The 57,671-nt window shown below is 41.6% G+C and carries 51 protein-coding genes, 1 tRNA gene and 1 pseudogene (1 of these 53 running past the window's edge); 36 read left to right on the top strand and 17 right to left on the bottom strand.

All coding sequences use genetic code 11. The annotated features are described in order from the left end of the window. Nucleotide 1 precedes the first annotated feature (1 nt). Both EDC41_RS13840 and EDC41_RS13845 read left to right on the top strand, forming a co-directional pair. Complete coding sequence (locus tag EDC41_RS13840) at nt 2-637, top strand: serine protease (protein WP_237027465.1); 636 nt, start codon at nt 2-4, stop codon at nt 635-637. 9 nt (nt 638-646) lie between these two features. Next, nucleotides 647-1,462, top strand: a complete 816-nt coding sequence (locus tag EDC41_RS13845) for an autotransporter outer membrane beta-barrel domain-containing protein (RefSeq protein ID WP_075271724.1) — start codon at nt 647-649, stop codon at nt 1,460-1,462. Between the two features lie 86 nt (nt 1,463-1,548). On the opposite strand, the gene pdxY is transcribed toward EDC41_RS13845, so the two are convergent. Beyond that, the gene (gene pdxY, locus EDC41_RS06815; RefSeq protein WP_006250342.1) at nt 1,549-2,409 is read right to left on the bottom strand and encodes a pyridoxal kinase PdxY; all 861 of its coding nucleotides are present in this window, start codon (nt 2,407-2,409) and stop codon (nt 1,549-1,551) included. Between the two features lie 118 nt (nt 2,410-2,527). Here pdxY and EDC41_RS06820 point away from each other — a divergent pair. Beyond that, nucleotides 2,528-2,603, top strand: a tRNA-Thr gene (locus EDC41_RS06820). A gap of 94 nt (nt 2,604-2,697) precedes the next feature. Here EDC41_RS06820 and accA read toward each other — a convergent pair. The 3 genes from accA to EDC41_RS06835 are packed head-to-tail and all read right to left on the bottom strand — an operon-like array spanning nt 2,698 to nt 5,865. Then, nucleotides 2,698-3,651 (bottom strand): acetyl-CoA carboxylase carboxyl transferase subunit alpha, encoded by a 954-nt coding sequence (gene accA, locus EDC41_RS06825; RefSeq protein ID WP_006250341.1) that lies wholly within the window; start codon nt 3,649-3,651, stop codon nt 2,698-2,700. Nucleotides 3,652-3,704: 53 nt separating this feature from the next. Next, complete coding sequence (locus tag EDC41_RS06830) at nt 3,705-5,129, bottom strand: multicopper oxidase domain-containing protein (RefSeq protein ID WP_006251914.1); 1,425 nt, start codon at nt 5,127-5,129, stop codon at nt 3,705-3,707. 1 nt (nt 5,130) lies between these two features. Next, complete coding sequence (locus EDC41_RS06835) at nt 5,131-5,865, bottom strand: 1-acylglycerol-3-phosphate O-acyltransferase (protein WP_006250339.1); 735 nt, start codon at nt 5,863-5,865, stop codon at nt 5,131-5,133. A gap of 146 nt (nt 5,866-6,011) precedes the next feature. On the opposite strand from EDC41_RS06835, the gene tpx reads away from it, so the two are divergent. Next, nucleotides 6,012-6,509, top strand: a complete 498-nt coding sequence (tpx, locus tag EDC41_RS06840; protein WP_006250338.1) for a thiol peroxidase — start codon at nt 6,012-6,014, stop codon at nt 6,507-6,509. Nucleotides 6,510-6,593: 84 nt separating this feature from the next. On the opposite strand, the gene yidC is transcribed toward tpx, so the two are convergent. From yidC to ydiJ, 3 genes are all read right to left on the bottom strand, one after another. Continuing rightward, entirely contained in the window at nt 6,594-8,219 is a 1,626-nt protein-coding gene (yidC, locus tag EDC41_RS06845; protein ID WP_006250337.1) for a membrane protein insertase YidC, read from the bottom strand. Nucleotides 8,220-8,371: 152 nt separating this feature from the next. Next, nucleotides 8,372-8,797 (bottom strand): hotdog fold thioesterase, encoded by a 426-nt coding sequence (locus tag EDC41_RS06850; protein ID WP_006251915.1) that lies wholly within the window; start codon nt 8,795-8,797, stop codon nt 8,372-8,374. A 328-nt stretch (nt 8,798-9,125) separates the two neighbouring features. After that, nucleotides 9,126-12,218 carry a D-2-hydroxyglutarate dehydrogenase YdiJ gene (ydiJ, locus tag EDC41_RS06855; protein ID WP_061888606.1) on the bottom strand — a complete coding sequence of 1,031 codons (3,093 nt, stop codon included), beginning with the start codon at nt 12,216-12,218 and terminating at the stop codon, nt 9,126-9,128. A 421-nt stretch (nt 12,219-12,639) separates the two neighbouring features. Here ydiJ and ompA point away from each other — a divergent pair, with 421 nt between their 5' ends. Continuing rightward, complete coding sequence (gene ompA, locus EDC41_RS06860; protein ID WP_020824288.1) at nt 12,640-13,758, top strand: porin OmpA; 1,119 nt, start codon at nt 12,640-12,642, stop codon at nt 13,756-13,758. Between the two features lie 65 nt (nt 13,759-13,823). Here the strand turns inward: ompA and matP are convergent, their stop codons facing one another. After that, on the bottom strand, nt 13,824-14,270 hold the full coding sequence (gene matP, locus EDC41_RS06865) for a macrodomain Ter protein MatP (protein WP_006248769.1): 447 nt from the start codon (nt 14,268-14,270) through the stop codon (nt 13,824-13,826). A 92-nt stretch (nt 14,271-14,362) separates the two neighbouring features. On the opposite strand from matP, the gene EDC41_RS06870 reads away from it, so the two are divergent. Continuing rightward, nucleotides 14,363-16,000, top strand: coding sequence for an AAA family ATPase (locus EDC41_RS06870; protein ID WP_006251918.1), 1,638 nt, complete (start codon nt 14,363-14,365; stop codon nt 15,998-16,000). Between the two features lie 112 nt (nt 16,001-16,112). Then, nucleotides 16,113-16,643: a bifunctional 3-hydroxydecanoyl-ACP dehydratase/trans-2-decenoyl-ACP isomerase gene (gene fabA, locus EDC41_RS06875; protein WP_006248767.1), complete on the top strand. Its 531-nt coding sequence runs from the start codon at nt 16,113-16,115 to the stop codon at nt 16,641-16,643. Between the two features lie 75 nt (nt 16,644-16,718). On the opposite strand, the gene rfaD is transcribed toward fabA, so the two are convergent. Both rfaD and def read right to left on the bottom strand, forming a co-directional pair. Continuing rightward, on the bottom strand, nt 16,719-17,645 hold the full coding sequence (rfaD, locus tag EDC41_RS06880) for an ADP-glyceromanno-heptose 6-epimerase (RefSeq protein ID WP_006248766.1): 927 nt from the start codon (nt 17,643-17,645) through the stop codon (nt 16,719-16,721). Nucleotides 17,646-17,738: 93 nt separating this feature from the next. Continuing rightward, nucleotides 17,739-18,251, bottom strand: coding sequence for a peptide deformylase (gene def / locus EDC41_RS06885; protein ID WP_006248765.1), 513 nt, complete (start codon nt 18,249-18,251; stop codon nt 17,739-17,741). A gap of 88 nt (nt 18,252-18,339) precedes the next feature. Here def and dprA point away from each other — a divergent pair, with 88 nt between their 5' ends. Next, complete coding sequence (dprA, locus tag EDC41_RS06890) at nt 18,340-19,485, top strand: DNA-processing protein DprA (protein WP_006251919.1); 1,146 nt, start codon at nt 18,340-18,342, stop codon at nt 19,483-19,485. Nucleotides 19,486-19,579: 94 nt separating this feature from the next. Here the strand turns inward: dprA and EDC41_RS06895 are convergent, their stop codons facing one another. Both EDC41_RS06895 and EDC41_RS06900 read right to left on the bottom strand, forming a co-directional pair. After that, a complete protein-coding gene (locus EDC41_RS06895) occupies nt 19,580-20,935 on the bottom strand; it encodes a PTS ascorbate transporter subunit IIC (RefSeq protein ID WP_006251920.1) in 1,356 nt (451 codons plus the stop codon). A gap of 12 nt (nt 20,936-20,947) precedes the next feature. Further along, nucleotides 20,948-21,217, bottom strand: a complete 270-nt coding sequence (locus EDC41_RS06900) for a PTS sugar transporter subunit IIB (protein ID WP_006248763.1) — start codon at nt 21,215-21,217, stop codon at nt 20,948-20,950. A gap of 230 nt (nt 21,218-21,447) precedes the next feature. Here EDC41_RS06900 and EDC41_RS06905 point away from each other — a divergent pair, with 230 nt between their 5' ends. The 16 genes from EDC41_RS06905 to rplL all read left to right on the top strand — a co-directional run bounded on the left by EDC41_RS06905 (nt 21,448) and on the right by rplL (nt 34,140). After that, complete coding sequence (locus EDC41_RS06905) at nt 21,448-22,470, top strand: LacI family DNA-binding transcriptional regulator (protein WP_006251921.1); 1,023 nt, start codon at nt 21,448-21,450, stop codon at nt 22,468-22,470. A gap of 112 nt (nt 22,471-22,582) precedes the next feature. Further along, nucleotides 22,583-22,996 carry a preprotein translocase subunit SecE gene (gene secE, locus EDC41_RS06910; protein WP_006248761.1) on the top strand — a complete coding sequence of 138 codons (414 nt, stop codon included), beginning with the start codon at nt 22,583-22,585 and terminating at the stop codon, nt 22,994-22,996. Nucleotide 22,997: 1 nt separating this feature from the next. After that, complete coding sequence (gene nusG, locus EDC41_RS06915; RefSeq protein WP_006248760.1) at nt 22,998-23,561, top strand: transcription termination/antitermination protein NusG; 564 nt, start codon at nt 22,998-23,000, stop codon at nt 23,559-23,561. Between the two features lie 232 nt (nt 23,562-23,793). Beyond that, nucleotides 23,794-24,222: a 50S ribosomal protein L11 gene (gene rplK / locus EDC41_RS06920; RefSeq protein WP_006248758.1), complete on the top strand. Its 429-nt coding sequence runs from the start codon at nt 23,794-23,796 to the stop codon at nt 24,220-24,222. A 4-nt stretch (nt 24,223-24,226) separates the two neighbouring features. Then, a complete protein-coding gene (rplA, locus tag EDC41_RS06925) occupies nt 24,227-24,916 on the top strand; it encodes a 50S ribosomal protein L1 (RefSeq protein WP_006248757.1) in 690 nt (229 codons plus the stop codon). A 61-nt stretch (nt 24,917-24,977) separates the two neighbouring features. Next, the gene (locus EDC41_RS06930) at nt 24,978-25,397 is read left to right on the top strand and encodes a hypothetical protein (RefSeq protein WP_006248756.1); all 420 of its coding nucleotides are present in this window, start codon (nt 24,978-24,980) and stop codon (nt 25,395-25,397) included. Nucleotides 25,398-25,483: 86 nt separating this feature from the next. After that, nucleotides 25,484-26,707, top strand: coding sequence for a beta-ketoacyl-ACP synthase (locus tag EDC41_RS06935; protein WP_172459178.1), 1,224 nt, complete (start codon nt 25,484-25,486; stop codon nt 26,705-26,707). Then, on the top strand, nt 26,700-27,140 hold the full coding sequence (locus EDC41_RS06940) for a hotdog family protein (protein WP_006251923.1): 441 nt from the start codon (nt 26,700-26,702) through the stop codon (nt 27,138-27,140). Before EDC41_RS06935 ends, EDC41_RS06940 begins: the two co-directional genes overlap by 8 nt. A gap of 69 nt (nt 27,141-27,209) precedes the next feature. Next, nucleotides 27,210-28,643, top strand: coding sequence for an ATP-binding protein (locus EDC41_RS06945; RefSeq protein WP_006251924.1), 1,434 nt, complete (start codon nt 27,210-27,212; stop codon nt 28,641-28,643). A 13-nt stretch (nt 28,644-28,656) separates the two neighbouring features. Then, nucleotides 28,657-29,385 carry a 3-oxoacyl-ACP reductase FabG gene (gene fabG / locus EDC41_RS06950; protein ID WP_006251925.1) on the top strand — a complete coding sequence of 243 codons (729 nt, stop codon included), beginning with the start codon at nt 28,657-28,659 and terminating at the stop codon, nt 29,383-29,385. Between the two features lie 62 nt (nt 29,386-29,447). Continuing rightward, the gene (locus EDC41_RS06955) at nt 29,448-30,593 is read left to right on the top strand and encodes a beta-ketoacyl-ACP synthase (RefSeq protein WP_006251926.1); all 1,146 of its coding nucleotides are present in this window, start codon (nt 29,448-29,450) and stop codon (nt 30,591-30,593) included. A gap of 13 nt (nt 30,594-30,606) precedes the next feature. After that, entirely contained in the window at nt 30,607-31,512 is a 906-nt protein-coding gene (locus tag EDC41_RS06960; protein ID WP_006251927.1) for a flavodoxin family protein, read from the top strand. A 22-nt stretch (nt 31,513-31,534) separates the two neighbouring features. Then, nucleotides 31,535-32,677 (top strand): beta-ketoacyl-ACP synthase III, encoded by a 1,143-nt coding sequence (locus EDC41_RS06965; protein ID WP_006252594.1) that lies wholly within the window; start codon nt 31,535-31,537, stop codon nt 32,675-32,677. 48 nt (nt 32,678-32,725) lie between these two features. Further along, entirely contained in the window at nt 32,726-32,941 is a 216-nt protein-coding gene (locus EDC41_RS06970) for a hypothetical protein (RefSeq protein ID WP_006252593.1), read from the top strand. 280 nt (nt 32,942-33,221) lie between these two features. Then, complete coding sequence (gene rplJ / locus EDC41_RS06975) at nt 33,222-33,713, top strand: 50S ribosomal protein L10 (RefSeq protein WP_006248749.1); 492 nt, start codon at nt 33,222-33,224, stop codon at nt 33,711-33,713. 58 nt (nt 33,714-33,771) lie between these two features. Then, complete coding sequence (gene rplL, locus EDC41_RS06980) at nt 33,772-34,140, top strand: 50S ribosomal protein L7/L12 (protein WP_006248748.1); 369 nt, start codon at nt 33,772-33,774, stop codon at nt 34,138-34,140. Between the two features lie 106 nt (nt 34,141-34,246). Here rplL and EDC41_RS06985 read toward each other — a convergent pair whose 3' ends face one another. After that, nucleotides 34,247-35,077: an alpha/beta hydrolase gene (locus EDC41_RS06985; RefSeq protein WP_006251930.1), complete on the bottom strand. Its 831-nt coding sequence runs from the start codon at nt 35,075-35,077 to the stop codon at nt 34,247-34,249. 225 nt (nt 35,078-35,302) lie between these two features. On the opposite strand from EDC41_RS06985, the gene EDC41_RS06990 reads away from it, so the two are divergent. The 3 genes and pseudogenes from EDC41_RS06990 to EDC41_RS07000 all read left to right on the top strand — a co-directional run bounded on the left by EDC41_RS06990 (nt 35,303) and on the right by EDC41_RS07000 (nt 38,905). Then, complete coding sequence (locus EDC41_RS06990) at nt 35,303-36,844, top strand: YjjI family glycine radical enzyme (protein WP_006252591.1); 1,542 nt, start codon at nt 35,303-35,305, stop codon at nt 36,842-36,844. A gap of 2 nt (nt 36,845-36,846) precedes the next feature. Beyond that, nucleotides 36,847-37,635 carry a 4Fe-4S cluster-binding domain-containing protein gene (locus tag EDC41_RS06995; RefSeq protein WP_006248445.1) on the top strand — a complete coding sequence of 263 codons (789 nt, stop codon included), beginning with the start codon at nt 36,847-36,849 and terminating at the stop codon, nt 37,633-37,635. Between the two features lie 12 nt (nt 37,636-37,647). After that, a pseudogene (locus tag EDC41_RS07000) lies at nt 37,648-38,905 on the top strand (NupC/NupG family nucleoside CNT transporter). Nucleotides 38,906-38,983: 78 nt separating this feature from the next. Here the strand turns inward: EDC41_RS07000 and EDC41_RS07005 are convergent. The 4 genes from EDC41_RS07005 to EDC41_RS07020 form a co-directional block, all read right to left on the bottom strand. After that, a complete protein-coding gene (locus tag EDC41_RS07005; RefSeq protein ID WP_006251935.1) occupies nt 38,984-40,993 on the bottom strand; it encodes a UDP-glucose:protein N-beta-glucosyltransferase in 2,010 nt (669 codons plus the stop codon). A 9-nt stretch (nt 40,994-41,002) separates the two neighbouring features. Then, nucleotides 41,003-42,340: a 30S ribosomal protein S12 methylthiotransferase RimO gene (rimO, locus tag EDC41_RS07010; RefSeq protein WP_006251936.1), complete on the bottom strand. Its 1,338-nt coding sequence runs from the start codon at nt 42,338-42,340 to the stop codon at nt 41,003-41,005. Nucleotides 42,341-42,494: 154 nt separating this feature from the next. After that, nucleotides 42,495-43,187 (bottom strand): 5'-methylthioadenosine/S-adenosylhomocysteine nucleosidase, encoded by a 693-nt coding sequence (gene mtnN, locus EDC41_RS07015; protein ID WP_006248449.1) that lies wholly within the window; start codon nt 43,185-43,187, stop codon nt 42,495-42,497. A gap of 57 nt (nt 43,188-43,244) precedes the next feature. Next, complete coding sequence (locus tag EDC41_RS07020) at nt 43,245-43,466, bottom strand: SlyX family protein (RefSeq protein ID WP_006248450.1); 222 nt, start codon at nt 43,464-43,466, stop codon at nt 43,245-43,247. A gap of 87 nt (nt 43,467-43,553) precedes the next feature. Here EDC41_RS07020 and fkpA point away from each other — a divergent pair, with 87 nt between their 5' ends. From fkpA to drt2, 9 genes are all read left to right on the top strand, one after another. Then, nucleotides 43,554-44,279, top strand: a complete 726-nt coding sequence (gene fkpA, locus EDC41_RS07025) for an FKBP-type peptidyl-prolyl cis-trans isomerase (RefSeq protein WP_006248451.1) — start codon at nt 43,554-43,556, stop codon at nt 44,277-44,279. 96 nt (nt 44,280-44,375) lie between these two features. Continuing rightward, nucleotides 44,376-45,032 (top strand): helix-turn-helix transcriptional regulator, encoded by a 657-nt coding sequence (locus EDC41_RS07030; protein WP_006248452.1) that lies wholly within the window; start codon nt 44,376-44,378, stop codon nt 45,030-45,032. After that, nucleotides 45,032-45,409: a sulfurtransferase complex subunit TusD gene (gene tusD, locus EDC41_RS07035; protein WP_006248453.1), complete on the top strand. Its 378-nt coding sequence runs from the start codon at nt 45,032-45,034 to the stop codon at nt 45,407-45,409. Before EDC41_RS07030 ends, tusD begins: the two co-directional genes overlap by 1 nt. A 1-nt stretch (nt 45,410) precedes the next feature. After that, nucleotides 45,411-45,782, top strand: a complete 372-nt coding sequence (gene tusC / locus EDC41_RS07040) for a sulfurtransferase complex subunit TusC (protein WP_006248454.1) — start codon at nt 45,411-45,413, stop codon at nt 45,780-45,782. A 9-nt stretch (nt 45,783-45,791) separates the two neighbouring features. Continuing rightward, complete coding sequence (tusB, locus tag EDC41_RS07045; protein ID WP_006248455.1) at nt 45,792-46,067, top strand: sulfurtransferase complex subunit TusB; 276 nt, start codon at nt 45,792-45,794, stop codon at nt 46,065-46,067. A gap of 70 nt (nt 46,068-46,137) precedes the next feature. After that, on the top strand, nt 46,138-47,082 hold the full coding sequence (locus EDC41_RS07050) for a hypothetical protein (protein WP_020824286.1): 945 nt from the start codon (nt 46,138-46,140) through the stop codon (nt 47,080-47,082). A 349-nt stretch (nt 47,083-47,431) separates the two neighbouring features. Further along, the gene (gene rpoB, locus EDC41_RS07060) at nt 47,432-51,457 is read left to right on the top strand and encodes a DNA-directed RNA polymerase subunit beta (RefSeq protein WP_006251938.1); all 4,026 of its coding nucleotides are present in this window, start codon (nt 47,432-47,434) and stop codon (nt 51,455-51,457) included. Nucleotides 51,458-51,719: 262 nt separating this feature from the next. Continuing rightward, complete coding sequence (gene rpoC / locus EDC41_RS07065) at nt 51,720-56,003, top strand: DNA-directed RNA polymerase subunit beta' (protein ID WP_006248461.1); 4,284 nt, start codon at nt 51,720-51,722, stop codon at nt 56,001-56,003. Nucleotides 56,004-56,397: 394 nt separating this feature from the next. Then, nucleotides 56,398-57,671 carry the 5' portion of an antiviral reverse transcriptase Drt2 gene (gene drt2, locus EDC41_RS07070; protein WP_061888605.1) on the top strand. The gene runs 25 nt beyond the window's last position, so 1,274 of the gene's 1,299 nt are visible here — the first part of the coding sequence; its start codon is at nt 56,398-56,400; its stop codon lies beyond the right edge, outside the window.

The raw sequence follows: 57,671 nt of genomic DNA on the forward strand, positions 1-57,671 counted from the left end.
TTTGTTTAGATTGATTTTTGACACTCATATTCTAAACGGGAAACTCTCACTTTTTAGAGTGAATTGTCAGATCAAGTCTGATCTTCTACACTTAAACGGCTCTACTTTATCACTAGCTGCGGTAAAAGAGGGTAAAGCTCAGTATGTGACCCAAAAAGGTTTATCAATGAGTGCTATTACTTCTGATTCCGCAATTAAGGGTAACTTTGCTGCAATAGAAACCTCAGGGTTATTAACTGCGACGGCGGAAAAAACCAATGAGAATGAAGTAAAAGCAACAGTTAGCCGGAAAAATGTAGCAGACTATGTAAACGAAAACACCTCTGGTGATGCAATGTGGAAAAATGTCGCGACTGCTTTAGAGAGCTCATTTTCGGCATTGGATAACCAAATTGAAGGAAATAATGGTTCTACAAATGCTACAAATGATGAATTCGCACAACAAGCGGCTACTTTACAAAACAGTATTGCAAACATCAATACGCAAAGTGTGGTTTTAGATAGCTTATCTGGTCAAATTTATGCGTCTGCGCAAGCGCTTACTTTTGAAAACTCAGAAACAGTGAATAAAGATCTCTCTAACCGTCTTGTAATGTTAGGAACGCTGGATAATGTAGGTGAGACTGCTGGTGTGTGAGTAACGGGTATTTATGGGAATGGTACTCTAAAAGAAATAGGGTTTGGTGAAGGTAAAACCAATACCTATGCTGGCCAAATAGGTTTTGATAAGCCAGTTACAGACCATGTGATTTTAGGTGCGGCACTTAATTATTCTAAAGCAAAAGTGAACTTCGATCGTTATGGCGGTAGTTCAAAAGCAGATGGAATAGGTGCATCATTATATGCCCGTATAGGCAATAAGCATAAAACACCTTGGTATTTACAAGGTCGAGCCGGTTATGGCAGTGTTGATTCAGATGTAGAGCGTCATATTATTTTGGCGGATAATAACGCAAGTACAGCAAAAATCAACCACCGAGACAGAGTGTTTTCTGCTTATGTCGAATCAGGCTATGACTTCAAGCAAGGTCGCTTTGCGTTAACTCCATTTGTCGGTTTTAGTCATGATGTTGTCAGACGTGGCGCATTCAGTGAGCAAAACAGTCAATTTGGTCTCACCGCGGACAAAGCAACCTATAAACAAACAAGCGGATTGATTGGTTTACGAACATCTTTAGAGGTGAATTTAGCTGGGATGAAAACGACTTTCCAAGGCTATGTAAATCATCAAAAAGCGTTTAATCGAGAAGATCTTAGCTTTAAAGCAAGTTATACAGGTTTACAAGATGCAAAATTCGACGTAAAAGGTATTGGGCTTGCAAAACATAAAACGTGGGTAGGGATTGGTGCATTGGCGGAAGTAAATAAAAATACTTCCTTATATGTGAATTACGACCTTAAACTCGCAAAAAATAGTGGTCACAACAACGTTGTGACTGCTGGGATTAGAATTAATTTCTAACTGAATCTTTTTAAACAAAACGGGCGTTTATACGCCCGTTTTTTTATAGTTATAGAGATAATAATGTTATTTTATACTTCATTTAATTAGGCAATCTTTACAGCTTGGTAACTACACTGTGGATTAACAATCCGATCACGAGAAGCAATAATTTGTAACTCATAAAGCCCTGATCTAGCGGTTTGTTCCATTACCTCATTGACCGCATTTGCAGTGTGTTCAAAGGCTTCTAGATCGGATTTTCCATTTAATAAGTTCGCCACAAATAGCCCTGCGGTTAAATCGCCTACACCGACAGGTTCTTTGGCAAATTGGTAGAGTGGGCGGCTGATGTGCCAAATGCCATCTTGGTTGGCGAACAGCATTTCAAATTTGTTGCTCTCTTTGCCGACTCGGCTTAAATGTTTAACCAATACTTTTTTCGGGCCTTTGGTTAAAATCACTTTCACTGCCTCGACCGCTTGCTCAAAATTTTCCACCGTTAAACCGGTTAATTCTCTTAATTCCACTAAATTTGGTGTGATAATGTCGGCTTGTGCCATTGCCAGATTGATCAATCCCTCTTTTACGCCGTCTGCCACAATGCAGCCTTTGTCGGGGTGTCCCATTACCGGGTCGCATACATAAATTGCGTTTGGATTTTCCGCTTTCACTTTATGAAAAGCCTGAATAATTTCGGCTACTTGTTCTGCCGAGCCGATATAGCCAGAGAGTACGGCATCGCAACGATGCAGTTCACCGATATTGTGAATGCCATCAACAATGCTACCGATTTGTTCTTTTGGCATCACCATACCGCCCCATTTTCCATATTGGGTATGGTTGGAAAACTGTACGGTATTTAACGCCCATACATCAACACCTAACAGCTGCATAGGAAAAGTTGAAGCCTTATTGCCGGCATAGCCGTAGACAACGTGCGATTGTATGGATAGTATGTTTTTCATTCATTCACTCCTTTAAAATTTCAATATGTGTTGTTTTTTAGTCATTTGAAGTTGCAAGGACTTGAAGCTCATCAAGAAATCTCTATAATCCCGCCTCGTTCTCTTATCCATTCAATATGCCGACTTAGCTCAGTAGGTAGAGCAACTGACTTGTAATCAGTAGGTCACCAGTTCGATTCCGGTAGTCGGCACCATCACCTTTATTTTCTGATGAGTCCCCTTTAATGTAAAATGGCAAGATTTTGCAAATTTTCACAAAAATCTTACCGCTTGTAGGGTGAAATTGAATTAGACGTAACCGTAATTCATTAAGCGTTGATAACGGCGTTCCAGTAAATCCTCTTTATTAAGTTGATCTAACCCTGCCAAATCTTCAACAATACGCTGTTTAAGGTTTTGGGCGATTTGTTCAACATTGCGATGAGCACCGCCTAAGGGTTCCGGCACGATGTTATCAATCAGCTCAAGCTCTTTTAAACGAGGGGCAGTTAAACCCATTACTTCTGCTGCCGTTGAGGCTTTATCGGCACTTTTCCACAGAATCGAGGCACAGCCTTCAGGTGAAATTACCGAGTAAGTTGAATATTGCAACATATTGACCTTATCGCCCACACCGATCGCTAATGCACCGCCCGAGCCACCTTCGCCAATTACCGTACAGATTACTGGCACGGAAAGTTGAGACATTTCACGCAGGTTACGGGCAATCGCTTCTGACTGACCACGCTCTTCCGCACCAATGCCCGGATAAGCTCCCGGTGTGTCGATAAAGGTGATGATTGGCATATTAAAGCGTTCTGCCATTTCCATTAAACGTAACGCTTTGCGATAGCCTTCAGGAGCAGGCATACCAAAGTTACGTTTCACTTTCTCTTTTACGGTACGACCTTTCTGATGACCGATAACCATCACCGGACGTCCGTCCAGACGGGCAATACCACCGACAATCGCTTTATCATCGGCAAAGGCACGGTCGCCTGCCAGTTCGTCAAATTCAGTGAAAATATGCTCAATATAATCTAAAGTGTACGGGCGATTGGGGTGGCGTGCCATACGGGAAATTTGCCACGCATCTAAATTAGCAAAGGTTTTCTTGGTTAATTCCTCGCTTTTCTTTTGTAAACGCTTGATTTCATCATCAAGATTAATTTTGTCATCTTGCTCGCTGACTGCTCTTAAAGACTCGATCTTGGCTTCCAATTCAGCAATCGGCAATTCAAAATCTAAAAATTCTTGGCTCATTCTATTTTCCTTTTTATGGGCAAAATTATGGGGCATTATCGCTTATCAGTCGGTTATTGTCCATTTTCAATTACGCTAAATTGACCCATCGTACCTCTATCACGCAGCATAAAATCGCTCACGCCAAAGGTAAATGGCAGTTGCTCAGGGGCAGTATTATCAAAGCGAACCAACAGCGTGATTTCTTGCTCCGCCTCGAGCCAAACGGTGTCCCGCCACGCAAGTTGTTTGATAGGGTATTGCTTGCGGTTTAGGGTTTCAATAATGAATTTTGCACCTTGTAGCGTAAATCCGACCGCTTGTGTGCTATGTAAATACCAACGCTCAATGCTGCCTTTTTGCGCGGTAAAATCAATGCGTTTTGGGTCAAACCGCTTTTGGTTGATTAAATAATCAGCCGGACGAATGGCAAAACGTCTCTCTTGGCTGATTTTCAGGTTAAATTCCTCTAAGTTGAAAGCCGGTAAACTCGGTTTATTATTCAATACCGCTGCCATTCCTTCAGGGCGAAGCTCTAAAATCACGTTATCATTCAATTCGTCGTTGTCAGCAAAGACCTGCCCGATTTTGTAAAAAATATCTCTTTTTTGACCGCTTATCAGCGATACCGCTTTCCCTTCGCTTAAATCGACCAACACTTCCACCCTTTCACTCGGTGCAAGTTGAACCGATTCGGTTTCAAGTGGCTCTGCCAGCATTCCTAAGCCGGTGGCGATTAGGTACAACGGCTGCTCGTTATCTAAGCGTAATTCATAAGCACGGGAAAGTGAGGCATTGACGATCCGCAATCTGACCCAGCCACGAGGCACGTTAAAATAAGGCGATTCCTGCCCGTTGACAAATAATCGCTTACCGAAAAATTGTGAGGTGTTTTTATCTAACACCTGTACGCCGTCTTTGTTGAGAAGCTGGTCTTGCAGAATTAACGGAATGTCGTTCACGCCATATTTATTCGGTAAAGTGGCTTTTTTGCTCTGTTCATCTTCAATCATCCACAAGCCGGCTAAGCCACGATACACTTGGAATGCCGAGTTGAGCATTGTATCGGCGTGATACCAACAAGTACAAGCCGGTTGATTGATAGAAACAATCGGCGACCAGCTACTTTTGGGGTCAAGGGAACGATGCACCGTGCCAATCATCTCACTTGAGGCTTGCAATCCTTGAATATTCATTGAGATTTTTTGCGGTAAATTATTGAGATAAGTTAATTTGACAAAATCCCCCGATTTTACCCGTACGGTTGGGGCAAGATATTGCCCGTTCACACCCCATACATCAACCAATTTGCCTTTATCAAATTGGGTTTGTGCGGGGCGTAAATCCAACCGAACCGGCTTTCCTCGCCCAATATCCATTAAAGGCGGAATGTTCAGTTGCGGTCGCTCTGCTGCTAATAGCGGTGTTGGCACTGTTGCAAATCCAGCCGCAAGGGCAGAGCCTTGTAAAAATTGGCGTCGGGTGATCTGTTTTTTCATATTAGGCGTTTTTTGCAGTGTTTTCTAACTGTTCGACTTCTTGATTAAGTTGTTCAAATTTTGCCAACATAATTTGATGGCACTTTTCCATCAGTTCTTTGACGTTTTCACGGGAATAGCCTGAAGTATCAATCGGATCAAGCATTTCACAGATTACTGTGCCGTTATTTGAACGGTTCAAATCCACTTTATTGTGTAAATTAGAGCAAACTACCGGCACAATCGGCACGCCGGCAGAAATGGCTAAATGGAATGCACCGGTTTTAAATGGCAGTAAACCACGCCCACGGCTACGAGTACCTTCCGGGAACATCCACACCGACACATTGCGTTCTTTCACGATTTGCCCTGCTTTATTCATTGTTTCAATCGCACTGGAACGCTTTTCACGGTGAATAAAAATATTGCCGGTTGCCCAGTAAACCAAACCGAAAAACGGAATCCAAATCAGGCTTTTTTTGCCGATACTCACCGTCTTTTCTGCCACCATTGAGGAAATCGTTACCATATCGTAATTGTTTTGATGATTGCCGATATAGACAACCGGATAGTTAATTTCCGGCTTTTTGCGGGTAATTAATTCCAACCCGACTAATTTATGCAAAGCACCAAACCAACGAGCTACCACACCCACGCTACTTGGGTGACGTAAACGCAGTAACGCATAAATAGTGCCAAAAATAGAAATGAAAATAGCGGCAAGGGCAACAATTAAAATACGAAAAATTTTTAACATAATGGAATAACCTTAAAAATAAATTGTCTAGGAGTATAGCAAAATAAGGTTATTTTCTAAAGGCTATCCACATTAAATTGATAGTTTCCTATTTTGCAAAAAATCGGTATATTTAAACCGCTTGTTTATTTGATAAGGAGAAAAAAATGAGTAAAGTGACTTTAGCAGGAAGCCCGATTGATGTTGCAGGCACATTTCCACAAAAAGGCGATGTGGTTGCCGATTTTACCTTAGTCAACAGTGATTTAAGTGATGTTTCGCTTTCCGATTTTGATGGCAAACGCAAAGTGTTAAATATTTTCCCAAGTATTGACACCGGCATTTGTGCCACTTCTGTGCGTGTGTTTAATCAAAAAGCGGCTGATGTAGCGAATACGGTTGTCCTTTGCATTTCAGCGGATTTACCTTTTGCCCAAGCACGTTTCTGTGGAGCAGAAGGAATTGAAAATGCCAAAGTATTATCCAGTTTCCGTCATCGTGATTTACACAACAAACTGGGGGTAGATATTATTTCAGGTCCGTTGGCAGGCTTAACTTCACGTTCAGTAATTGTGTTAGATGAAAACAACAAGGTATTACACAGCGAATTAGTGCCGGAAATTAAACAAGAGCCGGATTATGAGGCGGCGTTAGCGGTATTATAATTTGCAGAATTATGCTGGAAAATAACCGCTTGTAAAGCAACAAAAAGCCCGTTGATTCAATTCAACGGGCTTTGTTTTTAGTGATTATTTCTTACGAGAGTGTAAGCCTTTTTTCTCAAGGTTACGGTAAATCAACCATTGCTGTGCAATCGTGATTAAGTTTGAGGTTAACCAGTAAAGCACTAAGCCTGATGGGAACCATAAGAAGAACACGGTAAAGATAACCGGCATAAAGGTCATTACTTTTTGTTGTACCGGGTCAGCTACCGGTGTTGGCGACATTTTTTGTAACAAGAACATCGAACCACCCATTAATAAAGGCAAAATGTAGTATGGGTCTTGTGCCGATAAGTCTTGAATCCAGCCGAAGAAAGGTGCGTGGCGTAATTCTACCGCTTCCATAAATGTCCAATATAAAGCAATGAAAATCGGCATTTGGATTAAAATTGGTAAGCAGCCACCCATTGGGTTCACTTTTTCTTCTCTGTAGAGTTTCATCATCTCTTGGCTCATACGTTGGCGGTCGTCGCCGAAACGTTCACGCATTTCAGTAATGCGAGGTTGTAACATACGCATTTTTGCCATCGAGGTGTATTGTGCTTTGGTTAATGGGTAAAGAATGGTTTTCACTACAATAGTGACACCGATAATTGCCAAGCCCCAGTTGCTTACGATTTTTTGAATTGCGGTTAGTAACCAGAAAAGCGGTTTAGCGATAAACCACGCCCAGCCGTAATCTACGGTTAAGTCTAGGTGATTTGCTGATTCGCCCATTTCTTTCTGATCTTTAGAACCTGTCCAAAGTTTGCTATTTAAATTAGCCTCTGAATTTGGCGCAATCGTAGTTAAAGGGCCACGGTAACCGATAGTTGCTACCCCATTATTGGTGCGTGAATAAAGGCTGTTATCCGCATCTTGGTTTGGCACCCAAGCAGACACGAAATAGTGCTGTAATACCGCAATCCAACCCGCTTTGGTGTCCACGCTTAAGTTGGCTTTTTCCATATCTTGGAAACTGTATTTTTTGTAGTTGGTTTCTGAAGAAGAATAAGCCCCGCCGGTGTAAGTCGGCATGGTTAAATTGCCGGAACTTTCAACTATAGAGTGTTTTAATTGCCCGTAAGGCTGAACTTCAATCGCTTGTGCAGTATTATTTTTGATATTGAAGTTTACCCCAACATCGTAGCTACCACGTTTTAGCGTGAAAGTTTTGGTGTAAACCACACCCTCTTTTTCAAAGGTTAATGGTACAGAAATTTCATTTTGCCCTTCGGCTAATTTGAAGCTATCTGCCGTTACCGCATATTGTGGGCGACCGGCATTGGTATCAATCCCGTTTTTACCCACTAAACCGCTTTGAGCAACGTAGATTTTGTCGCCGTCTTGCTGTAATAGTTTAAATGGCGTGTTAGAGTGTAATTCAGCATTGTGTTTTAACAAATCTGAGCCGATGACATCACCGCCTAAGGTATCAATAGTCAGACGTAATACATCGCTTTCCACGGTAATGGTTTTACCTTGCGTGATGCTATCTGCGATTGGATTATTGGCATTGGAAGCAGACGGAAGATCACCCGCTTGTTGGGTTTGTGCTGCCACTTGAGCTTGTTTTTGTGCTTGAATTTCAGGATCAAAATCTTGTTGCCATTGTGTAAAAATCAAAATAGACACAAGAAATAAACCCATTAGCAGTAAGCCACGATTATTCATGTTGGAATTCTCTTGTTAGTAATGGATAAAAAGAAAGGTATTTTATAATAGGTTAGCTTGTTTTCCAAACGCCTTTTATGAACAAGCGGTCGGATTTTCCAAGTTTTTTGCAAAATTTTCGGAGAATTTGACCGCTTGTGGAGAATAAGAAACTAACGTTTATCTAAGGTTTTGGTGGAAAGGCGAGCAACTGCACACAGGTTACCTTGTTCGTCTTTAATGTCGATATTCCAAACCTGTACTTCACGCCCTAATTTCAGCGGTGTAGCTTTGGCAATCGCTTTTGTGCCTGCCGGAATCGATTTTAAATGGCTGATGTTTAGCTCCATTCCCACCGCAATTTGATGGGGTTCACACACCATTAACGCCCCTGCATTGGCAGTAGTTTCCGCGAGTGCTGCCGATACACCGCCGTGCAATACGCCAAACGGCTGTTGAGTGCGTTCGTCCACCTGAAGCTGTGCTTCAATCCAATCTTCACCGATAGCGGTAAATTCAATCCCTAAGTGTGACACCGCCGATTTTTGGCTGAGTGTGTTTAATTGTTCACAAGTTGCTGTTTGCTTCCAAATGGTCATTATTATTTCCTGTCTAATAAAAAAGCTGTCTATTTAGACAGCTTTCATTATCTCTTTGAGCGAAACATACTACGCCAATAGTACATTGTTTGGTCGCCCATATTACCTTAAGCCATATAGCACTAAGGAGGTGATTTATGTGAGAAAATCAGAAGTTTTCTTTCTGGTTGCGTTGCTAATATTATTAGCAACTTCCGCTAGCATTAAAGTACTCACCATACTTGATGTGCTAGTTTGGTTATTCGCTAGATAACCTAAAATCAGACAGAGGCAGGCTGGTTACCTGCCTCGCTTTTTATTCTAAGTCCTTTTAGGTTACATTTCAACCTTAAATCACGTCCAGCAACGCTTGAATTGGGTGTTTAATGCCTTGTTGTTCAAAACGTTTGACTTGCGAGCGGCAGGAGTAGCCGGTTGCTAGGCAACGCTCAAGCGGTTTATTTTTTAATTTAATTTGCCATGATTGCTGATAAATCGCTTTCGACATTTCAACGTGTTTGGTTTCGTGTCCGAACGTGCCTGCCATTCCACAGCAACCGACATTTTCATTGAGTAAGGTTTCACCAAAATGGGCGAAAATAGCTTGCCACTCTTTCATTGAGCTTGGCAAGGCGGTGGATTCGGTGCAGTGAGCAAATAAATACCACGGCAAGCGGTCGGAATTTGCCGATTTTTTGCAATTTTCCAGCTCGCCGTTTTTAATCACTTCCCTTAACCATTCGTGTGCCAATAAGACTTTGAAATCCCCCCGAGCTTCTTTGAGGATCTCTTTGTATTCTTCACGATAAAGCAAAGTTAAGGCAGGATCGACAGCCACCATCGGTAGCCCCAATTTCGCCACACGGTTTAAAAAATCGGCTTGGTTTTTCGCTGTTTTCGCAAATTTATGCAAAAAGCCTTTAACGTGTTGTGCTTTACCACTTGGCTTGAATGGCAACACAATCGGCTTAAAGCCTAATTTTTTAATGAGAGCGATAAAGTCTGCCACCACTTTGGCATCGTAATAAGAGGTAAACGGATCTTGCACAATAAACAAGGTTTTGCAATTTTTTGCAGAAAAATCACCGCTTGTAGCTTGTTGTTCAAGGCTTTCTAAGCTCTCGCCTTGGTAGCCGACTTCCACCAACTGATGTTGCAGATTTGGCACTGACAATGCCGGCAAATAGGTCATTCCAATGGTTTTGTTTGCAGCTTTTTCGGCAAAAGTTGAGGTGCTGAAAAAGTTAAAAAAACGTGGTTGTTTCGCCATTAAAGGGGCGATAAATTCTAAGTTTGAGACCACATAATCTTTCAGTGGTCGCAAATAGCGGCTGTGGTAAAGCTCGTTAAATTGCGATCTGAACGTCGGTACGTCAATTTTGATTGGGCATTGGCTGGCACAGGCTTTGCAGGCAAGGCAGGTGTCCATCGCCGCTTTGACTTCGTGTGAAAAATCATACTCTTTGTTTTTATTGAGCGTGTTGCGAATTTTTGCAACAAAATCAGCTAATTTGACCGCTTGTTTGCGAGGTTTGAAGATCAAATCGTCCGGCGAAACGTTTTGTTCGGTAAGTAATCTGAGCCATTCACGCACAAGAGTAGCCCGCCCTTTCGGTGAGTAAAGACGGTTGCCCGAGACTTTCATTGAAGGGCACATCGTGCTGTGTACATCAAAGTTAAAACATAGCCCGTTGCCGTTACAATTCATTGCTCCTTTAAATTCTTCTCGCACTTGGATTGGAATTTGGCGGTCAAAATCGGCTCGCATTTGTGAGTCAATCGGGTAGAGCGAGGTTTCGCTTTCTAATGGTGTACAAATTTTACCTGGGTTCAAGCGATTGTACGGGTCAAATAAGGTTTTGATGTAACGGAGTTCTTGCCACAAAGTTTCGCCAAAGAAACGTTCGCCGTAGTAAGAACGCATACCTTTGCCGTGTTCGCCCCAAATCAAGCCACCGTATTTGGCGGTGAGTTCGACTACTTGGTCGGAAATTTGCTTAAAGGTTTCCACTTGGGCTTTGTCGCATAAGTCAAGAGCAGGGCGAACGTGTAGCACGCCGGCATCAACGTGGCCGAACATTCCGTAAGGCAGATTATAGCGATCTAATAAAGCTCGAAATTCCACGATGTAATCGGCAAGGTTTTCCGGTGGCACAGCGGTGTCTTCTACAAAGGCGATCGGTTTTGCCCAGCCTTTGGCATTGCCTAGCAGGCCTACGGCTTTTTTCCGCATTGCGTAGATTTTCTCGATAGAATTTACATCACTCGTGAGTTGGTAGCCGATAATCCCGGCTTCATTATTTGCCATTTTTTGATCAAGGCTTTGGCAGAGTGCTTTCACTTGGGTTTCAATTTGAGTCTGATCGCTTGAGGCATATTCAACAATGTTAATCCCTAAAATCGGGTTGGCTGGGTCTTCGGTTAATAAATCTGACACCGAATGCCAGACGATATCTTGCTTGGCAAGATTGAGCACTTTGGAATCAACCGTTTCCACCGATAAGGCTTTTGCCTCTAACATAAAAGGAGCGGAGCGTAAGGCGGCATCAAAGGAATTATATTTAATATTAATTAAGGTGCGATATTTGGGAATCGGCAGTAAATTCAGTTTGGCTTCGCAAATAAAGGCAAGCGAACCTTCAGAACCGGTTAAAATACGGGTAAGGTTAAATTCGCTTTCACCATGGTTAAACACATTTTTTAAATCATAGCCGGTAATAAAACGGTTAAGCTGAGGCAGTTCGTTCAGCACTTTGGGGCGTAATGTTTTGCAACGGTTGAAAATTTCACGGTGCAAGGTTTTGCCGAGAGCGGAGAGATTTAACCCTTCAATATGTGCAAAAAAATCGGCAGATTTGACCGCTTGTGTCTCTAAAATATCGCCGTTAATAAGCACAGATTTGATGGCAAGAATATGATCAGATGTTTTGCCATATTGCAAAGAACCTTGCCCAGAGGCATCGGTGTTGATCATTCCGCCTAAAGTCGCTCGGTTACTGGTAGAAAGTTCGGGGGAAAAGAAAAGTCCATGTGGTTTTAAAAATTGATTGAGCTGGTCTTTCACCACGCCAGCCTGCACTCGAACCCAACGCTCTTCCACATTCAGTTCCAAAATCTGATTCATATGGCGGGAGAGATCAACAATAATATTATTGTTAAGAGATTGCCCGTTAGTGCCTGTGCCACCGCCTCGTGGAGTAAAAGTTAAATGTTGATATTCTGGCTTTTGGGCAAGTTTGGTTAGAATTACGACATCAGAAACGGATTTCGGAAACAGAATAGCTTGCGGAATTTGCTGATACACGCTGTTGTCTGTTGCCAGTGAAAGCCTATCTGCATAATTTGATGCAATTTCCCCACTAAAATGCTGATTGACGAGTTCAGTTAAATAGGATTGGGTGGCTTTATCCAGTTGCGGTACTTCAGAGAGTCTAGGTATCATAAGCTGTGTTTGGTTTTTTATAATAAAAGCACTAAATTTTGCTTATCTTAGCAATTTTTCTAAAAATTGGGAATGGAATATCAATTTGATTAAATAGTGTTCGAAAAATGGTTTTTGGTTAAAATATAGACAAATTATTACGTTTCTATACATTTCATCAGGAAAAAACGATTGATTTTTCGAAAATGAAACCACATAATGACAATATTCTTGCTCAATCTAAATTAGAACAAGAATGTTACTCAGAAGATAAATTTTATACAAAAAATCTGTTTTTAGATAAATCTTTGTATAATAGCTTCTGACATTAGCTATCTTGCTTCTTATTATAATGTTGAAGCATAAAGTTAAAGTTTTAATACTTTTTGTGGGTATTAAGAATTTATTTTAATCGATGACAATATTTAAGAGGATCATCAAAATGAAAAAAACATTAGTTGCATTAGCAGTATTATCAGCAGCTGCAGTAGCTCAAGCAGCTCCACAAGCTAACACTTTCTACGCAGGTGCTAAAGCTGGTTGGGCATCATTCCACGACGGTTTAACTCAATTTGACCACGAAGGAGATGGTGGTGGATTCGATCTTAAATACGGTATTAACCGTAACTCTGTAACTTACGGTGTATTCGGTGGTTACCAAATCTTAAACCAAAACAACTTTGGTTTAGCGACAGAATTAGGTTATGACTACTTTGGTCGTGTTCGTGGTAACACTACATTTGCTGATGATAAAGAAAGAACTGCGGCTAAACATTCAGCTCACGGTGCGCACTTAAGCTTAAAACCAAGCTACGAAGTTGTTCCTAACTTAGATGTTTACGGTAAAGTAGGTGTTGCATTAGTTCGCAACGATTACTACGTACAACAACGTGTAGATAAAGATTCACGCATTAAAGCTCACAACTTAAAACCATCTCTATTATTAGGTGCTGGTCTTGAGTATGCAATTACTCCTGAATTAGCTGCTCGTGTTGAATATCAATACTTAAATCGTGTTGGTAACGTAGATAAGGCAGTTCGTAAAACAGTTAGTATTCCAACAGGTACAAATTTCCAATACAGCCCAGATATCCACTCAGTATCTGCAGGTTTATCATACCGTTTCGGTCAAGGTGCAGCACCAGTTGAAGCACCAGAAGTTGTAACTAAAAACTTCGCATTCAGCTCTGATGTTTTATTTGATTTCGGTAAATCAAGCTTAAAACCAGCAGCAGCAACTTCTTTAGATGCAGCACACGCTGAAATCAGCAACTTAGGCTTAGCAAACCTAGCTATCCAAGTTAATGGTTACACAGACCGTATCGGTAAAGAAGCATCTAACTTAAAACTTTCACAACGTCGTGCTGAAACAGTAGCTAATTACATCGTTTCTAAAGGTACTAACCCAGCTAATGTAACAGCTGTAGGTTACGGTGAAGCAAACCCAGTAACTGGTCACACATGTGATGCAGTTAAAGGTCGTAAAGCATTAATCGCTTGCTTAGCACCAGATCGTCGTGTTGAAATCCAAGTTCAAGGTTCAAAAGAAGTAACTATGTAATATAGTTATTCAGTTGAAAAATTGAATCAAAAAAAGCCCGCTTGTTAGTGGGCTTTTTTCTTTTTTTATTTCAGTAAATCTTTTAAACTTGATTTCATTTTAGCAACTTGCTCTAAGTAAAGTTGTTTATTTTCGAGTTCATCGGTTAATTTGACAATAGCTTCAGAAAGCGTTAGTTTTTGGCTTTTGGCATATTTAGAGAGCCTTAACCAGCTCGAATACTCTAAATCAATGGATTTTTTCTTGGTTGTTTGCTTTTCAGCATTAAAGAAGCGTTTGCGTTTGGCGCGTACTGATTGACGCATTTTCTTACGTTGCTCAGGCGTCATTTCCGACTTAATCCATTTTTCCACTTCGTCCGGAGAGTTTTGCAAAGTAGAGAGGAACTGAACTTTTAAATCGATCAAGCTTTGTTCTTCGTACTTAGTAATATTTTCTCCTTCACGATGTTTTTTTAGGAGATATTGCCATTTCCAAGTTGTTTCTTGGGTGATGAGTTTCTGATATCGCATAATCTGAATATGATAGGAAAAAGTAAGCTATATTTAGCAAGTATAGCGGAATTTTGTATAATAAACCAAATTTTCAATAATGAGGCAGATTTGTGACCCTTTCTTTACTTAGTAGCCAAAAATTAGTAATGCAAAATGATTTCTCTCGTTTAGATGAGAAATTGAATTTTTTAGATTTTCAACCTCAAGCAAAACAAGCGTTAAATCAATTTTTACAATCTCAGTTTGGTGCTTTATTAGTCTTAAAATCTGAGATTTTTCCGGAATTTATCAATGAAATCACGGAATATCTGAAAAAATATAGTGTAGATCTGCCGATTATTAGCAAAATGGATTTCAATAAAAATAGTCTATTTGGTTATTCTGTGTTTTTGGAAAGAGAGCTGAAAACAGAATATGTTAAAGGTGCAATTCACGAGGCAGATAAGGGAATTTTAATTGTTAATATCCGTTCGCTCTTATTGGATATTACCCAATGGGATAAGCTAAAACAGGCATTATTATTTGGTGAATATGAGCCAAATTCTGTTAATCACTCACCCTATTTATCGGCTAAAGAGAAATCAACATTTAAATTGATTTTAGTAGGGGAAAGAGAAGATATTTCTACTTTATCTGCTTATGATGATGGGTTGTACCAATTTGGGCAATATACCGAAATAAAATCCTACTTATCATTATCGGATAATGTGGAGCAGTGGGGAGGTTATGTTCAGAATTATGCTGAGAATCTCATCAATAAGCGATTAACTTCCACAGCGCTTAATCAATTTTTACAGGCCTATATACGTGAAAGTGAAAGCCGAGAGTTGGTGTCTATTTCCCCTACATTATTGAGAAAACATTTATTAGGAATTCAAAATTTTTACCCAAATGTGACCGAAATTGACGAGGTAAAAGGTTATTTTGATTATTTAGAACAGCAATCATCGATATTAAATCAATATACGGTGGGTGATATTCTGACTAATCAACTTTATATTGAAACCGAAGGAGAGGAAATTGGGCAGATCAATGGCTTATCGGTCATTGAGTTTGAAGGCATTCCGCATAGTTTTGGCGAGCCCTTACGCATGAGTTGTAATGTACAATATGGTGATGGCGAAATTACAGATATTGAGCGTAAAGTGGAGCTAGGGGGAAATATCCACTCCAAAGGTATTATTATCGCTCAATCTTGTTTAGCGAATCTGTTAGAACTACCAACCCAGTTACCGTTTTCAGCTTCGATTGCTTTTGAACAATCCTATAGTGAAATTGATGGGGATAGTTCTTCTCTTGCGATTTTCAATGTACTAGTGAGTGCCTTAGCTAAAGTTGGCTTGCCACAATCTATTGCGGTGACAGGTGCTATCGATCAATTTGGGAATGTGCTAAGCGTGGGCGGGGTAAATCAGAAAATTGAAGGCTTCTTTAATATTTGTCACGCTCGCCAATTAACGGGGAAACAAGGTGTGATTATTCCGGCGGCCTGTGTTAGCCATTTGAGTTTAAGTTCAGAAGTTGTTGAGGCAGTGGAGCAAGGTCTATTTAAAATTTGGACGGTGGAAAATGTGTTTGATGCCATAGCGATTCTGTTTGAGCGGGATTTTTATGATGATGAGAAAGCCCCTAACTCAGCCCAAACAGCATTATTTACCTTGATTCACCAGAATCTAGATGAGCGGGAAAGTGAAGAAACAAGCGGTTCATTTTTAAGCAAAATTTGCAAAAAGATAAAGCTAGACTGATCCGACAAGTCAGCTTACAACTGTTCACTGAATTAAAAGTCTGTTACTATCAGCCTGATTTATCAGTTATTGATATAACAGGCTTTTTTCACTTTACAGGATTTTAAAAATAATGAACAGTTGTACACCAATTATCAAACCAAGCTATACTTACGAAGAGCTTTTGCTATCAGGAAAAGGAGAATTATTCGGTGAAAAAGGGCCTCAATTGCCGGCTCCACCGATGTTAATGATGGATCGCATCATTGAAATGAACCAAGAAAAAGGCAATTTTGAAAAAGGGTATATTGAAGCTGAGTTTGATATTAAACCGGATTTATGGTTTTTTAACTGCCATTTTATTAACGATCCTGTAATGCCGGGTTGCTTAGGCTTAGATGCGATGTGGCAACTGGTTGGTTTTTATCTCGGCTGGATTGGTGGCGAAGGCAAAGGGCGTGCATTGGGCGTAGGTGAAGTAAAATTCACCGGACAAATTTTACCGACAGCGAAAAAAGTTACTTACCGTATCCATATGAAACGTGTGGTCAATCGTAAGTTAGTGATGGGGGTTGCTGATGGTGAAGTCGAAGTGGACGGGCGAGTGATCTATACTGCTACTGATTTAAAAGTAGGCTTATTCCAAGATACGACAGCATTCTAATCCTTATAACCTTATAACCTTATAACAAAAAGAGCTACATTTCGTAGCTCTTTCTGCTTTTTTAACAACGTTTGATTAGCGATTCAACCACGCCATATATTCCGCTGTTCCTTCAGCAACGGTTTTAAATGTGCCTGTGTAGCCAGCGGCTCTTAGGTTGGTTAAGTCCGCTTGAGTGAACGTTTGGTAGCGGGATTTTAAATGATCCGGGAATGGGATGGTTTCAATTTCGCCTTTGCCGTGGTATTTGATAACCGCATTCGCAACTTCTTGGAAAGATTCCGCTTTTCCGGTGCCGAGGTTGAAAATGCCAGAAATGCTGTTTTGCCACGCCCAAAGATTCACTTTTGCCACATCTTCCACATAAACAAAATCACGCAAGAACTGCTCTGAGCCGGCAAATAGTTTTGGATTTTCCCCTTTTAACATCTGGTTGTTTAAGTGGAATGCCACGCTTGCCATTGAACCTTTGTGTTGCTCACGAGGCCCGTATACGTTGAAATATTTGAAACCACAGACCGGTGATTCTGCCTCAGGCAAAATACGGCGGACATATTCATCAAACAGGAATTTGGAGTAGCCATAAGCATTTAATGGACCTTCAAACTCCCGTTTCTCGATAAAATTATCCGAACGTCCGCCATAGGTTGCCGCACTTGAGGCATAGAAGAAAGGAATTTGGCGATCTAAGCAAAAATGCAATAACTCTTTTGAATATTCGTAGTTATTTTGCATTAAGTATTTGCCGTCCCATTCGGTGGTTGCCGAGCAAGCCCCTTGATGGAAAACCGCATCAATCTCACCAAAATCATCGCCGGCGATAATAGAGGCGATGAAATCCTCTTTATCGCAATAATCCGCAATATCTAAGTCCACTAAGTTGATAAATTTTTCCCCGTTTTTGAGGTTATCTACTACTAAAATATCTTTGCGACCGATTTCATTTAAGGCTTTAACAATGTTACTGCCAATCATACCTGCGCCGCCGGTGACGATAATCATATTTTTATCCTTTCTAAAGTTGAACTGTGGTTATTATCGTGTCATCACACTTAATTTGCAAATTTTTAAGCCATTTTAACCGCTTGTGCCTGGTTATTTCGCTCGTGCAATTTGCTTTTTCAATTTTTGCATTTTTTCTTTGATGCGTTGGCGTTTTAAATTGGATATGTGGTCAACAAAAAGCACGCCGTTTAAATGGTCGATTTCGTGTTGAATACAAATCGCAAATAAATCATCGGCATCGATGATAATTTCTTCGCCTTGGCGGTTAAGGGCTTTGACTTTCACTTTCTCTTTGCGTGGCACTAAGGCACGATGCCCGGGAATGGAGAGACAGCCCTCTTCAATGCCGGTTTCACCGCTGCTTTCTAAAATTTCAGGGTTAATTAACACCACTTGATTGGTTTTGTCGCCCTCAATATCAATAGTAATAACACGCTTAAGTACGCCCACTTGCGGTGCAGCTAAGCCAATACCTTCGTGTTCGTACATTGTCTCAAACATATCATCGATAAAACGATTCAGTGCTTCGTCCACCTGTTCCACCGGTTCACAAACGGTTGCCAGTTTCTCATCGGGGTAAAGCACAACATCTAATATTGCCATTTTTGTGATCTCTCTCGAAAAGTTTAAAAAATTCGTTTGTCTATTCTAAACGTTTTCTTATTATTAGGGAAATTTTGAGGGCGAAAAAATGGCATATCAGTATGATTTATTGCGTTTGTTGCAGGTGCAAATTGGTCCGCAGCGAATCGGACGGTTATTGGCAGAGTTGGATTTTGCCGAATTTTGTGCCTACGATAAAACACAGTTAAGGCAGATCGGCTGGAATGAAAAGCAGATTCAGCGTTGGTTTAATCCGGATAAAAATTGGATTGAGCAGGCACTAACTTGGGCGGAGCAGCCGAATCAGCAAATCCTGAGTTTATTTGATAAAGCTTATCCTTTCTTGCTGCGGCAAATTTCCACCGCTCCGCCGATTTTATTTGTAAAGGGTAATGTCGAAAGCCTTTCCTTACCGCAAATTGCGATTGTTGGGAGTCGGGATTATTCGCCCTACGGTGAATATTGGGCGGGGCAATTTGCCGCTGACTTGGTGAAGCACAATATGGCGGTGACTAGCGGTTTAGCGATTGGCATTGACGGTTTTGCACATAAAAAAGTAGTGGAATATCAAGGTATTACGATTGCTGTGTTGGGCAGTGGCTTAAACCGGATTTACCCCGCACGCCATCAAAAACTGGCTGAACAAATTGTCGAGTCAGGTGGTGCGTTGGTGTCTGAATTTTCACCTAATCAGCCTCCGATTGCTGAAAATTTCCCACGCCGAAACCGCATAATCAGCGGTTTATCGCTCGGCACTTTGGTGATTGAAGCAACCATTAATAGTGGCTCTTTAATTACCGCTCGCTATGCCCTTGAACAAGGTCGGGAGGTGTTTGCGTTACCGAATGCGGTGCAAAACCCTTACGCACAAGGTTGCCACAAGCTAATTAAAGAAGGGGCGTTGCTTGTGGAGGGGGTGGAAGATATTTTAGAGGCGGTCGCCTCTCAATATCAACCTCAACAAATCCCTTTGTTTGATGAGCCTAAGCCAATAGTAAGCACATCTTTACAAGCGGTCAAAAGTAGCGAAAAATTTGCAAAAAATCCGCCAAATCTGACCGCTTGCCAGCAGCAAATTTATCAGCATATCAGCTTAGAGCCTATAGCGATTGACGATTTAGCCAGAGCTACAGAGTTAACGATTGAGACATTGCTAGTTGAATTACTGGGGCTGGAATTAGCCGGCGTAATTAAACAAGTGAGTGGGGGGTATGTGATGGATAATGGGTATTGAACAAGAGCGTTGTCGTTTAACTAAACAAAATTCCCTACCATCAATAAATGGTAGGGAAGATTCCTCGCAGGTAGCAAATAACATCTGATTTTAATTAGGCTTTCGGCTCTGCCGGTTTTTTCGCCAAATAATTATAGGCTACCAACAGAGTGAATAAGCCGATAATAATGAGCGTAATGATATTCTTATCGAAGTATTGAGCCATATAGCCTAACACAATCCCAATACCACCGAAGTCTGAGTCAGAGAAAGTGGTGTTAGCAAAGCCTAATGAACCTAGTACAGGTAATAAGAATACCGGTAAGAAAGTAATTAATATACCGTGAATAAAAGCCCCGATAATTGCACCACGACGCCCGCCGGTGGCGTTCCCAAATACGCCGGCAGTTGCCCCACAGAAGAAGTGCGGCACTACGCCAGGTAAAATTAACACCCAATTAAGTTGTCCTAAAATCGCTAAGCTTAAAATCCCACCTAAGAAACTGGCAAGAAATCCAACTAATACCGCATTGGGAGCATAAGGGAACACAATCGGGCAGTCGAGAGCCGGTTTGGCATCAGGTACTAATTTTTCGGAGAAGCCGGTAAATGCCGGGACGATCTCAGCTAAAATTAAACGAACCCCTTGCAAAATGACATAAACACCGGCTGCAAACGTGATGGCTTGAATGGTGGCATACACTAAATAATGTTGTCCACCGCTTAATGTGGAAACGTATTCACTGCCTGAAGCAATGGCGAGAATATAGTAAATCGCCATCATCGTGAGTGAAATAGAAATGGAGCTATCACGTAAGAAGCCTAGGTTTTTAGGTAAATCCATTTCTTCGGTAGATTTAGAGCCTTTTCCTACTAATTGTCCGATTGCACCAGCGAGCACGTAGCCTAATGTGCCGAAATGACCTAAGGCAACATCATTGCTACCGGTTACTTTTTTCATATAGAAGTGAGCGATAGTCGGGAAAAATGCCATAATTAACCCTAAGGTTAATGCCCCGACAAAGACGAGCTGAATACCTTCAAAGCCGGCAACGGTTAGGATTACGCCGATCATACACGCCATATAGAAGGTATGGTGTCCGGTTAAGAAAATGAATTTTAGGCGGGTAAAACGTGCAATTAAAATATTGGCTACCATACCGAATGCCATAATTAACGCAGTCGCCGTACCATATTTTTCGATTGCCATAGACACAATCGCTTCGTTATTAGGGATAATGCCTTGCACGTTGAAGGCGTGTTCAAACATACCGCCTAAAGGAGTCAGGGAGCTTAAAAGTACTGTTGCACCACCGCTTAACACTAAGAAGCCTAAAATAGTTTTGATTGTTCCTTTAACAATATCGGATACCGATTTTTTCTGTGCAACTAAACCGACCAGAGCAATTAAACCCACTAGAACGGAAGGCACTTTGAGAATATCTAATATAAAAAAGAGTAGCGATTCCATATAACATCTCCGTTATTGGTTAAAGTAAGCGGTCAATTTTTCTTCGAATTCTGCTAATCCAACAATGTTTTTTACCACGATGAGTTTTTCTTTCGGCACATTGCTGCTTGCGGCAATATCTTTTGCCATCACAAATAAATCAGCATCATCAGCAACAACAGAGGAAAGGTCGGTATGACTCACTTCCGCTTCGACACCGAGTTTTGCCAATACTTTTTTAATGTTCATTTCCATCATAAAGCTGCTACCTAAGCCGGAACCACATACTGCCATAATTTTCATAGTAAATCTCCATTAAAGGTGAATGAATAGTTGTCTGAATTTTGAACTATAGAAATACTATAGAATAGAAATGTTAACGCTATCAAACAGAAAATATTAAAAATGTGATAGCGTTAGCATTTTTAGTATTTAATTAGATAAAAAATAATCAGTTGGCATTTTGCTCTGTTCTTTCTAAATAGGAAAATTAAGGATTTAGCCCTATAATATGGAACAATTAGGAAAATAGTATGGCAAATGGAACAAGTAGAAATCGAAGATCTTCGGGCAGAGTCACTTTAGCTGATGTAGCCAAAGTTGTTGGTGTTGGGCAGATGACGGTATCTCGTGCTTTGCGTACACCAGAAATGGTGTCGGAGCCACTACGTAAACGGATTGAAGAGGCAATCATTGAACTAGGATATATTCCGCATTTTTCTGCTCGGCAATTAGCTTCTGCAGAATCACATAATTTGGTCATTGTGACGACGTCGATTAGCTCAACGGAAAATACCTTAATTTTATCGGCATTACGCAAAAGCGTGGCGGATTCCGCATTGCAAATGGTGATTTTGATCGCTGATCAAGAATCTTGGTTTCAAGAACTGATTAATCATGCTCCTCAAGCGATAGTGTTTTTGAATTTAGATTGCCCTCCTAATGTCCGTGAGTGGATTAAAAACAGCAATATCCCTACCGTAGAAATAGGTGCGATAAAAAAAGAACCGATTCATCTCAGTGTTGGAATTGATAGCCACGAAGCAATGGAGAAAATGATCCATTTTTTGGTGAAAAAAGGCTATCGAGAGATTGGATTGTTATCGGCGAAGCAAGATTTATCCATCTTCAAACAATATTTAGAAAGTTGGCATACGACTTTATTTGCACATCATATTTCTCCTTTAAAAATCCACCACGTAGTAGAGGATATTTCGTTTTCGGCAGGAGCAACTTTGTTGACTGAAGCCCTTCTAAATTGGGAAGCAATAGATGCATTGGTTTTTTTATCCGATGAATTGGCTTGCGGAGCATTATATGAAGCATTACGCCGACATATGAGCATTCCAAAAGATCTTGCGATTGCCGGTTTAGGTGGTTTAGAAGTGGGGAGTATTTCCTACCCTAAATTGACAACCATTGCGATCCCTTACGAGCAAATGGGAAAAATAGCAGGTAAACAACTACTTACTCTTTTGAGTGGTAAAACCTTATCAGCAGAAGAGATGATTGTTAAATTACCGACTAAGCTAGTGATTCGTGATAGCACCGCATAATATTGATTTTGCATAAAAATCTATAAAAGATCGTGGCAAGTCTTGTAGAAAATGATAGAATTTAACGCTTTAAAATAATTTCTGATTTTTTTATTCATTTTTTAGGTTATATATGGCTACTGAGATTAAAACAAAAACCCCCGAGCAAGTCGAACAAAAAGGGGGGAAAAGCAAAGGTGCAAATACAGCATTATGGCTGGTTGCGATTGTATTTTTAGCAGTTGCTGCGGTAGGTAATGCCTATTTTTCATCTCATTTTTCATTAATTGTTCGAGTGCTTTTATTGGTGGTGTTGCTAGTTGGTGCTGTTGCACTAGCGGCAATTACAAATCAGGGGCAAAAGGCAATTCATTTTATTAAAGAGTCTCGAACCGAACTACGCAAAATTATTTGGCCGACACGCCCTGAAGCAACACAAACCACCTTGATTGTATTGGCAATGTGCGTAGTAGTTTCCTTGGTTTTATGGGGTATTGACTCAATCATCGTCGCATTAATTACATTTGTAACAAGTTTAAGGTTCTAAAATGAGTGAAGTAGAAGTGAAAGAAAATGGCTCAAAACGCTGGTATGTATTACAAGCGTTTTCAGGCTTTGAAAACCGTGTGGCAGTAACATTGCGTGAATACATTAAGCTTCACAAAATGGAAGAGCAGTTTGGTGAAGTATTAGTGCCAACCGAAGAAGTCGTTGAAAATGTGGGCGGTAAACGCCGTAAAACCGAGCGTAAATTCTTCCCAGGTTATGTATTGGTTGAAATGGAAATGAATGACGATACTTGGCATTTAGTGAAAAGTGTGCCTCGTGTAATGGGCTTTATTGGTGGTACGGCAGATCGCCCCGCACCAATTACCAAACGTGAAGCAGACCGCATTCTAAACCGTGTACAAGAAACAGCGGAAAAACCACGCCACAGAAAAGAATTCCAACCGGGCGAAAGCATTTTGGTTACAGAAGGTCCGTTTGCAGATTTCTCCGGTACGGTCGAAGAAGTGGATTACGAAAAAGGTCGCTTAAAAGTATCGGTGTCGATTTTTGGTCGTGCGACACCGGTAGAATTAGAATTCAGTCAAGTGGAAAAGCAGAGCTAATTTCAATTAATTTCACACACAAGCGGTTATTTTTCTCAATTTTGTGCAAAATTCAGCGGAAAAAAGACCGCTTGTAACAAGATTTATTCAACAAAGCGAAAGTTTTGCTTGAAAAATAGTCGCAAATTCTTTAAAATTTGCGACCTATTACGAGCCAGCCTGCTGACTCGTATTTTTTATGTAACAGGGGAGCTGATTTTCAGCGTTATCACCCATTTAGAGGAAAATTAAAATGGCAAAAAAAGTCCAAGCCTACGTTAAACTGCAAGTTGCAGCGGGTATGGCTAACCCATCACCACCGGTTGGTCCTGCATTAGGTCAACAAGGTGTTAACATTATGGAATTCTGTAAAGCATTCAACGCTCGTACTGAGAGCTTAGAGAAAGGTTTACCGATTCCGGTTGTTATCACAGTTTACGCTGATAAATCTTTCACATTCGTTACCAAAACTCCACCGGCGGCAGTGTTACTGAAAAAAGCGGTAGGTATCAAATCTGGTTCTGGTAAACCGAACAAAGATAAAGTGGGTACAGTAACTCAAGAGCAAATCCGTCAAATCGCTGAAACTAAAGCAGCAGATATGACTGGTGCGACTATCGAAACCAAAATGAAATCAATCGCTGGTACAGCTCGCTCAATGGGCTTAATCGTAGAGGAATAATACAATGGCTAAATTGACTAAAAAAATGAAAGCAATTAAAGCTGGCGTAGATTCTACTAAAGCTTATGACATCAACGAAGCAGTTGAAGTGTTAAAAAAATTCGCAACCGCTAAATTCGTTGAGAGCGTGGACGTTGCTGTAAACTTAGGTATCGATTCTCGTAAATCAGACCAAAACGTGCGTGGTGCAACCGTATTACCACACGGTACAGGCCGTACCGCTCGTGTTGCTGTGTTTACACAAGGTGCAAACGCAGAAGCAGCAAAAGCAGCGGGTGCTGACTTAGTGGGTATGGAAGATCTTGCAGAGCAAATCAAGAAAGGCGAAATGAACTTTGATGTTGTTATCGCTTCTCCAGATGCAATGCGTGTTGTAGGTCAATTAGGTCAAGTATTAGGTCCACGCGGCTTAATGCCAAACCCGAAAGTAGGTACAGTAACACCAAACGTTGCAGAAGCGGTTAAAAATGCGAAATCTGGTCAGATCCGCTACCGTAACGACAAAAACGGTATTATCCACACTACTATCGGTAAAGCAGACTTCTCAGCTGAACAATTAAAAGATAACTTAAACGCATTGTTAGCTGCTTTAACAAAAGCAAAACCAACAACAGCAAAAGGTATCTTCATCAAGAAAGTAAGCATCTCTACTACAATGGGTGCTGGTGTTGCGGTTGATCAAGCATCACTTTAATTTTTAATAGAATCAAAAGACCGTAGTGTTAATACTCTACGGTCTTTTTCTTTAGGTACGAATGTTAAGATTATTATCTTTTTGCTTTATTTTTTTGCTTAGTGCTTGTACTGTATTACCTCAAATTAAGCAATTACCGCCACAGGTTGAATCTGTAAAATCCTTTAAAGTTGAAAATAATGGCCAGCAAAGTTTGCTTCTAATTCAATTTTATGAAAATAAATGGCGTTGGATTCAAACTGATCCTTTAGGTGCTCCTATTGCCAGAGTATGGCTTACTAAAAAAGGTTGGGAGCCAGATGGCTTTGTAATGCCAAATAAGCAGGCACAGCTATTATTTACAGCTTTAGTCAATGCATTAAACCCTCATTCTCCACCTTTTTATTTAGATAAAGGTTGGAAAATTGAGAGGGAAAAATCCCAATTTACGATTTGGCTACCAGATAGCAGTAAATGGAAAGTGGAAATATTGGGGGAATAAGCGAAAACTTGAACCTCTATGCTTGAATCACTTGAATATGAATTTTATAATTTTAGTGCCATTACACAATAATACTGGAATAAATAATAATGACACTATATTTATCAGAGCCCGCCATCACCAGTCCGATTGGATATGGCATCGTGGAGCATTTGAATGTTTTAATTAATGCGAAAGTATCTCCTTTAGATACGACTTCACAGCCTTATTTACGACATAATATTTCAAATAGTTCACCGAAATTTCTAGGGCAAGTCTCTGCTAGATTGCGTGATTTTCCTGTTGAACTATCTATTGAACACCGCAGCCGCAATAACCAACTGCTATGGCACGCCCTTGCAGAAATTGAGCCGAAAATTACCGCTTGTATCGAGCAATTCGGGCGTGAGCGGATTGCGGTGATCATCGGCACGTCCACTACCGGCGCCGATGAAAATATTCCCGTCTTCAAAGCCGGTGTGCAGGGCGATTATGCCACCGAGCAGTTTAATCAACAGCAAATTCTCTTCTCTGCGCCGTCTGATTTCGTTGCCGAAGTGTATGGCTTAACGGGGCTGAGTTACGGCATTTCCACCGCCTGCACCTCAGGGGCAAGAGCGTTAATTTCTGCTGCCCGTTTACTGAAAGCCGGCTTGTGCGATGCGGTGATTTGCGGTGGTGTGGATACCCTTTCGCCTTTAACTATCAGCGGATTTAGCTCGCTGGAAGTGTTATCAAACCAACAAACCAACCCATTTTCCGCTAACCGTAACGGCATTAACATCGGCGAAGGCGCAGCGGTGTTTGTGATGAGCCGTGAACCACTGGACGAACATCGCATTCAGTTACTGGGTTATGGTTCCAGCTCGGACGCTTACCATATGTCCTCACCTCACCCCGAAGGGGAAGGGGCAATTTCCGCTTTCCAAAATGCCCTGCACAATGCTGATTTAGACGCAGCCGACATCGGCTGGATCAACCTGCACGGCACAGGGACGCTTCATAACGATCAAATGGAAAGCCTCGCTGTGGCAAAAATCTTCGGTAATCAGACCGCTTGCACTACCACCAAACCCTACACCGGGCATACCCTTGGGGCTGCCGGTGCGGTGGAAGCGGCAATTTTGTGGGGAATGCTCTGTCGCCAACACAACCCGACCGGCAAGCTCCCTGCGCAATTATGGGATAAACAAGCGGACGAAAACCTGCCGAACATTGCGATCACCTATGAACAGAGCCGTTGGGCAGCAGGCAGACGGATTGGCGCAAGCAGCTCTTTTGCCTTTGGCGGCAATAACAGCGTACTGATTTTGGGAGAAAGCGATGCATAAATTCACCTTCCCTATCGAACAAATTGCACCATTGGTTCCTCACAGTGGCAATATGATCCTACTCGACCGCATTACCGCATTCGGTGAGGATTTTTTGACCGCTGAAACCAATATTCGCCCTGACAATCCGCTGATCAAACACGGAAAACTTGCCACCTACGCCAGCATTGAAATTATGGCACAAGGCGTGGCGGCGTGGGCTGGCTGTATTGCCACACAAGCCGGCGAACCAGTTCGCTTAGGCTACCTGCTCGGCACTCGCAAACTGCACCTCCACCGCCAAGAAATCCCGATTGGCTCACAGCTACAAATTCAGATCAAAATGTCTATTCAAGATGCCACCGGCTTCGGCGTATTCGACTGCCAACTGATCGATTTAGCCGACAACCAAGTGCTTTTAGAAGGGGCGCTGAATGTGTTTAGTCCGAAATAGAGTTGGTAGTAGTAAGTAGTAGTTGGTAGTAGTTGGTAGTAGTTGGTAGTAGTTGGTAGGAAATTCGTTATGCAAGAGGCCTATGACATTCAACATCTTTGTACTCGCAAAGAAGATAAATCCTTTGATCGCAAAAGTGCGAGAAAAGAACCGAAAGAGATTTTGCGGCATTTGATTGGTTTTGCGAATGCAGACGGCGGTTTATTAGTTATTGGTATTGAAGATAATGGCGAAATTACCGGTTTTAACTACCAAAAAGCCCATCAGCCGGAAGAATTTATCCACGCTCTGCACAATTTACAAAAAATGCCGATACCGGTGACCTATCAGCAAATTGAGGTGGTAAATAGTCGAGGTTTAGCGGATTTTGTCTTATTATTTGAAGTTACAGCTTCGAGTGGGAGGGCGATTACCTCTCACGATGATCGGGTTTTTCTACGCTCAAAAGATCAAACTTTGGAACTCAATTTTGAACAACGTTTGCAATTAGAGTACGAAAAAGGGCAGCGTGCTTTTGAAGAGCAACCGATAGCACGCGCTGATTTTACTGATCTGGATATGGATTTATTAGAACAGTATCGACAGAAATTACACACAGATCGCTCAATAGAAGAGATTCTGAAAGCCCGAGATTTAATTAACAAAGAAGGGCAAATTACGAATGCCTGTATTTTGCTATTTGGGAATAACCCGACACGTTATTTTCCTAATGCCCGTTTGCGTTTTTTGCGGTATGAAGGTAAAGCACCTCTGACCGGTAGAACTTTTAATGTCGTCAAAGAATTTATGCTTGAAGAGCCTATTCCTAAGTTATTGGAGAGTGCTAAGGCAGTATTAAAAAGCCAATTACGAGAGTTCCAACGTTTAGATGAAAACGGGCAATTCACAAAAATTGATGAGTATCCAGAATTTGCTTGGTTAGAAGGTATTGTCAATGCGATTGCACACCGTAGTTACAGTAATCAAGGGGACTGCATTCGCATTTCGATGTTTGATGACCGTTTGGAAATTTTTAGTCCGGGTGGATTACCTCGCCCTGTGACGCTTGAAAATATGTACTATACCCGTTTTTCACGCAATCCGAAGATTGCACGAGTGCTGTATGAATTTGGTTGGGTCAAAGAGCTGAATGAAGGTGTTAATCGTATGGCGGAGGAAATGAACGCTTACCAACTTAATACACCTTCTTACTTTGAACCCAATGAAAATGCGGTCAGACTGATTTTAGAAAATAATATTGAACATCGGACATTAAGGGCATTAGAACGAATAGAAGAAATTTTTACGCAGGATATTATGGCGACATTAAATAAAAATGAAGTTACTATCCTGCAATATTTATATGAAAATGAAATGATTACTGTAAAGATTGCTAGTGAGATATTAGATCGGAGTAAAGAATTATCTCGTAGAATATTAAAAAGTTTAGAACAAAAAAATATTCTCACTTGGCACGGCTTAAGTCCAAAAGATCCAACCCAATACTACACACTCAAGAAATAGTAGGAAATATAAGATGAATAATACAGTTCTCATCACCGGCTCAAGCCGTGGTATCGGTAAAGCGATTGCTTTAACCCTTGCACAACAAGGGTTTGATATTGTGGTACATTGCCGTTCTCGTGTGGAAGAAGCGGAAGCGGTGGCACAAGCGGTCAGAAATCTCGGAAAAAATGCCAGAGTGTTACAGTTTGATGTGGCGGATCGTGAAAAAGTGCGGTCGATTTTAGAGGCAGATGTGGAACAACATGGTGCCTATTACGGCGTGGTGCTAAATGCAGGGCTTACCCGTGATAACGCCTTTCCTGCTTTAACCGATGAGGATTGGGATAGCGTGTTGCGTACCAATTTAGACGGTTTTTATAATGTCCTGCACCCGATTATGATGCCGATGATCCGTCGCCGTAAAGCAGGCAGGATTGTCTGTATCACCTCGGTTTCCGGCTTGATCGGCAACCGTGGGCAGGTCAATTACAGCGCTTCAAAAGCCGGCATTATTGGTGCGGCAAAAGCACTCGCCATCGAGCTTGCCAAACGTAAAATCACGGTAAACTGCGTGGCGCCCGGCTTGATTGATACCGATATTCTGGACGAAAACGTCCCAATCGAAGAAATTCTCAAAATGATCCCCGCAGGACGAATGGGCGATCCTGATGAAGTGGCACACGCCGTTGCGTTTTTAATGGATGAAAAAGCCGCTTACATCACACGCCAAGTCATCGCTGTGAATGGTGGGTTGTGTTAACTTTAGGATAATAATTCGTAGGGGCGGATCCAGTACCCGCCCGAAGCCAAAAAGAGATAAATATGAAACGAGTCGTCATCACCGGAATTGGTGCGGTTACCGCTTTTGGTAAAGAGTGGGCGGAAATTCACGGCTATCAACCGCCGAAACATTGGAACCGCAAGCAGTTGCGCAGCCTTGGGCGAGTGTCGCAATTTGTGGTGGAGGCCAGCGAGCGGGCTTTAGCACAGGCCGGTTTGTTGGACGAAAACGGCGTGATTTTCGACTGGCTAAAAGACGGGCGAATGGGCGTGGCGTGTGGCTCGTCCACAGGCTCTACCAATGACATCAAAGATGCCGCCGAATTGCTGATGACCGGCAAATCGGACGGTTTCAATGCCAACACCTATGTGCGAATGATGCCCCACACCACCGCTGCCAATATTGGCATTTTCTTCGGGCTGACAGGGCGGATTATCCCGACTTCCAGCGCTTGCTCCTCGGGCAGCCAAGGTATCGGTTACGCTTACGAAGCCATTAAATACGGTATGATCCCGATGATGCTTGCCGGCGGTGGAGAAGAATTTTGTGCCTCCGAAGTCTATGTCTTCGACAGCCTCTATGCTGCCAGCCGCCGCAACGACAACCCAAAAGGCACGCCACGCCCCTATGACAAAGACCGAGACGGCTTAGTGATCGGCGAGGGAGCGGGAATGTTCGTATTGGAAGAGCTGGAACACGCGTTAGCACGAGGGGCAAACATTATCGCCGAAGTGGTGGGCTACGGTGCAAACAGTGACGGTTCCCACGTCACCCGCCCACAAGCCACCACAATGCAACGCTGTATGGAACTTGCCCTTAAAGATGCCGGTATTCAACCGAACCAAGTCGGCTATGTAAACGGACACGGCACGGCCACCGAGCAGGGCGACATTGCCGAAACTCAAGCCACCACAGCGGTGTTCGGCAAAATTCCGCTCAGCTCGCAAAAAAGCTACTTAGGGCATACGCTCGGTGCGTGTGGTGCATTGGAAAGCTGGTTCAGCATTGAAATGATGCGAGACGGCTGGTTCGCCCCAACACTGAATTTAGAAAATGTCGATGAACGCTGTGGCGACTTGGATTACCTTCAAGGTGACGGACGGGAAATCCACACCGATTATGTGATGAACAACAATTTCGCCTTCGGCGGTATGAATACCTCATTGATTTTTAAACGTTGGAAATAACCGTTTTCAAATAATGAAAAAGATATTATTAGTTTATTACTCCCAAACCGGGCAACTCACCCGTTTGGCAGAAAATTTTGTACAACCGCTTGAACAAGCGGGCGTTTTTGTGGAAAAACTCGCAATCAAACCGCAACAGGAATACCCGTTTCCGTGGCGGTTTATGCGTTTTTTTAACACCTTCCCCGAAACCGTCCACCTCACACCGCCGCCGATTGAGCCTCTGCCCTTTCAGCACGAAATATACGATTTGGTGATCATCGCCTATTCCGTGTGGTTTCTCTCCCCCAGCCAGCCGATTACCGCTTTTTTACAGAGTGAACAGGCAAAAAAAGTGTTGAAGGATACGCCCGTCATCACGCTGATCGGCTGTCGCAATATGTGGCTGATGGCGCAGGAAAAAGTGAAAAAACTGCTTGCCGAGAGTGAGGCGAAGCTCATTGGCAACGTGGTCAAAGTGGATCAATCTAACGACTGGGCGAGTTTTATCACCACACCGCTTTGGATGCTGACCGGCAAGAAAAAAATCGGCAAGCTGCCGAGCGCTGGCATTGCCGAAAGCGAAATGGAAGATGTAAAACGCTTCGGGGCAAAACTTTTGCACATTTTTAGCCAAAACCAACCGCTTGACAGCACCCTTTTCCGCCAAATGCAAGCGGTCAAAATTGACGAAAAATTGATGATGAGCGAAAAAGTCGGTGCGAGAAGTTTCCACCTTTGGGGCAAATTACTGATCAAGTGCGGTCAAATTTCACCGCACTTACGCCAAGCGGTACTCTATTTTTACATCCTCTTTTTAGTGACGTTAATTTTAACCGTCGTCCCGATTTCAACGGTGATTAAACGGCTATTACGCCCACTGCTGAAAGAAAAATTAGAAAAACAAAAACGGTATTTTGCCGAGCCTTCGGGCGAGTAAACGTACCCTACACGGAAACTTTATGCTATCTAACGTCTATATCACCAACACCTCCGCCTTTTTACCCAACGCCCCTGTGTCCAACGATGCAATGGAAGCGGTGTTGGGAATGGTGGGGGAAACGCCTTCCCGAGTGCGGAAGATGATTTTGCGTTCTAACGGTATTCAATATCGTTATTATGCCATTGACCCGATAACCCGCCAAGCGACTCACAGCAGTACCGAGTTGGCGGTGCAAGCGGTCAAAAAATTGGGAAATTCTGCAACATCAGCGACTTGCTTGGCGGTGGGGACATCTTACCCCGACCAAATTATGCCGGGGCAGGGGGTGATGGTACACGGCTTGCTTGATGCCGAACCGATGGAAGTGCTGACCACTGCCGGTGTGTGCGTGGCGGGAATGGCAGCGATGAAGCACGCCTATAATGCCGTACGCATCGGTGAGCATCGTGCTGCGATTGCAACGGCTTCCGAAACCGCCTCCGCCATTATGCGCAGTGAACATTTCCGTGCCGAAATCGATCATAAAAAACTGGACGATGCTCGCCCTGAGATCGGTTTTGAGAAAGATTTCCTGCGTTGGATGCTCTCAGACGGTGCAGGGGCGGTATTGCTTGCCAATCAGCCGAACGAAAAAGGGTTGAGCCTCAAAATTCACTGGATCGATCTGGTCTCTTACGCTAACGAAATGCCGGTTTGTATGTACGCCGGTGCGGAATTTATTGACGGCAACTACACCGGCTGGAAAGCAATGAGCGAAGCCCAACGTGCCGAATGCTCGGCAATGGCGGTGAAACAAGATGTCAAACTGCTCAACGAAAACATCGTCAAATACACGGTGGAAAAAGCATTGGAGCGGATTATCCCGAAATACAAGCTCAACGCTGAAGAGATTGACTACTTCCTGCCGCACTACTCGTCCGGTTCCTTCCGAGATAAATTATTGGAAGGTTTACAGCGGATCAATTTCCTGATCCCACAGGAAAAATGGTTCACCAACCTGACTACCAAAGGCAACACTGGGTCAGCCTCGATCTACATTATGCTCGATGAATTTATCCGCACCCACGATCTCAAACAGGGACAAAAAATCCTCTGCTATGTGCCGGAAAGCGGGCGTTTTTCGTCTTGTTTTATGCTTTTGGAAGCGGTGGTAAATTCGTAAAATCGTAGGGACGGGGGCTATTCCCGTCCAACAATCATCGGAAAACGTATGGACATCAATGACATTCCCCAAGACAACAGCAAAATCTTCAACGGCGAACGCAAAGTGATCTACGCCCGCAATCCGCAACCAGAAATCCGCCAAATGATCTCCTCTATTCTCGCTTGCTACGCTTGGGACGAAAACAACCCGTTTGTAGCGAAGTCTGATGCACGGTTGAAGGCATTGGCGGAAGTTGTTGGTAAAGCAGAAATTGGCGATTAAGTTTGATTTTGTGCTTTACAGGGTCGCAGATTATCTGTATAATTTGCGACCTTAACTTGCGAGAGCAAGCTGATGGTGCTTAGCCTATCTAAGCCCCGTCTAAGACTGTAGGGGTGAAAACTTAATAATCCTACATAGATGGTGAACAGACAGAATTCTCTGCTTCTGGACACCTTAGGCTCAAAGAAGATTGCAGTTTGTAGCAATGCAAGCGGTAATATTTTTGGGATTTTTTGTAAATTCTGCTTGAAAAGGCAGAGTGTATCAGGAGCTAAAACCAATGGCATTAAATCTTCAAGACAAACAAGCGATTGTTGCTGAAGTAAACGAAGCTGCCAAAGGTGCACTTTCAGCTGTTGTTGCGGATTCTCGCGGTGTAACAGTTGAAAAAATGACTGAGTTACGTAAAGCAGCTCGTGAAGCTGGTGTGACAATGCAAGTTGTACGTAATACTTTATTACGTCGTGCAGTGGAAGGCACCGAGTTCGAGTGCTTAACAGATACGTTTACCGGTCCGACTCTTATCGCATTCTCAAATGAACACCCAGGTGCAGCAGCACGTTTATTCACTGAATTTGCGAAAACAAACAAAGAGTTTGAACTTAAAGGTGCAGCCTTTGAAGGTAAAAAACAAGATGTTGCATTCTTAGCAACCTTACCAACTTACGAAGAAGCAATTGCACGTTTAATGGGCACAATGAAAGAAGCTGCGGCAGGCAAACTTGTTCGCACTCTTGCAGCATTACGCGATCAAATGGAAGCAGCAGCTTAATTTTAAGCACTCTTCTTTATTCGTTTAACAACTTATTTTACTTTAGGAATCGATTGTTATGTCATTAACTAACGAACAAATCATTGAAGCGATTGCTTCTAAATCAGTATCAGAAATCGTTGAATTAATCACTGCGATGGAAGAAAAATTCGGTGTTTCAGCAGCGGCAGCAGTAGCAGCAGCTCCAGCAGCAGGCGCAGCGGCAGCAGAAGAGAAAACTGAGTTTGATGTAGTATTAGCAGAAGCTGGTGCAAACAAAGTTGCTGTAATCAAAGCAGTACGTGGTGCAACAGGTTTAGGCTTAAAAGAAGCTAAAGACTTAGTAGAATCAGCTCCAGCTGCATTAAAAGAAGGCATCTCTAAAGCAGAAGCTGAAGCACTTAAGAAAGAATTAGAAGAAGCTGGCGCGAAAGTAGAAATCAAATAATTTTTGATTTATTTTGTCAGAACTTCAAGTTCAACAAACCCCGATGGAAACATCGGGGTTTTGTTTTTTCAGAATTGTGTAATGTAGATATGATTACCTTTATCCATTACTTGCGCAGCAGTGAAAAATGTAAAAATTCCACAAAGTGATCTGCCCAGTGCATTTCGTGGTGGATTTCATTTGCCATAATCCGCAGGCGGATATTGTCTAACGGCACGCCAATCCGAATCAGTGCTTGGTAGTAATTGAGCGAACAATCAATATAGGTTTGGTTCGTATTAGAGATAAAGTGCGAATCGATTTCATCGCCTTCGTTAGTGCCAACCTGAATAAACACTTTGGTATTGGGTTGTAACGGATATTGGTGCGTAAAACGCAGAAAATCCGGCTCACTAAACCAAGAGGCAAGCGAAAACACCCCTAAATGCCCGAAAATATGTGGGTAGCGGCTGCCCATATAAGCGGTGATAATGCCACCCATTGAACTGCCTGCCAATAAGGTATGTTCTTGCTGAGGCTTGGTGCGATAGTGAATATCAATAAAGGGTTTAACCGTTTCCACCACCCATTTGGCATATTCCTCCCCTAAGCCTCCGGCATTTCGGGTTTCAGGGGTTGAGCCGGTGGTTGTTTTCCACGGGCCGTATTCATTTAAGCGATTAGCTCCTGCGTTATCAATGCCGACAATAATCATCTTCGGTAATTCTTGGTGTGATTTAATGGTTGGAATAATTTTCCAAGAATGCCCCGAATAAGACTCTTTGCTGTAAAACACATTTTGCCCGTCGTGCATATATAACACCGGATAACGTTCCCAACCTTCGTTGTGATAATCCTTCGGCAATAGTACCCGAATGCGGCGGTGATGGTGTAAATAGGGAACATATAAAAAATGCTCCTGCATTTCTAAATAGTGGTTAAGTGGTTTTTGTACCATCAGTCTGTCCTTTTGCTTAAATTGTGGCGTATTTTACACCTTAATCAGTCTGAGTTAAAACAAGCGGTCAGAAAAAGTCAAAAATTTGCAAATTGCTGTTACCTAACGCAATCGGTTGCCTTATGCTTTTGAGGAATATAAAAGAGAAACTGTGATCTAAGTCACAGCAATTTTTATTCGGTTTGACTAAAATCCGAACTATCACTTAATAGAGAGGAAAATGTTATGCAGGCTTCATTACAAGATATTCTTGAGGTAGTAAAAGCAAAAAATCTCACTTATCAGCAAAAATTGATGAGTTTAGGCAATATTGCTGAGCGGTTATTTAACCCGATTGAACTACTTGGCTACACTGAAGAAGAGTGGGAACACATTGAAAATCAGATGATTTGCGATTTAAATGAAGGTTATGCGATTTATCGCCCACGTTATATTTTGCCTGATTATAATGTGTATATGCAAAAAGGTTGCCAATTCTTAGATTTACCTCCGCCAACCAATTTAGATGAAGCCTTAGACGGCTTGTTAATTCTGTATTCACACGTTCCGTCCATTACTACTTTTCCGGTGTATATCGGGCGTTTAGACCAACTGTTAGAACCGTTTATAACCGATGAAGAGCAAGATTACATTAAAATCAAGCGTTTCTTAAATCATATCGATAAAACCATTTCCGATTCTTTCTGCCACGCTAACATCGGGCCGAATGACACCAAAGCCGGTCGTTTAATCTTAAAAGCGGTGATTGAGCTTGAAAACACTACACCGAATATGACGATTCGTTATGATAAAACCAAAACATCGCGTGAATTTGCCGAACTGGCGGCGAAAGCGTGCTTGTTGGTGTCCAAACCGTCTTTTGCTAATGATGCCTACTACATTCAAGATTTAGGCGAAGAATACGGAATTGCAAGCTGTTATAACGCCTTACCGGAATGTGGCGGTGCTTACACTCTGACCCGCCTGCGTTTAGGTACTATCGGGCGTGCTTGTGCGAGTGTTGAACAAATGGTCAATGAGATGCTGCCGAAAGTGGCAAAACTCGCCCTTTCCACGATGGATAAACGGCATAAATTCTTGGTGGAAGAAAGCAATTTCTTTGAAAGTAGCTTCTTGGTTCAGGAGGGCTTTATCAAACGTACTAACTTCACAAGTATGATTGCGATTGTAGGTCTTGCCGATGCGGTGAATCATTTACTCAAGCAAGAAGGTTTAAATGAAACCTTTGGGCAAAGCAAACGTGGCGATGAAATTGCGACGCTGATTATGGATAAGCTCCAAGCAGTAAATGACGCTCATAAAGGGCTGTATGTTGAACGAACCAATAACCAATATCTGTTACACGCTCAAGTGGGGGCAAATAACCACGCTGAAGACAAAATGAACACGCCGGCACACCGCATTCGTGTGGGCGAAGAGCCAACCTTATTGGCACACTTAAAACAGTCTGCTCCTTTCCATAAATATTTCCCATCCGGTACGGGGGATTTATTCGCCTTTGACCAAACCTACACTGATCATTTAGATGCGGTGGTGGATATTATTGACGGCTCGTTCGCCCAAGGTTATCGCTACATTACCACTTACCTGAAAAATACTGATTTGATTCGAGTGACAGGCTACTTGGTGAAAAAAAGCGAGGTTGAACGTTATCGCAAAGGCGAAGCGGTATTGCGTGATACCACTTGGTATGGTTCAGGCACCGATGATTGTGCGAAAGTGTTCGACCGCCAGCTGCGTGATGAAGAAAATGTGAATGCAGGGTAACAATGGCTGCACTTTCTGAGATTTTTGTGCCGTTACACCGCATTATCCCCTTCTCGAATGTAGAAGGGCAGGGCAATCGTACCAGCATTTTTCTACAAGGTTGCAAGCTGAATTGCCTGTATTGCCATAACCCGGAAACCATTCCACGTTATAGCAAGGAAGCAAAACAGGTTAGCTTGCAATACTTGTACGATCAAGTGATGGAGGCAGTTCCCTTTATTCGAGGAGTCACTATTTCGGGTGGAGAGCCAACCATTCATCATAAAAAATTAGTGCCACTGTTCGAGGCGTTGCGTGAGCAAGGGCTAACCTGTTATTTAGACAGCAGCGGCTTTTTTGATTTTGAGGCAACAGAGCCGTTAATTAATGTTACCGATAAATTTCTGTTCGATCTCAAAGGAGATGGGGCGGGCTTACAAACGCTATGCTTTGATCGGAAAAACCAAGCCGGCAAAGTGCCTGAACAGGCTCTTCCAAACGTGAATCATATTAAACCTGAAAACTTGGCTCGCAATTTGCAAAATTTAGCCAAATTATTACCGCTTGATAAGGTGGAAGAAGTACGTTTGGTTTACCTCAATGAGTTTTATAACGCCCACCATTTGCTCGAAAAAGTGGCTGACCTACTTAAACCTTACCCAGATGTACTACTTAAAATTATTCGGGTACACACCAAAGGAGCGAGAGATGAAACAGGCTTGGCTCGTTTTGTACCCACTATCGAGCAAACCGATGAACTGGCAGCATTTGCAAAACGGCACGGTATTCAAAAAGTTATTACTATTTACTAATGGAGACTTACGATGGATATACTAATTAGCATAATTGGTGTTTTTGTGTTATTAGGCTTAGGTGTTTTATTATCAAATAATCGCAAAGCCATTAAATTTCGCACAATTTTGGGCGCTTTGGCGATTCAAATTGGTTTTGCCGCTCTTATTCTTTACTTTCCAGCGGGAAGAAATGCATTGCTAGCTACTGCAAATTGTGTGAGCAATATTATTAATTATGGTAACGAAGGTATTAGCTTTGTGTTTGGCAATTTAGCGAATCCGAGTAATAGCAGCATTGGTTTTGTGTTTGCGGTTAAAGTATTGCCTATTATTATCTTCTTCTCTGCGTTAATTTCAATGCTTTACTACCTTGGTGTGATGCAATGGGTGATTAAAATTATTGGTGGAGCATTACAAAAAACACTAGGCACTTCCAAGGCAGAATCAATGTCAGCGGCAGCTAATTATTTTTGTTGGTCAGACAGAAGCTCCTCTAGTTGTAAAACCATACATTAGCCGTATGACAGAGTCAGAATTATTTGCCATTATGGTTGGTGGAACTGCTTCAATTGCTGGTTCCGTTATGGCTGGTTATGCCGGAATGGGCGTTCCTTTAACTTATCTTATTGCGGCCTCCTTTATGGCTGCACCAGCTGGGTTACTATTTGCTAAATTAATGTATCCTCAAACGGAAACCTTGGAGAGTAAAGCAGATGACAATGTTGAAGTTGAAAAGCCAAATAACGTGGTTGAGGCCCTAGCTAATGGTGCTAGTGCAGGTGTTACTTTGGCTATTAATGTCGGTGCTATGTTAATAGCATTTATTGCAGTGATCGCTTTATTAAATGGCTTTATTGGTGGCATTGGTAATTGGTTTGGTTATGAGGGGCTAACCTTACAAATTTTATTAGGTTATTTATTCCAACCACTTGCTTTCTTAATCGGTGTGCCGTGGCAAGATGCCGATATTGCAGGTCAAATGATAGGTATGAAACTTGCTGTTAATGAATTTGTCGGATATCTTGAGTTTGCTAAATATCTACAGCCTGATGCTGTGGTGCAATTAAGCGATAAAACTAAGGCAATAATTACTTTTGCTTTATGTGGTTTTGCAAACTTTAGTGCAATTGCGGTATTGATTAGTGGTATCGGAAGTATGGCACCAAGTCGGCGTTCAGATATTGCTCGTTTAGGTTTAAAAGCAGTGATTGGCGGCACATTGGCGAACTTAATGAGTGCAACTATAGCGGGTTTCTTTATTGGTTTAAGTGGTGCCGCATTAGGTTGATACAAGCGGTTAAATTGACTCACTTTTTTGCAAAAAGCCCAAGTAAGTTAAATGACTACTTGGGCTTTGTTTAATGAACTAGCTCTTAGTTTCGGTTTTTGCTGCGTTATCCTTTTCCGCTTTGGCTGTCTGTGTTTTCGAAGTTGTCTGTTTTTTTGCGGATTGGCTAGCAGTAGCTGCTTTTCTTACTTTCTTTGTTTTAACTTCTACTTCCGCATTTTTAGGGTTTTTATCCGCTAACCATGCCTGCACTTTAGCTAAGAATATTTGTCCCATCGGGCGAGGATCGCCAGAAAATAATGTTTGTAATTTATTATTTTCAATAATGTCGCGTCTAATTGCTAAGCGTTCTTCGTGGTTTTCCGCTAAACGAATAGCTTGAGTAACGTATTCCTCTGCTGTTTGGGTAATTAACCAATTAGGTAGCCCGAGGCGCTTAAATAAACCTTCATCAATATGTTCATGAACTTCAGGGCCTGTTTTACAGACACCAACTAAACCAAGCGTAACCATATCGATAATGCCGTTTGTATTTCCAAATGGGAATGGATTTAGCATCATATCGCAATTATGTAGAATATTTAGATATTCATCATATGGCGAATGTGGGTGTGCGGTTGCATCATTTCCTAAATAGCTTTTGATAAAACGTTCCACATAAGGATGCGTAATTCCACTAGATTGCCCTAATGCAAAATGGAAATGAGTTTTTACCTTCGCCCTATCACGAATGGCTTTTAATGCCTCTAAGAAATATGGGTTTAATTTCATAGTGGTTGATGCAATTCCGATATGGATAACCTCTGGATTTTCACGTAGGTTATAGACCACATTTTGAGGCGCTAATGCGGAAGGCACATAGGGTAGCGCATCTTTTGGAAGACGTAATAATTGTTCACTAAAGCAGCTTTCGGAACCAACATAGTCATCTTCTACGATGACATATTCAATAAAATCAGAGTGTGTAGTTGCCGGATGACCTAGCGCAACAGCTTGAATTGGTGCTAGGCGAGTGTTACTAGCGAAAATAGTGGTTAAATCCATTCCAATGCTAGGCATATAGAATACGGCTGGATTATTTTTATCACAGATATCTTTTAAAAAGCTTAAGCGGTCAAATAGTGAGCCATCTTGTGGTAATAAATGAAATTCGTCGAATACCTGTTGCCCCATTTCATCTACAGCATCACTGCCTAGCCCAATAAGATGGAAATGTTCGCGTGCAGCAACCATTGAGGTTGAATGAGTACGATAAATAGAATGTGATGAATGGAAATGCTCCAATAATACTACCATGACAGGTTTATTATTTCTGGTACCAAGCTGTTCAATTTTTCTATCTTCCCAACCGACAGAAAGTAAATGACGACGAATTACAGCATTTAACGACCGTTTTACATTATGTTTATTTGCTTCAATATCATAACTGCAATGCATATAAACATCGTGTGAAATGGCGCTCGGTAGCTTGTTCAAGTTTTCAATTTGCGCTAATTTTTCTGGGAACCATTGCAAAATAGCCGCGCGTTTTGCAAAAGCAGAGGATGTACCAATAAATCTAGGTGATTGGAGTGCAAAACAAAGTGATGCGGTGAGATCTGATGAAGCATTCCATGCAGCATCTAGATTCAATAAAATATTAGATTCCGGTAAGTATAAAATACAGAACTTAATTAGTGCTTGTAATGTGGCATCTAAATCAACCGTATTTGGATTAGCAGATTCTTTATTTCTATTGTAAGTACGCAAGATATGGTCTGCGTTTACGTATGGAGAACTGGCAAAAATTAATGCTATCCAGCGTTGTAATGTCAGAAAACGCATAGCACCGTGTTCGGAGATCTCTAATGCAGGATCTTCAAACAAGCGAGTAATCGCTACCGCCATTCGAGTACAGAAATAGATAGCTTTATCATTTTCTAAATTTTCAATCTGCTCTGGCATATTCAATTCAATATTGGAAATGCCACCAAAATTACTATCTAATTTTGAAAGGATAGACAGTAGCTCGGTACAAGCCGATTCATAATCTTTTTTCGCGACCGCCTGCTCAAAACGGATGACGCTAGGCATATTTTCTGCTGACATAATGTATCCTTAGTTGTTTAAAATTCCCCACAGATCATACTCATCTGCATGTGTAATGGTTACTGAAATAATTTGCCCTACTGTCACTAATTGGTTTGAAGGATTATCTACATAGACTACACCGTCAATTTCCGGTGCATCTGCCATTGAGCGACCGATAATGCCTTCTTCGTCAATGTCATCAATAATTACTTGTACGGTTTTGCCGATTTTTGCTTGTAAGCGAGCAGCGGAAATTTCTTGTTGTAGTTGCATAAAACGGTGGAAACGTTCCTCTTTTACTTCTTCCGGCACTTGATCCGGCATATCGGTAGCAACAGCACCTTCCACTGGGCTGAATTTAAAGCAACCAACACGATCTAATTGTGCTTCTTTTAAGAAATCGAGTAATAGTTGGAAATCTTCTTCTGTTTCCCCCGGGAAGCCGACAATAAAGGTAGAACGCAGAGTTAATTCAGGGCAAATTTCACGCCATTTTTTAATGCGTTCTAAGGTTCTTTCGATTGAACCCGGGCGTTTCATCGCTTTTAAGATTTTCGGGCTGGCGTGTTGGAGTGGAATATCCAAATACGGCAAAATTTTGCCGGCAGCCATAAGCGGAATTAAATCATCTACGTGTGGGTATGGGTAAACATAGTGCAAACGCACCCACACGCCCATTGAGCCTAATTGCTCACATAGCGTAATTAAATTACTTTTAATCGGCATACCGTTCCAGAAAACGGTTTTGGTTTCTTCTTCTTTTTTGCGATCTAACGAATAGGCTGAGGTGTCTTGTGAGACGATTAACAGCTCTTTTACCCCGGCATCAACTAGGCGTTTTGCTTCATCTAATACTTGCACGATAGAACGGCTTGCTAAATCGCCACGCATTGAAGGAATAATGCAGAAAGTGCAGCGATGATCGCAGCCTTCGGAAATTTTCAAATAAGCGTAATGCTTCGGTGTTAATTTAATCCCTTGTTTTGGCACTAAGCTGGTGTAAGGGTTAAATTCCGGTTTTGGCACATATTTATGGACGTGGTTCATTACCGCCTCATAGCTATGTGGCCCTGTAATTTCCAATACTTTAGGGTGTACCTCACGAATTTGGTTTTCTTTTGCCCCTAAACAGCCGGTGACAATTACTTTTCCGTTAGCTTCTAACGCTTCACCAATGCTTTCAAGAGATTCTTGTACTGCGGAATCAATAAAACCGCAGGTGTTTACAATCACAAGATCCGCATTTTCATAACTAGGGATGATGTTATAACCATCCGCACGCAGTTCGGTCAAAATACGTTCGGAATCAACTAAATTTTTAGGGCAGCCTAAGCTGATAAAACCAATATTTGGTGAAGCACTCATATAACTCTCAATAACTAAAAAGAAAAATGCCTACAATTTTTGTCTGTAGGCAAAAAACTAACAAGATTCTACAAAATCTTGCCCAAAATAGCGATAACAAGCGGTCAATTTTTAATAAACATTTACAAACTTGAAATTTCGCTAACAATTAAAATTAATCGATATTATTTAGCATTGCTAATACAATCGTGGAAGATTTTTCTGCGGCTAATGGCAGAAATTCTTCAAAAGAAAGGTGGGATTCTTTGTCCGCTACATCCGATACTGCTCTTACGATTACAAATGGAAGGTTAAAACCGTGACAAACCTGCGCAATGGCTGCTGCTTCCATTTCGACTGCAACGACATTCGGGAAATTCTGACGAATTTGATTAATCTTATCATTACCGTTAATAAAGGCATCGCCGCTACAGATTAAGCCTGAAACCACATTGTAACCGGCTTTTTTCGCTTCCTTTTGAGCTAATTCGACTAATTGCTCGTTTGGCGAAAATGTTGGCGGGTTTGCCGGTAGTTGCCCGATTTCATAACCAAAGGCGGTCACATCAACATCGTGATAACGAACTTCGGTTGAAATCAAAATATCACCTACGTTTAAATCTGGATCTAATCCACCGGCAGAGCCTGTATTAATAATCATATCCGGCTGGGTGAGCTGTATCAGTAAGGTAGTGCCGATGGCGGCAGCAACTTTGCCGATACCCGATTGTAATAATGCCACACGGGTATTGTTAATTTTGCCTTCAAAAATTTTACAACCTGCTAATTCAGTGACTTTAGGTTCAACCATTACTTGGCGTAAAATCTCAATTTCTTGTGCCATCGCACCAATAATACCAATTTTCATTACTTTCCTTCTCTAATGTATTGTTTATTTTTTGAAAAAAACGCTATTTTAACAGCATTAATAGTGAGGAGGGGGTGTTTCTTCTGCTTGTGAAGCAACTTGGCTTAGTTGAGCCCCTTTCAATTTCTCAGCAATATGGCGAATCTGAGTTTGTAACTTATCAATTGCAAATTGTTGCTCAATAAGTGCTTGATTTAACTCTTCAATAATCAGCTCTTGGAAAGCAACTTTAGTCTCCAATTCGGTAATTTTTGCCGATAATGTATAATTATTATCCATTTTTTACTAAAAAAAGGTTGTGTGAAAAGGAATTACACTTTACCCTATCTTAAATTTTCTTAACAGTTATTTTTATAAGGAAAAATTATGTTAAAAACCAAATTATCATTATTTACTCTTATTGTTGGCACACTTTTTAGTACAAATGTGATGGCAGAAGAAAAAGCAGATCCTAAATTTGTGGATGATTCCTCTTATGCCGTGGGTGTATTAATGGGTAAAAATATTAATGGTGTGATTGAGTCACAAAAGGATATTTTTACCTATAACCAGGATAAAATCTTAGCCGGTGTTCAGGACACCTTAAAGAAAACCGGTAAATTAACCGATGAAGATTTGCAAAAGCAGTTAAAATCGTTAGATGCCTATTTATCTGCGAAAGAAGCAAAGATTAACGAAGAAAAAACCAAAGCAACGGTAGCTGCAGGCGATAAATTCCGTGCTGATTATAAAAAACAGTCTGGCGTAAAAGAAACGGCTTCAGGCCTGTTATATAAAATTGAAAAAGCAGGTGAAGGCAATTCACCAAAAGCGGAAGATACTGTGAAGGTGCATTACAAAGGCACTTTGACTGATGGCACGGTATTTGACAGCTCTTACGACCGTGGTGAGCCGATTGAATTTCAGTTAAATCAATTAATTCCGGGTTGGATTGAAGCGATTCCTATGTTGAAAAAAGGCGGTAAGATGGAAATTGTAGTGCCACCTGCATTAGCTTATGGTGATCGTGCCGCAGGCAAAATTCCAGCAAATTCAACCTTGAAATTTGAAATTGAATTATTAGATTTTAAAGCAGCAGATGCTAAGAAATAATTCGTTATTCCTTAATTATTGAAGATACGTAAGCGGTTAGATTTATTATAATATTTGCAAAAAATGTGATAAAACTAACCGCTTGTAATTTGTATTATGACCAAAAAATTCACGCCTTTTTCTGACGAAGATCACGCCATTCTTGCTTCTTACTTTCCGATGGTAGATGGGATTGCGGCACTGATTGGTGAGCATTGCGAAATTGTATTGCATTCGTTAGAGTTTCTGGAACATTCGGCAATTTATATTGCTAACGGACACAATACTAACCGTAAAATCGGCTCTCCGATTACTGACCGTGCATTGAAATCGCTGCATCATATGGCAACGGATAGCGTCTCCAAACCTTATTTTACCAAGGCAAAAGGTGGCGTTTTAATGAAGTCTATCACTATTGCGATTCGTAATGGTAAACAGCACGTTATCGGGTTACTGTGCATTAATATTAATTTGGAAGTACCTACCTCACAGTTTCTCAATTCTTTTATTGCCCCTGTAGATACCGCTTCAGAAGTTACTTTTGCCAGTTCAGTAGAAGATTTGGTTTCACAAACGATTCAAACGACCATTGATGATGTGATGGCAGATCGTCAAATTTCTAACAATAATAAAAATCGTCAAATTGTGATTTCGTTATTTGAGAAAGGGATTTTTGATATTAAAGATTCCATTAACCAAGTAGCGGAGAAGCTGGATATTTCACGCCATACTGTGTATCTCTATATTCGTCAAATTAAGCAGGACAATGATTAATGGATTATGTATTAGCGATAAAATCACCGGTTTATGGTTCACAAGGGGCATTTTTAGCCTACCAAGTGGCGGAAGAATTATTAAAAGCCAATCATACAATTTGCCAAATATTCTTTTTTCAAGAAGGCGTGAGCAATGCTAATGCCTTAGTGAATCCAGCAAGCGATGAAGTGAATTTAGTCGAGATGTGGAAAAAATTGGCTAAATTGCACCGCTTGCCTCTGCATTTGTGCATTGCTGCTGCCCAGCGTAGAGGCGTGGTGGATGAGCAAATCTCAGCTAATGCAACACATAATTTAGCCGAAGGATTTACCCTAGCCGGGTTAGGCGAATTTAGCCAAGCAGTATTAAAAGCGGATCGATTACTGACTTTTTAAGATGAAGAAATATAAACTTGCCTTTTTATTTACCCAGCCACCTTTTGGTTCGGCAGTTAGCCGTGAGGGGCTAGATGCCTTGCTTGCAGCTAGTGCTTTTTGTGACGAGCAAGAGATAGCTATCCTCTTTATCAATGATGGCGTATTTAATCTCATTGCCGATCAACAGCCGGAAAAACTCTTACAAAAAGATCATATTTCCACCTTCAAATTATTGGAGTTGTATGACTTAACTGAATGTTTTATTTGCCAAGAAAGTGTAAGTTTACGAGGGCTGGATAATGCAGATTGGTTACTGCGAATGCTTCAATTTAAAACTCACGCTGAGATGATCGCATTGCTCAATCAAGCTGAAAAAGTAATGACGTTTTAAGGAATATTTATGCTTTATACCCTTTCCAAAGCGAATTATGATGAAGAAACCTTAAACTTCTTTTTCTCACATCTTAGTGAGAACGATGCGGTTGTTCTGTGGCAAGATGGCGTGCTACAAGCGGTCAAAAGTCCGCAATTTTTTGCAAAATTGCCCCGTTGCTATTTATTGGCACAAGATGTGCAAGCTCGAGGATTGCAAGAGAAGCTCACTGCATTTCAGTGCATTTCATTATCCGAATTAGTCAAATTAACAGCGGTTTATTTTCCCCAGGTTGCACTGTAACCTAGAGAGGATATTTTTTGTAATACCAAATAATTTAGATTATGATGTGATTCCTAAAAAGGAGAATATTATGAAAACAAAATGTCTTATTCCGCTACTAGCACTTACACCTGTTATGGTGATGGCAGAAGAAAATAACACTTGGGTAGACAAGAAACATGAAACAGTAAGCACTACCTTAGATCGTTGGGCAAACAATATTAACAGTTGGCTAGGTGATGTAGACCCAGATAAACCGGGAACGGCTTCTTTACGGGTAATGTTAGATAGCCGTTGGGATAAACACGATAAATTTACTTATAAGCCCCGTGTTCGTGGTAAAATCAAACTCCCTATCTTGAAAAAGCATCTAAATGTCGTATTTGGTGATGACGAACTGGATAATGAGCTTACCGATAAAAATCATGCTGGAAAATTGTATAAAAACGTCAATCCAAATAAACGCTATAACTCTCGTGAAGCGAGAGATTCGAACTCTTCTATCGGTTTACGTTGGTCTGATGGCATTAAGGCTTTAGGGATTGAGACCGATTTAGATGCTGGTATTCGTTCGGGAAGCGATATTTTCGGGCGTTTACGCATCAGTAAAGATTGGAAAATCACCGACCAGTTCAGTACCCGCCTAGAGCAAATTTATCGTTACGGTTCAGAGAGCAAGCACTATTTACGTACTAACTTTGAAAATAAATATACCGAAACGGATACCACCTTTATTATGAACCACACCAATTTTGAATATCGTCATGATGTAGATGAAGAAAGAAGTTGGGGGAATAGTTTATATCGTCAACATAACTTCAAACCACTCACGCACATCAGCTATGGTATCAGTATGGGGGGGCGTTTAGATAAAGAGTTATCAAAATTTAACTATTGGGGTCCATTTGTCTCCTATCGTCAACCAATCTGGCGCAACTGGCTCTTTATCCAGCCTGAAATCAGTTTTTATAACGACAAAGATAAAGATCGTAAGCACTTTATTCAGACATTTGTACGTTTAGAGGCTATCTTCTAGCTATTAAGCCTCAAGTAGAATCTTGGGGCTTGTTTTTGCAAGCGGTCAATTTCTTGCCAAAATTTACAAAATCCGCTATAATTCCTAACCATTTTTAGCAAAAATTGGCTGACGGCTTGACCGGTCAGCCTTTTGTGCTTGAACGCAAGGGCTGATTTTGTCATTTTAATCAGCAAAATTTGCAAATTTCCTGCCCAATTTGACCGCTTGCAGTAGCGATTTCTGACTGCTTGATTGGCGATTGGAAAATGACATCTCGTACAGTTTTTATAATGCCACTTCCAACCGAGTCTTTCGTGTCGGATTGTGTAATCTCAACCAAAATATATTTCAGAGGCTATCTTAAAAAATGGCATATTCATATTCCGAGAAAAAGCGTATCCGTAAGAGCTTTGGCAAACGCCCACAAGTTCTGAACGTACCTTATCTATTAACAATTCAGCTTGATTCTTTTGAAAAATTTATCGAAAAAGATCCTGAAGGGCAGCAAGGTTTAGAAGCGGCATTCCGTTCTGTTTTCCCGATTGTGAGCAACAATGGTGCAACAGAATTACAATACGTTTCTTACGAATTAGGCGAGCCGGTGTTTGACGTGCGTGAGTGCCAAATTCGTGGTACAACCTACGCTGCACCATTACGCGTGAAATTGCGTTTAGTCTCTTACGATCGTGAAGCCGCAGCCGGTACGGTAAAAGACATTAAAGAGCAAAACGTGTATATGGGCGAAATCCCATTAATGACCGATAACGGTACTTTCGTGATTAACGGCACCGAGCGTGTTATCGTTTCTCAATTACACCGTAGCCCAGGTGTGTTCTTCGATTCTGACAAAGGTAAAACCCACTCTTCGGGTAAAGTGCTTTATAACGCACGCATTATCCCTTACCGTGGTTCTTGGTTAGATTTCGAGTTTGATCCGAAAGATAACTTATTTGCCCGTATCGACCGCCGTCGTAAATTGCCGGCAACCATTATTCTACGTGCATTAGGCTACACCACCGAAGAAATCTTAAATTTATTCTTCGAGAAAATTAAATTTGAAATTGCCGATAATAAATTATTGATGACGTTAGTGCCTGAGCGTTTAAGAGGCGAGACTGCATCATTTGATATTGCAGCAAACGGCAAAGTATATGTTGAAATGGGTCGCCGTATTACCGCTCGTCATATCCGTGCGTTAGAAAAAGACAATGTGACCCAAATTGAAGTGCCGGTGGAATATATTGTCGGCAAAGTAGCGGCTCAAGATTACGTTGATTTATCTTCAGGTGAAGTGATTTGCCCGGCGAATATGGAAATCTCGATGGAGATGTTGGCGAATTTATCACAAGCCGGTTACAACCAGATCGAAGTATTATTTACCAACGATTTAGACCACGGTCCATATATTTCTGAAACCTTACGTGTTGATCCAACTTACGACCGTTTAAGTGCGTTGGTTGAAATCTATCGTATGATGCGTCCGGGCGAACCACCAACGAAAGAAGCGGCAGAAGCATTATTCGATAATATGTTCTTCTCGGCAGAGCGTTATGATTTATCGGCAGTAGGTCGTATGAAATTCAATCGCTCGTTAGAAATTCCGGAAGGCGTAGGCAGCGGTATTTTAAGCAACGATGACATCATCGGTGTGATGAAAAAATTAATCGAAATCCGTAACGGTCGTGGTGAAGTGGATGATATCGACCACTTAGGTAACCGTCGTATCCGCAGCGTTGGTGAAATGGCAGAAAACCAATTCCGCATTGGTTTGGTGCGTGTAGAACGTGCGGTGCGTGAGCGTTTATCTTTAGGCGATTTAGATGGTGTAACACCACAAGATTTAATCAACGCTAAACCGATTTCAGCAGCAGTGAAAGAGTTCTTTGGTTCATCACAACTTTCGCAATTTATGGACCAAAACAACCCGCTTTCAGAGGTAACACATAAACGCCGTATCTCGGCATTAGGCCCGGGTGGTTTAACCCGTGAGCGTGCCGGCTTTGAAGTGCGTGACGTACACCCGACTCACTATGGTCGTTTATGTCCAATCGAAACTCCTGAAGGCCCGAATATCGGTTTGATCAACTCACTATCGGTGTATGCTCGTACTAATAACTACGGTTTCTTAGAGACTCCATTCCGTAAAGTGGTGAATGGTCAAGTAACCGAAGAGATCGAGTATTTATCTGCGATTGAAGAAAGCAACAATATCATTGCACAGGCGAACTCAAACTTAGATGAGAACTTCCGTTTTACCGATACTTATGTAACTTGCCGTCAGCAAGGCGAATCGGGCTTATTCAAACCGGAAGAAGTTCAATATATGGACATCTCAACCCAACAAGTGGTTTCTGTGGCTGCGGCGTTAATTCCGTTCCTTGAGCACGACGATGCGAACCGTGCGTTAATGGGTGCGAACATGCAACGTCAGGCAGTTCCAACCTTGCGTGCGGACAAACCATTAGTCGGTACCGGTATGGAAAAACCAATTGCTCTTGACTCAGGTGTAGCGATTGTCGCAAAACGTGGTGGTACGGTGCAGTATGTTGATGCGTCACGCATTGTAGTGAAAGTAAATGAAGATGAAACCATTCCGGGCGAAGCGGGTATCGATATTTATAACTTAATCAAATACACCCGTTCAAACCAAAACACCTGTATCAACCAAGTACCTTGTGTGAACTTGGGTGAGCCGGTTGCTCGTGGTGAAATCTTAGCGGACGGTCCTTCAACAGACTTAGGTGAATTGGCATTAGGTCAAAATATCCGTGTGGCATTTATGCCTTGGAACGGTTATAACTTCGAAGACTCAATGTTAGTTTCTGAGCGTGTGGTACAAGAAGATCGCTTTACCACTATCCACATTCAAGAATTATCTTGTGTGGCGCGTGATACCAAATTAGGTGCAGAAGAGATCACCGCTGATATTCCAAACGTGGGTGAATCTGCATTAAGCAAATTAGATGAATCAGGTATCGTTTACATCGGTGCAGAAGTGAAAGGTGGCGACATCTTAGTAGGTAAAGTAACTCCTAAAGGTGAAACCCAATTAACACCGGAAGAAAAACTATTGCGTGCGATCTTCGGTGAAAAAGCCTCTGATGTGAAAGATTCATCATTGCGTGTTCCAAACGGTACTTCAGGTACGGTTATCGATGTTCAAGTATTTACCCGTGATGGCGTAGAGAAAGATAAACGTGCGAAAGAAATCGAAGAGATGCAACTGTGTGAAGCGAAGAAAGACTTAGCGGAAGAGTTGGAAATCTTAGAAGCCGGTTTATTTACTCGTGTTCGCAACCTATTAATTGAAGGTGGCGTAAAAGAATCTGCATTAGATGGCGTTGCTCGTGAAAAATGGTTAGAACAAACCCTTGAAGACGAAGCGAAGCAAAATCAGTTAGAACAGTTAGCGGAACAGCACGAAGAGTTACGCAAAGAATTTGAACGTAAACTTGAGATCAAACGCAACAAAATTATCCAAGGCGACGATTTAGCACCGGGTGTGTTAAAAGTAGTGAAAGTTTACCTTGCGGTGAAACGCCAAATCCAGCCGGGTGATAAGATGGCGGGTCGTCACGGTAACAAAGGGGTTATCTCGAAAATCAACCCTGTGGAAGATATGCCATACGATGAAAACGGTCAGCCGGTTGAAATCGTATTGAACCCGCTGGGCGTACCGTCTCGTATGAACATCGGTCAGATCTTAGAAACCCACTTAGGCTTAGCGGCTCGTGGTATCGGTGATCAGATTGATAAGATGATCAAACAGCAACAAGAAGTGGCTAAATTACGTGAATATATGCAAAAAGCCTACGATTTAGGTCACGGCTCACAAGTCGTTGATTTAAGCACTTTCTCTGATGAAGAAGTGATGCGTTTAGCGCAAAACTTACGCAAAGGCTTACCGCTTGCTACTCCGGTATTCGATGGTGCACACGAAAGCGAAATCAAAGGCTTATTAGAGTTAGGCGGCTTACCGACTTCAGGTCAGATCACACTTTATGATGGTCGTACCGGTGAGAAATTTGAGCGTCCGGTAACCGTTGGTTATATGTATATGCTCAAATTGAACCACTTGGTTGATGATAAAATGCACGCTCGTTCAACCGGTTCTTATAGCCTTGTTACTCAACAACCATTGGGTGGTAAAGCTCAATTCGGTGGTCAGCGTTTCGGTGAGATGGAGGTTTGGGCATTAGAAGCATACGGTGCGGCTTATACTCTTCAAGAAATGCTTACGGTGAAATCGGACGATGTGAACGGTCGTACGAAGATGTATAAAAACATTGTAGATGGTACACATTATATGGAGCCGGGTATCCCTGAATCCTTTAACGTAATTACCAAAGAGATCCGTGCATTAGCAATTGATATGGAGCTGGACGAAGCGTAATGGTTTCACTCTCCCCCTTGATGGGGGAGAGACAGGCAAAGGATTTGTTCAGAATCCTTTGGCAGAGAGAGGGTGATGCAAGCGGTGTAAATTTGCTAAATTTTTGCAAAAATCGACCGCTTACCCTCTCCCTGATTTTGCTTCTGAACGAGGCAAAATCTATCCCTCTCCCACAAGGGGAGAGGGTTTAAAATCGCAACCAAATTCGTAGAGTGGATATTCTTTCCACCAAACAAAACAACCTCAAACTAGGGGCAAAAAAGTGAAAGACTTAGTGAAGTTTTTAAAAGCACAAACAAAATCGAACGAAGATTTTGATGTGATTAAAATTGGTTTAGCATCACCGGACAAGATCCGTTCTTGGTCTTTTGGTGAAGTGAAAAAACCGGAAACCATTAACTATCGTACCTTCAAACCGGAACGTGACGGTTTATTCTGTGCACGTATTTTCGGACCGGTGAAAGATTACGAGTGCTTGTGTGGGAAATATAAACGTTTAAAACACCGTGGTGTAATTTGTGAAAAATGTGGTGTTGAAGTAACCCAAACCAAAGTACGTCGTGAGCGTATGGGACACATTGAATTAGCTTGCCCAGTCGCACACATCTGGTTCTTAAAATCACTGCCGTCCCGTATCGGTTTAATCTTAGATATGCCGTTGCGTGATATTGAACGTGTGCTTTATTTTGAATCTTATGTAGTTACTGAGCCGGGAATGACCGATTTAGAGAAAAATCAGTTATTAACCGAAGAACAATTTATGGACGCTGAAGAGCGTTGGGGCGATGAATTTGAAGCGAAAATGGGTGCAGAGGGTATCCAAGCATTACTTCGTGATTTAGATTTAGAACACCAATGCGAAACCTTGCGTGAAGAGTTACAAGAAACCAATTCAGAAACCAAGCGTAAAAAAATCACTAAGCGTTTAAAAACCTTAGAAGCATTCTTACAGTCCGGTAATAAACCGGAATGGATGGTAATGACGGTATTACCGGTACTTCCACCGGATTTACGCCCGTTAGTACCGCTTGATGGTGGACGTTTTGCGACTTCTGACTTAAACGATTTATACCGCCGTGTAATTAACCGTAACAACCGTTTAAAACGCTTGTTAGATTTAGTTGCACCGGACATCATCGTGCGTAACGAAAAACGTATGTTACAAGAGTCGGTTGATGCGTTATTAGACAACGGTCGCCGTGGTCGTGCGATTACCGGTTCGAACAAACGTCCGTTAAAATCTTTGGCAGATATGATCAAAGGTAAACAAGGTCGTTTCCGTCAAAACTTATTAGGTAAACGTGTAGATTACTCAGGTCGTTCGGTAATTACCGTAGGCCCATACTTACGCTTACACCAATGTGGTTTACCGAAGAAAATGGCGTTGGAATTATTCCGTCCGTTTATCTACTCAAAATTAGAAAACCGTGGCATTGCTTCAACTATTAAAGCCGCGAAGAAAATGGTAGAGCGTGAAGATCCTATCGTATGGGATATTCTTGCCGAAGTGATTCGTGAACACCCGATTCTACTTAACCGTGCACCAACACTTCACCGTTTAGGTATCCAAGCGTTTGAGCCGTTATTGATTGAAGGTAAAGCGATCCAGTTACACCCACTCGTGTGTGCGGCGTTCAATGCGGACTTCGACGGTGACCAAATGGCGGTTCACGTTCCATTAACCCTTGAAGCACAGTTAGAAGCTCGTGCGTTAATGATGTCAACCAACAACGTACTTTCACCGGCAAGTGGTGATCCGATTATCGTACCGTCTCAGGACGTTGTACTCGGTCTTTACTATATGACCCGTGAGAAAGTAAACGGTAAAGGTGAGGGAATGTACTTCCTTGACCCTCGTGAAGCGGAAAAAGCATACCGTACCGGTCAGGCTGAATTACATTCTCGTGTTAAAGTGCGTGTTACTGAATATGAGAAAAACGAAGCAGGCGAATTAGAAGCAAAAACTTCGTTAGTAGATACCACCATTGGTCGTTCAATCTTATGGATGATTGCACCAAAAGGTATGCCGTTTAGCTTGTTCAACCAAACCTTAGGCAAAAAAGCGATCTCGAAATTAATTAACGAGAGCTATCGCCGTTTAGGTTTAAAAGAATCTGTGGTTTTAGCTGACCAAATTATGTACACCGGCTTTGCTTATGCTGCTCGTTCTGGTGCCTCAGTAGGTATCGACGATATGGTAATTCCGGAGCAAAAATACGCAATCATTGAAGCGGCTGAAGCGGAAGTCGCTGAGATCCAAGAGCAATTCAACGGCGGTTTAGTAACAGCCGGTGAGCGTTATAACAAAGTGATCGATATTTGGGCTGCTGCAAACGAACGTGTTGCGAAAGCAATGATGGAAAACCTTTCAACGGAAGAAGTAATCAACCGTGAAGGTAATCCGGAAAAACAAGCCTCATTTAACAGTATCTTTATGATGGCGGACTCCGGTGCTCGTGGTTCTGCTGCACAGATTCGTCAGTTAGCGGGTATGCGTGGCTTGATGGCTCGTCCGGACGGTTCGATTATCGAAACCCCAATTACTGCAAACTTCCGTGAAGGTTTGAACGTATTACAGTACTTTATTTCAACCCACGGTGCACGTAAAGGTCTTGCCGATACGGCATTAAAAACAGCGAACTCCGGTTACTTAACCCGTCGTTTAGTTGATGTGGCACAAGATTTAGTTATCATTGAAGATGACTGTGGTACGCACGAAGGTATCGTGATGACACCACTTATCGAAGGTGGTGATGTGAAAGAAGCCCTGCGTGATCGTGTATTAGGTCGTGTGGTGGCAGAAGATGTGTTAAAACCGGGTACAGATGAAGTATTAATTCCACGCAACACCTTATTAGATGAAAAATGGTGTGATGTGGTGGATCGTGAATCTGTGGATGTGATCAAAGTACGTTCGGTAGTAACTTGTGATACAGACTTCGGTGTGTGTGCTAAATGTTACGGACGTGACTTGGCTCGTGGTCACTTAATCAACCAAGGTGAAGCGGTCGGTGTTATTGCGGCACAATCTATCGGTGAGCCGGGTACACAGTTAACGATGCGTACGTTCCATATCGGTGGTGCGGCTTCTGCGGCAGCAAAAGAATCTAGCATCCAAGTGAAAAACGCAGGTACGATTAAATTAACCAACGCTAAATTTGTAACCAACAAAGAAGGCAAAATCGTATTAACTTCTCGTAATACTGAATTAACTGTCATCGACACCTTCGGTCGTACCAAAGAAAACTATAAAGTGCCTTATGGTGCGGTGCTTTCTAAACACGACGGTGCAGAAGTGGCTGTGGGTGAAGTGGTTGCGAACTGGGATCCGCACACAATGCCGGTAATCTCAGAGGTATCAGGTCGTATCCAATTTAGCGACATCGTAGATGGCTTAACCGTTACTCGCCAAACCGATGAATTAACCGGTTTATCATCTATCGTGGTGCAAGATGTGGGTGAACGTGCAACCGCAGGTAAAGATTTACGTCCGGCATTACGCTTAGTTGATAGCAACGGCAAAGACATCTTAATTCCGGGTACAGACGTTGCAGCACAATACTTCTTACCGGGTAAAGCAATCGTAACCTTAGACGATGGTGCAGAAATTGAAGTCGGTGAAGCCTTAGCCCGTATTCCACAAGAATCTGTGGGGACGAAAGATATTACCGGTGGTCTTCCACGCGTAGCAGACTTATTCGAAGCCCGTAAACCGAAAGAGCCGGCAATCTTGGCGGAAATTTCAGGTATTGTGTCGTTCGGTAAAGAAACCAAAGGTAAACGCCGCTTGGTAATTACTCCGGCGGAAGGCGAAGCGTTTGAAGAGATGATTCCAAAATGGCGTCAGCTCAACGTATTTGAAGGCGAGATGGTACAACGTGGTGATGTGATATCAGACGGTGCAGAAACTCCGCACGACATCTTACGCTTACGTGGCGTTCACGCCGTTACCGACTACATCGTAAACGAAGTGCAAGAAGTTTACCGCTTACAAGGGGTAAAAATTAACGACAAGCACATCGAAGTGATTGTTCGCCAAATGTTGCGTAAAGCTGTGATCACCAACGCTTACGACTCTGAATTCTTAGAGGGCGAACAAGTGGAAGTGGCTCGTGTGAAAATTGCCAACCGCAAACGTGCTGAAGAAGGCAAACCGTTGGTAGAATTTGAACGTGAATTGCTTGGTATTACCAAAGCATCTCTTGCAACAGAAAGCTTTATTTCTGCAGCCTCGTTCCAAGAAACCACTCGAGTGCTTACCGAAGCCGCAGTGGCAGGTAAACAAGATGAATTGCGTGGCTTAAAAGAGAACGTAATCGTTGGTCGCTTAATCCCGGCAGGTACCGGTTTTGCTTACCACCAAGCACGAGCTAAAAAACGTGCCCAACTGGAAGCAGGAATTGCAGTTGTCCCTGAATTTGAAGCACCGGCAGCTAAAGCCAATTCATTCGTTACCGATGCAGACATCGAAGCTGAATTTGAATTTGTTGCAGACGATGCAACCCAAAGTTTAGCAGCGTTGTTAAATGCGGGTGAGGAAGAGTAATAGCTCGTAGGGTATGATAAATTAAAAAATCTCCTAGAATATAATTTCTAGGAGGTTTTCTACTTGAATATAAGGGAAAAATATATAGAATGTAAGGGCTTATTCAATTTGTGGATAAGGTAATCAACAGTATGTCAATAGTTGATAACATTTCATAAAGCGTTTCAGCTACTGAACATAAACTAATAAAGAATTTGATAATGATTATTGTCATATTAGATTCCTTGTGAGTTATAATAGTTGATTGATTATTATAATATATATTTAGCAGATAGCGGTTTATTCGATGGGTATCCTAAGGTACCTAGGCTATATAAAGACTGTTAACTATTCAAATAGTTAGGGACAACCGCAATCCTTAGTCTTTAGTTTTGCTTTCATTAAATTTTCTATTATGGATATATCTTGGTATAAGCCTCGTAATTACTTACATTTCGATTCACCCATAACTCTTCAACAAGCAATTAAATTAGTCGCTAATCCAAAACATAGTTTCTACCCATTCTTATCTTATACACTATCTGTGGCTAAAATAAAAAAGGATAAAAATGAAGGTAAATTAGTACGTTTAATAAAAAATAGAGGAATATCTTATTCATCTCATAAAGATAGCCATATTTTTAGTTATTATGCATATTTATTAAATGAAAAGTATGAAAATCTTTTGAAAAATAAGTACTATATTTTAGATGATTCTATATTAGCATTTAGAAAACTAAATAAAAGCAATATTGATTTTGCCAGAATCGCTTTTGATAGTATTCGAAGCGCTCAAAATTGCACGGTTTTAGGGCTAGATATATCTAAGTTCTTTGACCATATAGACCATAAAATTCTGAAAGATATGTGGTGTAAAGTTTTGGGTGTACCTAGTTTACCTGAAGACCATCATTCTGTATTTAAGGCTATTACTAAATTCGTAAAAGTAGATAGAGATACTGTATTTGAATTCTTTAATATCTCCCTTCATAATCCTAGGAAAAATGGGAAGAATAGAATTTGTAGCCCTCGGGAATTTCGAGAATATAGGAAATTAAAGAAACCTGACTTATTTAATGATAATCCAGCTTTTTTTATTAATAAAGGCCAGAAAGGGATTCCTCAAGGTTCTCCAATAAGTGCATTGTTATCCAATATCTATATGTTAGAGTTTGATGTGTTAGTTAAAGAAAAGATTATGGAGTGCAAAGGGAGTTATTTTCGTTATTGTGATGACATTCTATGTATCATTCCTAATGAATACGAAGAATTTATTCTCGATTACATCACTGGGGAGATAAAAAGTAAATTAAAACTAGAGATAAATAAGGATAAAACTGAGGTTGTTAAATTCCAATATTGTAATAGAACAAAAAAAATAATTAATGAAAAGAAGTTACAATATCTTGGTTTTATATTGCATAATAACTCTATTAGTATTAGATCATCGGCATTTACACGATATTCAAATAAAATGAAACGAGGGGTTAGTCTAGCTAAGCAAACTCAGGGTAAATATAATAGGATAAGAATAAGACGAGGGGTAGCTATCAAAGGCATTTATAAAAGAAAGCTATTTTCTAAGTATTCTCATTTCGGAAAATCTAATTTTATCTCTTATGGAAAGAGAGCTTATTCATCTATGGATTCCAAAGTTATAAAGAACCAACTTAAACCTTTATGGTATAG

It is taken from the genome of Mannheimia haemolytica, from assembly GCF_004342115.1.
Lineage (GTDB): Bacteria > Pseudomonadota > Gammaproteobacteria > Enterobacterales > Pasteurellaceae > Mannheimia > Mannheimia haemolytica.

What these genes read in the sequence shown, in the direction of transcription:
- dprA (WP_006251919.1), top strand. Translation starts at nt 18,340, where the DNA reads ATGGCATATCAGTATGATTTATTGCGTTTGTTGCAGGTGCAAATTGGT.
- EDC41_RS07020 (WP_006248450.1), bottom strand. Translation starts at nt 43,466, where the DNA reads ATGGATAATAATTATACATTATCGGCAAAAATTACCGAATTGGAGACT.
- EDC41_RS06830 (WP_006251914.1), bottom strand. Translation starts at nt 5,129, where the DNA reads ATGAAAAAACAGATCACCCGACGCCAATTTTTACAAGGCTCTGCCCTT.
- rpoB (WP_006251938.1), top strand. Translation starts at nt 47,432, where the DNA reads ATGGCATATTCATATTCCGAGAAAAAGCGTATCCGTAAGAGCTTTGGC.
- tusB (WP_006248455.1), top strand. Translation starts at nt 45,792, where the DNA reads ATGCTTTATACCCTTTCCAAAGCGAATTATGATGAAGAAACCTTAAAC.
- EDC41_RS06960 (WP_006251927.1), top strand. Translation starts at nt 30,607, where the DNA reads ATGAAAAAGATATTATTAGTTTATTACTCCCAAACCGGGCAACTCACC.
- fabG (WP_006251925.1), top strand. Translation starts at nt 28,657, where the DNA reads ATGAATAATACAGTTCTCATCACCGGCTCAAGCCGTGGTATCGGTAAA.
- tusC (WP_006248454.1), top strand. Translation starts at nt 45,411, where the DNA reads ATGAAGAAATATAAACTTGCCTTTTTATTTACCCAGCCACCTTTTGGT.
- EDC41_RS06955 (WP_006251926.1), top strand. Translation starts at nt 29,448, where the DNA reads ATGAAACGAGTCGTCATCACCGGAATTGGTGCGGTTACCGCTTTTGGT.
- EDC41_RS07050 (WP_020824286.1), top strand. Translation starts at nt 46,138, where the DNA reads ATGAAAACAAAATGTCTTATTCCGCTACTAGCACTTACACCTGTTATG.
- ompA (WP_020824288.1), top strand. Translation starts at nt 12,640, where the DNA reads ATGAAAAAAACATTAGTTGCATTAGCAGTATTATCAGCAGCTGCAGTA.
- EDC41_RS06895 (WP_006251920.1), bottom strand. Translation starts at nt 20,935, where the DNA reads ATGGAATCGCTACTCTTTTTTATATTAGATATTCTCAAAGTGCCTTCC.
- fabA (WP_006248767.1), top strand. Translation starts at nt 16,113, where the DNA reads ATGAACAGTTGTACACCAATTATCAAACCAAGCTATACTTACGAAGAG.
- EDC41_RS06945 (WP_006251924.1), top strand. Translation starts at nt 27,210, where the DNA reads ATGCAAGAGGCCTATGACATTCAACATCTTTGTACTCGCAAAGAAGAT.
- def (WP_006248765.1), bottom strand. Translation starts at nt 18,251, where the DNA reads ATGGCAATATTAGATGTTGTGCTTTACCCCGATGAGAAACTGGCAACC.
- tusD (WP_006248453.1), top strand. Translation starts at nt 45,032, where the DNA reads ATGGATTATGTATTAGCGATAAAATCACCGGTTTATGGTTCACAAGGG.
- accA (WP_006250341.1), bottom strand. Translation starts at nt 3,651, where the DNA reads ATGAGCCAAGAATTTTTAGATTTTGAATTGCCGATTGCTGAATTGGAA.
- EDC41_RS06985 (WP_006251930.1), bottom strand. Translation starts at nt 35,077, where the DNA reads ATGGTACAAAAACCACTTAACCACTATTTAGAAATGCAGGAGCATTTT.
- yidC (WP_006250337.1), bottom strand. Translation starts at nt 8,219, where the DNA reads ATGAATAATCGTGGCTTACTGCTAATGGGTTTATTTCTTGTGTCTATT.
- EDC41_RS06970 (WP_006252593.1), top strand. Translation starts at nt 32,726, where the DNA reads ATGGACATCAATGACATTCCCCAAGACAACAGCAAAATCTTCAACGGC.
- rplL (WP_006248748.1), top strand. Translation starts at nt 33,772, where the DNA reads ATGTCATTAACTAACGAACAAATCATTGAAGCGATTGCTTCTAAATCA.
- EDC41_RS06850 (WP_006251915.1), bottom strand. Translation starts at nt 8,797, where the DNA reads ATGACCATTTGGAAGCAAACAGCAACTTGTGAACAATTAAACACACTC.
- EDC41_RS07030 (WP_006248452.1), top strand. Translation starts at nt 44,376, where the DNA reads ATGACCAAAAAATTCACGCCTTTTTCTGACGAAGATCACGCCATTCTT.
- nusG (WP_006248760.1), top strand. Translation starts at nt 22,998, where the DNA reads ATGAGTGAAGTAGAAGTGAAAGAAAATGGCTCAAAACGCTGGTATGTA.
- mtnN (WP_006248449.1), bottom strand. Translation starts at nt 43,187, where the DNA reads ATGAAAATTGGTATTATTGGTGCGATGGCACAAGAAATTGAGATTTTA.
- secE (WP_006248761.1), top strand. Translation starts at nt 22,583, where the DNA reads ATGGCTACTGAGATTAAAACAAAAACCCCCGAGCAAGTCGAACAAAAA.
- EDC41_RS07005 (WP_006251935.1), bottom strand. Translation starts at nt 40,993, where the DNA reads ATGTCAGCAGAAAATATGCCTAGCGTCATCCGTTTTGAGCAGGCGGTC.
- matP (WP_006248769.1), bottom strand. Translation starts at nt 14,270, where the DNA reads ATGCGATATCAGAAACTCATCACCCAAGAAACAACTTGGAAATGGCAA.
- EDC41_RS06940 (WP_006251923.1), top strand. Translation starts at nt 26,700, where the DNA reads ATGCATAAATTCACCTTCCCTATCGAACAAATTGCACCATTGGTTCCT.
- rplK (WP_006248758.1), top strand. Translation starts at nt 23,794, where the DNA reads ATGGCAAAAAAAGTCCAAGCCTACGTTAAACTGCAAGTTGCAGCGGGT.
- pdxY (WP_006250342.1), bottom strand. Translation starts at nt 2,409, where the DNA reads ATGAAAAACATACTATCCATACAATCGCACGTTGTCTACGGCTATGCC.
- tpx (WP_006250338.1), top strand. Translation starts at nt 6,012, where the DNA reads ATGAGTAAAGTGACTTTAGCAGGAAGCCCGATTGATGTTGCAGGCACA.
- rfaD (WP_006248766.1), bottom strand. Translation starts at nt 17,645, where the DNA reads ATGATTATCGTCACCGGCGGCGCAGGTATGATTGGCAGTAACATTGTT.
- fkpA (WP_006248451.1), top strand. Translation starts at nt 43,554, where the DNA reads ATGTTAAAAACCAAATTATCATTATTTACTCTTATTGTTGGCACACTT.
- EDC41_RS06965 (WP_006252594.1), top strand. Translation starts at nt 31,535, where the DNA reads ATGCTATCTAACGTCTATATCACCAACACCTCCGCCTTTTTACCCAAC.
- EDC41_RS06905 (WP_006251921.1), top strand. Translation starts at nt 21,448, where the DNA reads ATGGCAAATGGAACAAGTAGAAATCGAAGATCTTCGGGCAGAGTCACT.
- rplJ (WP_006248749.1), top strand. Translation starts at nt 33,222, where the DNA reads ATGGCATTAAATCTTCAAGACAAACAAGCGATTGTTGCTGAAGTAAAC.
- EDC41_RS06835 (WP_006250339.1), bottom strand. Translation starts at nt 5,865, where the DNA reads ATGTTAAAAATTTTTCGTATTTTAATTGTTGCCCTTGCCGCTATTTTC.
- EDC41_RS06930 (WP_006248756.1), top strand. Translation starts at nt 24,978, where the DNA reads ATGTTAAGATTATTATCTTTTTGCTTTATTTTTTTGCTTAGTGCTTGT.
- rplA (WP_006248757.1), top strand. Translation starts at nt 24,227, where the DNA reads ATGGCTAAATTGACTAAAAAAATGAAAGCAATTAAAGCTGGCGTAGAT.
- EDC41_RS06990 (WP_006252591.1), top strand. Translation starts at nt 35,303, where the DNA reads ATGCAGGCTTCATTACAAGATATTCTTGAGGTAGTAAAAGCAAAAAAT.
- ydiJ (WP_061888606.1), bottom strand. Translation starts at nt 12,218, where the DNA reads ATGATACCTAGACTCTCTGAAGTACCGCAACTGGATAAAGCCACCCAA.
- EDC41_RS06900 (WP_006248763.1), bottom strand. Translation starts at nt 21,217, where the DNA reads ATGAAAATTATGGCAGTATGTGGTTCCGGCTTAGGTAGCAGCTTTATG.
- rimO (WP_006251936.1), bottom strand. Translation starts at nt 42,340, where the DNA reads ATGAGTGCTTCACCAAATATTGGTTTTATCAGCTTAGGCTGCCCTAAA.
- EDC41_RS06995 (WP_006248445.1), top strand. Translation starts at nt 36,847, where the DNA reads ATGGCTGCACTTTCTGAGATTTTTGTGCCGTTACACCGCATTATCCCC.